This is a genomic window from Pedobacter rhodius (genome assembly GCF_027213645.1).
GTDB lineage: Bacteria > Bacteroidota > Bacteroidia > Sphingobacteriales > Sphingobacteriaceae > Pedobacter > Pedobacter rhodius.
Genome location: NZ_JAPWGL010000002.1, coordinates 692,059 through 749,729, shown reverse-complemented (window position 1 = coordinate 749,729; position 57,671 = coordinate 692,059). Strand labels below are relative to the sequence as shown.

Annotated in this window: 46 protein-coding genes and 4 tRNA genes (2 of these 50 only partly in view); 31 read left to right on the top strand and 19 right to left on the bottom strand. The window is 38.4% G+C overall.

Annotated features, from left to right (window positions below; genetic code table 11):
* The 4 genes from O0931_RS08565 to O0931_RS08550 all read right to left on the bottom strand — a co-directional run.
* Positions 1-2,992, bottom strand: partial view of an ABC transporter permease/M1 family aminopeptidase gene (locus tag O0931_RS08565; RefSeq protein ID WP_269415148.1) — the 5' portion only. Its footprint begins 206 nt before the window's first position; only the first 2,992 of its 3,198 coding nucleotides appear in the window; its start codon is at positions 2,990-2,992; its stop codon lies beyond the left edge, outside the window.
* Positions 2,993-2,994: 2 nt separating this feature from the next.
* Positions 2,995-3,870 (bottom strand): ABC transporter ATP-binding protein, encoded by an 876-nt coding sequence (locus O0931_RS08560; protein WP_269415147.1) that lies wholly within the window; start codon positions 3,868-3,870, stop codon positions 2,995-2,997.
* Positions 3,871-3,948: 78 nt separating this feature from the next.
* The gene (locus O0931_RS08555) at positions 3,949-4,155 is read right to left on the bottom strand and encodes a helix-turn-helix domain-containing protein (RefSeq protein ID WP_269415146.1); all 207 of its coding nucleotides are present in this window, start codon (positions 4,153-4,155) and stop codon (positions 3,949-3,951) included.
* A 2-nt stretch (positions 4,156-4,157) separates the two neighbouring features.
* Positions 4,158-4,673: a DUF2975 domain-containing protein gene (locus tag O0931_RS08550; RefSeq protein ID WP_269415145.1), complete on the bottom strand. Its 516-nt coding sequence runs from the start codon at positions 4,671-4,673 to the stop codon at positions 4,158-4,160.
* Between the two features lie 359 nt (positions 4,674-5,032).
* On the opposite strand from O0931_RS08550, the gene O0931_RS08545 reads away from it, so the two are divergent.
* A complete protein-coding gene (locus tag O0931_RS08545) occupies positions 5,033-6,121 on the top strand; it encodes a serine hydrolase domain-containing protein (RefSeq protein WP_269415144.1) in 1,089 nt (362 codons plus the stop codon).
* A 47-nt stretch (positions 6,122-6,168) separates the two neighbouring features.
* On the opposite strand, the gene O0931_RS08540 is transcribed toward O0931_RS08545, so the two are convergent.
* Positions 6,169-7,143, bottom strand: coding sequence for a serine hydrolase domain-containing protein (locus tag O0931_RS08540; protein WP_269415143.1), 975 nt, complete (start codon positions 7,141-7,143; stop codon positions 6,169-6,171).
* Between the two features lie 541 nt (positions 7,144-7,684).
* Between O0931_RS08540 and O0931_RS08535 the strand changes: the two genes are divergently transcribed.
* Positions 7,685-8,188 (top strand): hypothetical protein, encoded by a 504-nt coding sequence (locus O0931_RS08535; protein WP_269415142.1) that lies wholly within the window; start codon positions 7,685-7,687, stop codon positions 8,186-8,188.
* Positions 8,189-8,364: 176 nt separating this feature from the next.
* Positions 8,365-10,059, top strand: a complete 1,695-nt coding sequence (locus O0931_RS08530; protein WP_269415141.1) for a CocE/NonD family hydrolase — start codon at positions 8,365-8,367, stop codon at positions 10,057-10,059.
* A gap of 314 nt (positions 10,060-10,373) precedes the next feature.
* Here the strand turns inward: O0931_RS08530 and O0931_RS08525 are convergent, their stop codons facing one another.
* Both O0931_RS08525 and O0931_RS08520 read right to left on the bottom strand, forming a co-directional pair.
* A complete protein-coding gene (locus tag O0931_RS08525) occupies positions 10,374-11,006 on the bottom strand; it encodes a response regulator (RefSeq protein ID WP_269415140.1) in 633 nt (210 codons plus the stop codon).
* Complete coding sequence (locus O0931_RS08520) at positions 10,993-12,945, bottom strand: tetratricopeptide repeat-containing sensor histidine kinase (RefSeq protein ID WP_269415139.1); 1,953 nt, start codon at positions 12,943-12,945, stop codon at positions 10,993-10,995. Before O0931_RS08520 ends, O0931_RS08525 begins: the two co-directional genes overlap by 14 nt.
* Before the next feature lie 406 nt (positions 12,946-13,351).
* On the opposite strand from O0931_RS08520, the gene O0931_RS08515 reads away from it, so the two are divergent.
* The 3 genes from O0931_RS08515 (at position 13,352) to O0931_RS08505 (ending at position 15,267) form a co-directional block, all read left to right on the top strand.
* Positions 13,352-13,813 carry a hypothetical protein gene (locus O0931_RS08515; protein ID WP_269415138.1) on the top strand — a complete coding sequence of 154 codons (462 nt, stop codon included), beginning with the start codon at positions 13,352-13,354 and terminating at the stop codon, positions 13,811-13,813.
* A 90-nt stretch (positions 13,814-13,903) separates the two neighbouring features.
* Complete coding sequence (locus O0931_RS08510) at positions 13,904-14,497, top strand: hypothetical protein (RefSeq protein WP_269415137.1); 594 nt, start codon at positions 13,904-13,906, stop codon at positions 14,495-14,497.
* Positions 14,498-14,508: 11 nt separating this feature from the next.
* The gene (locus O0931_RS08505; RefSeq protein ID WP_269415136.1) at positions 14,509-15,267 is read left to right on the top strand and encodes a leucine-rich repeat domain-containing protein; all 759 of its coding nucleotides are present in this window, start codon (positions 14,509-14,511) and stop codon (positions 15,265-15,267) included.
* A gap of 273 nt (positions 15,268-15,540) precedes the next feature.
* Here O0931_RS08505 and O0931_RS08500 read toward each other — a convergent pair whose 3' ends face one another.
* The 5 genes from O0931_RS08500 to O0931_RS08480 form a co-directional block, all read right to left on the bottom strand.
* The gene (locus O0931_RS08500) at positions 15,541-16,695 is read right to left on the bottom strand and encodes a chromate transporter (RefSeq protein WP_269415135.1); all 1,155 of its coding nucleotides are present in this window, start codon (positions 16,693-16,695) and stop codon (positions 15,541-15,543) included.
* A 23-nt stretch (positions 16,696-16,718) separates the two neighbouring features.
* Complete coding sequence (locus tag O0931_RS08495; RefSeq protein ID WP_269415134.1) at positions 16,719-17,231, bottom strand: hypothetical protein; 513 nt, start codon at positions 17,229-17,231, stop codon at positions 16,719-16,721.
* 47 nt (positions 17,232-17,278) lie between these two features.
* Entirely contained in the window at positions 17,279-18,136 is an 858-nt protein-coding gene (locus tag O0931_RS08490) for a chromate resistance protein ChrB domain-containing protein (RefSeq protein WP_269415133.1), read from the bottom strand.
* Between the two features lie 150 nt (positions 18,137-18,286).
* Positions 18,287-18,370: transfer RNA gene (locus O0931_RS08485), tRNA-Leu, on the bottom strand.
* Positions 18,371-18,437: 67 nt separating this feature from the next.
* A tRNA-Gly gene (locus O0931_RS08480) sits at positions 18,438-18,510 on the bottom strand.
* 337 nt (positions 18,511-18,847) lie between these two features.
* Here O0931_RS08480 and O0931_RS08475 point away from each other — a divergent pair.
* Genes O0931_RS08475 through O0931_RS08460 form a run of 4 tightly spaced genes read left to right on the top strand, consistent with a single transcriptional unit; the run spans position 18,848 to position 21,757 of the window.
* Complete coding sequence (locus O0931_RS08475) at positions 18,848-19,465, top strand: SRPBCC family protein (RefSeq protein WP_269415132.1); 618 nt, start codon at positions 18,848-18,850, stop codon at positions 19,463-19,465.
* Positions 19,466-19,508: 43 nt separating this feature from the next.
* Positions 19,509-20,315 (top strand): oxidoreductase, encoded by an 807-nt coding sequence (locus O0931_RS08470; RefSeq protein WP_269415131.1) that lies wholly within the window; start codon positions 19,509-19,511, stop codon positions 20,313-20,315.
* A gap of 27 nt (positions 20,316-20,342) precedes the next feature.
* Complete coding sequence (locus tag O0931_RS08465) at positions 20,343-20,828, top strand: uS9 family ribosomal protein (RefSeq protein WP_269415130.1); 486 nt, start codon at positions 20,343-20,345, stop codon at positions 20,826-20,828.
* 20 nt (positions 20,829-20,848) lie between these two features.
* A complete protein-coding gene (locus O0931_RS08460) occupies positions 20,849-21,757 on the top strand; it encodes a helix-turn-helix domain-containing protein (protein WP_269415129.1) in 909 nt (302 codons plus the stop codon).
* A 166-nt stretch (positions 21,758-21,923) separates the two neighbouring features.
* Here O0931_RS08460 and O0931_RS08455 read toward each other — a convergent pair.
* From O0931_RS08455 to O0931_RS08445, 3 genes are all read right to left on the bottom strand, one after another.
* Positions 21,924-22,007 (bottom strand) — tRNA-Leu (locus tag O0931_RS08455).
* 72 nt (positions 22,008-22,079) lie between these two features.
* A tRNA-Gly gene (locus tag O0931_RS08450) sits at positions 22,080-22,152 on the bottom strand.
* A gap of 93 nt (positions 22,153-22,245) precedes the next feature.
* Positions 22,246-22,734, bottom strand: a complete 489-nt coding sequence (locus O0931_RS08445) for a regulatory protein RecX (RefSeq protein WP_269415128.1) — start codon at positions 22,732-22,734, stop codon at positions 22,246-22,248.
* 61 nt (positions 22,735-22,795) lie between these two features.
* Between O0931_RS08445 and O0931_RS08440 the strand changes: the two genes are divergently transcribed.
* The 4 genes from O0931_RS08440 (at position 22,796) to O0931_RS08425 (ending at position 26,853) form a co-directional block, all read left to right on the top strand.
* Positions 22,796-25,255: a bifunctional UDP-N-acetylmuramoyl-tripeptide:D-alanyl-D-alanine ligase/alanine racemase gene (locus O0931_RS08440; protein WP_269415127.1), complete on the top strand. Its 2,460-nt coding sequence runs from the start codon at positions 22,796-22,798 to the stop codon at positions 25,253-25,255.
* A gap of 138 nt (positions 25,256-25,393) precedes the next feature.
* Positions 25,394-25,984, top strand: coding sequence for a DUF502 domain-containing protein (locus O0931_RS08435; protein ID WP_269415126.1), 591 nt, complete (start codon positions 25,394-25,396; stop codon positions 25,982-25,984).
* A 273-nt stretch (positions 25,985-26,257) separates the two neighbouring features.
* On the top strand, positions 26,258-26,470 hold the full coding sequence (locus tag O0931_RS08430) for a hypothetical protein (protein ID WP_269415125.1): 213 nt from the start codon (positions 26,258-26,260) through the stop codon (positions 26,468-26,470).
* Entirely contained in the window at positions 26,461-26,853 is a 393-nt protein-coding gene (locus O0931_RS08425; RefSeq protein ID WP_269415124.1) for a type II toxin-antitoxin system VapC family toxin, read from the top strand. The genes O0931_RS08430 and O0931_RS08425 overlap by 10 nt, the downstream gene beginning before the upstream one ends.
* A gap of 264 nt (positions 26,854-27,117) precedes the next feature.
* On the opposite strand, the gene O0931_RS08420 is transcribed toward O0931_RS08425, so the two are convergent.
* The 3 genes from O0931_RS08420 to O0931_RS08410 all read right to left on the bottom strand — a co-directional run bounded on the left by O0931_RS08420 (position 27,118) and on the right by O0931_RS08410 (position 30,155).
* Positions 27,118-27,612 (bottom strand): hypothetical protein, encoded by a 495-nt coding sequence (locus O0931_RS08420; protein ID WP_269415123.1) that lies wholly within the window; start codon positions 27,610-27,612, stop codon positions 27,118-27,120.
* 309 nt (positions 27,613-27,921) lie between these two features.
* Entirely contained in the window at positions 27,922-28,629 is a 708-nt protein-coding gene (locus tag O0931_RS08415) for an LOG family protein (protein WP_269415122.1), read from the bottom strand.
* A gap of 17 nt (positions 28,630-28,646) precedes the next feature.
* On the bottom strand, positions 28,647-30,155 hold the full coding sequence (locus O0931_RS08410) for a sodium:solute symporter (RefSeq protein WP_269415121.1): 1,509 nt from the start codon (positions 30,153-30,155) through the stop codon (positions 28,647-28,649).
* A gap of 140 nt (positions 30,156-30,295) precedes the next feature.
* On the opposite strand from O0931_RS08410, the gene recR reads away from it, so the two are divergent.
* The 3 genes from recR (at position 30,296) to O0931_RS08395 (ending at position 32,804) form a co-directional block, all read left to right on the top strand.
* Positions 30,296-30,913, top strand: a complete 618-nt coding sequence (recR, locus tag O0931_RS08405) for a recombination mediator RecR (RefSeq protein ID WP_269415120.1) — start codon at positions 30,296-30,298, stop codon at positions 30,911-30,913.
* Positions 30,914-30,968: 55 nt separating this feature from the next.
* Complete coding sequence (locus tag O0931_RS08400) at positions 30,969-31,787, top strand: SDR family oxidoreductase (RefSeq protein WP_269415119.1); 819 nt, start codon at positions 30,969-30,971, stop codon at positions 31,785-31,787.
* Positions 31,788-31,967: 180 nt separating this feature from the next.
* A complete protein-coding gene (locus tag O0931_RS08395) occupies positions 31,968-32,804 on the top strand; it encodes an alpha/beta hydrolase (protein ID WP_269415118.1) in 837 nt (278 codons plus the stop codon).
* A gap of 391 nt (positions 32,805-33,195) precedes the next feature.
* Here O0931_RS08395 and O0931_RS08390 read toward each other — a convergent pair whose 3' ends face one another.
* Entirely contained in the window at positions 33,196-34,143 is a 948-nt protein-coding gene (locus O0931_RS08390) for an ion channel (RefSeq protein WP_269415117.1), read from the bottom strand.
* Between the two features lie 289 nt (positions 34,144-34,432).
* On the opposite strand from O0931_RS08390, the gene trpD reads away from it, so the two are divergent.
* The 14 genes from trpD to O0931_RS08320 all read left to right on the top strand — a co-directional run.
* Entirely contained in the window at positions 34,433-35,419 is a 987-nt protein-coding gene (trpD, locus tag O0931_RS08385) for an anthranilate phosphoribosyltransferase (protein ID WP_269415116.1), read from the top strand.
* Positions 35,419-36,054: a phosphoribosylanthranilate isomerase gene (locus tag O0931_RS08380; protein ID WP_269415115.1), complete on the top strand. Its 636-nt coding sequence runs from the start codon at positions 35,419-35,421 to the stop codon at positions 36,052-36,054. Before trpD ends, O0931_RS08380 begins: the two co-directional genes overlap by 1 nt.
* A 97-nt stretch (positions 36,055-36,151) precedes the next feature.
* Positions 36,152-37,333: a tryptophan synthase subunit beta gene (trpB, locus tag O0931_RS08375; RefSeq protein ID WP_269415114.1), complete on the top strand. Its 1,182-nt coding sequence runs from the start codon at positions 36,152-36,154 to the stop codon at positions 37,331-37,333.
* A 76-nt stretch (positions 37,334-37,409) separates the two neighbouring features.
* A complete protein-coding gene (gene trpA / locus O0931_RS08370; RefSeq protein WP_269415113.1) occupies positions 37,410-38,177 on the top strand; it encodes a tryptophan synthase subunit alpha in 768 nt (255 codons plus the stop codon).
* A 974-nt stretch (positions 38,178-39,151) separates the two neighbouring features.
* Positions 39,152-39,757: a TetR/AcrR family transcriptional regulator gene (locus O0931_RS08365; RefSeq protein ID WP_269415112.1), complete on the top strand. Its 606-nt coding sequence runs from the start codon at positions 39,152-39,154 to the stop codon at positions 39,755-39,757.
* Between the two features lie 96 nt (positions 39,758-39,853).
* The gene (locus tag O0931_RS08360; protein WP_269415111.1) at positions 39,854-41,032 is read left to right on the top strand and encodes an efflux RND transporter periplasmic adaptor subunit; all 1,179 of its coding nucleotides are present in this window, start codon (positions 39,854-39,856) and stop codon (positions 41,030-41,032) included.
* A 24-nt stretch (positions 41,033-41,056) separates the two neighbouring features.
* Positions 41,057-44,257, top strand: a complete 3,201-nt coding sequence (locus O0931_RS08355) for an efflux RND transporter permease subunit (RefSeq protein ID WP_269415110.1) — start codon at positions 41,057-41,059, stop codon at positions 44,255-44,257.
* Positions 44,244-45,653: a TolC family protein gene (locus O0931_RS08350; protein WP_269415109.1), complete on the top strand. Its 1,410-nt coding sequence runs from the start codon at positions 44,244-44,246 to the stop codon at positions 45,651-45,653. The genes O0931_RS08355 and O0931_RS08350 overlap by 14 nt, the downstream gene beginning before the upstream one ends.
* A gap of 2,591 nt (positions 45,654-48,244) precedes the next feature.
* Positions 48,245-49,063: a hypothetical protein gene (locus tag O0931_RS08345; RefSeq protein ID WP_269415108.1), complete on the top strand. Its 819-nt coding sequence runs from the start codon at positions 48,245-48,247 to the stop codon at positions 49,061-49,063.
* Positions 49,064-49,669: 606 nt separating this feature from the next.
* Positions 49,670-51,232, top strand: a complete 1,563-nt coding sequence (locus O0931_RS08340) for a type I restriction-modification system subunit M (protein ID WP_269415107.1) — start codon at positions 49,670-49,672, stop codon at positions 51,230-51,232.
* Positions 51,216-52,457 (top strand): restriction endonuclease subunit S, encoded by a 1,242-nt coding sequence (locus tag O0931_RS08335; RefSeq protein WP_269415106.1) that lies wholly within the window; start codon positions 51,216-51,218, stop codon positions 52,455-52,457. Before O0931_RS08340 ends, O0931_RS08335 begins: the two co-directional genes overlap by 17 nt.
* Before the next feature lie 17 nt (positions 52,458-52,474).
* Complete coding sequence (locus O0931_RS08330) at positions 52,475-54,277, top strand: ATP-dependent nuclease (RefSeq protein WP_269415105.1); 1,803 nt, start codon at positions 52,475-52,477, stop codon at positions 54,275-54,277.
* A gap of 3 nt (positions 54,278-54,280) precedes the next feature.
* Entirely contained in the window at positions 54,281-55,777 is a 1,497-nt protein-coding gene (locus O0931_RS08325) for an RNA-binding domain-containing protein (protein WP_269415104.1), read from the top strand.
* Between the two features lies 1 nt (position 55,778).
* Positions 55,779-57,671, top strand: partial view of a type I restriction endonuclease subunit R gene (locus O0931_RS08320; RefSeq protein ID WP_269415103.1) — the 5' portion only. 1,299 nt of this gene lie beyond the right edge of the window; 1,893 of the gene's 3,192 nt are visible here — the first part of the coding sequence; its start codon is at positions 55,779-55,781; its stop codon lies beyond the right edge, outside the window.

Genomic DNA, 57,671 nt, shown 5'->3' with positions numbered 1-57,671 from the left:
TAATAACAGCACCTTTTGAATAGGAAATATAGGTATTATCATTTTTTACCTGATATAAGGGCTCTTCGTTCGAATAACCTCTTTCGTCTAGGTAAATGCCCAGGTGCATTTTTATTTTATCCATTAATTTCTCTTTACCATACATTTTCTTCAGCATCATCATCTCTGTGTACATGGCAAAAGATTCTGTAAGCATGGCTGCGCCATCTCTTTCATCTGGAGCGATTTGGTTGTTGCCCCACCAAAAATGCGAAAGTTCGTGCCCGGCCAATTCATTTACAACATCTTGCTGTTTGTCTCCATTTATATTGGCATGGAACAACATATCTTCTGTCATATAAATAGTTGCAGGATATGCAGTTGCGGCAAAACCTTTAGTAAAGCTGGAAACTTCAGCGAAACGAACGGTATTGAACGGGCAGGGCCCAAAATTTAACGCACAATAATCCATAGTCAATTTTGCATTTTTCAACAAGTGCGCTACATTTTCATAATGCGATGGATGGTAATAGATCTCAAATTTTTTGCCTTTGTAGATTTCTTTTTTTACAGCGTATTGTGCAGATGATAAGGCGAATCGAAATGGTATAGGAGATGTTGTTTTATAATTAAAATAGTTGCGCCCATTGCTGTTCCACCGCTTTGTTAATTCGCCCACACCAATAGCGATTTGATTGACTGAAGTTGAAACAGTCATATCGAGGTCTATAAAATCGTTGTTAAAAGTTTTCGGGGCGTTGAAAGCTTTAACAGGCGTAATAGCGCCCAGCTGGTATTGCCTGCGATTATGCTCATCCTGTATCTCATTTGCCTGCAAATAACCAAACTGCGGATAATAACGGCTAATACGCATAAATGAACCATTTTGGACGATTGCGTTAAAAGACTGGTGACCGTTCACTGTTTTCCATTGGTAACTGATATCAAAATCAAACTCCGCCTTCTGTTTAGGTAAAATTGCTTTTTTCAATTCAATTAGCTGATGTGGTTTTTCAACCGAAATCCGCTCTGTACCGAAAGTGAATACGGCATGATTAATAATAAAATCATCATCGAAATTAACCAGAATGGTACGGATATTTTTACCTGTGTTATTTACTGTTGTGTATGTGCCCCTTACCTGGTAAGCATTTTTTTCGGGAAAAAGATTTACGGTTGTTTTAACAGCCGTAATAGTCGGCATGGGCATGCGCTGATATTTTCTATATGATCTTTCGTAGGCAGCCTGCGCCTGCAGGTCCGCATTTACATCTTTGGCACGATATCCTGCTATTACATCCTTCCCGGTATAAAAAAGGATTGTTCCCAATAATATTAACCCGATAATAAGGGGCCATTTAGCTAGCCGGCGTTTAGGCGTATTAAAGATGATGATGAGTAATACGACCAGTTCCAAACCAAATGATAACCTTTCTGCATAGGCCAAGGCATAAGTACCAAAGCCATTCATATCACTGTAATCGCCGCTAAAAGGTTGTAAAAATTTAGCTAGGGGAAAGGAAACTATTTTTTTACCTAAAGGGGTTGCCATCACAAAAGCAAACAATGCCGTTACGGCCAGTCCGATATACTTTTGGCGGATCATCTTCTGCAACAGCAAAATCAGGTAGGATAATAGCAGCAGTGGTAAAGTATTAAATAAAAATATGTAGGAATAAGTTGTCCAATCAATAAATGGATAATGATATAAAAGCTGAAATGCAATTCCTTCAACAATCATCAGGAAAGTAAATAGTAAAATAAGGATGTTAAGGGAAAGGCATTTTGCAAAAAAACCGGTTTTTGTGTTAGCGGCACTATCCTCAATCAGATTGAAGTTCGAGTTTTTACTTCTCCAGAATATTTCATGTGCGTAATACAACGTTGCCACCATACATAGCGCGTGAAAGTTTTGAATAATTGTGCTTACCATTAAGCCGGAACTTGCATATTTTTGCGGTATACGGATTCCTTTTTCAATCTCCGCATACATTTCCATCCCAACAAAAAATAAAATGGCCATGGCGGTTAAAACGAAAGGGATACTTTTTAATAAATATATCAGGTCCATTTTTATGAAAGAAAATAAAGCCTGTACCTGGGCGTGAAAGTGGTGCCGGGTTTTAACAGGTTGATAGTCTGTGGAGATTGCGCTTTCGTCAGTTAACGGTATTGTAAATTTTGTCTTTGAATTTTTATTGGTGCTGGTAAAAGAAAACCGTCTAGATGCCAGAAAGATTAGTCCGGCAGAAATCAATACGATCATTAAACGGTTTATCAAAAAAACACCCGTTAACGATACCATTTGTGTGTTTCTTTGCGATACCGACCAATGGGCCGTTTGGTAAAAAAAGGCCGAGAAGCCAAATGGATCAAATATAGCGGAGATAAACTGGGCTTGCTCCGACTGGGGCATGCTTTGCGCCATAAACGGAGAGCCTGAGTAAATCAGCGCTACCATATAAAATATATACAATAACAAACCACTCACGTATACCAGTAATTTATTGTGTGTAAACCAAGCAACAAAGCTTAAAATTGACATGGTGAAAATGGTGTTGATCAGCGCAAAAAGCACAATCGGGCACAGGTACCAGGCCAATGAAAAATCTGTACTTTTTGCTGCATGATCGCTCATTGCATGTCCTGTGAAAAAGCTGATAATCAAAAGCAGCGTACATAAAAAACTCATAACCAATAAGGATAAATATCGGCCTGCCACAAACTGACCTCTTTTTATCGGCGTGCTGAAAATTATAAGTTCAAAACGGGCGTCGGTTTCTCTGAACAATAATTGCGAGGCAAACAGGGTACTAAAAAACAGCGTTGTTAAGCTTATCAGCGTGGTAATAAAGCTGATTTGGTAAGGGGAGTTATCAAATATATTTTCACTTACGGAGAAGCGTGCGTTTTGTCCGGCGAATATCCCCGCGGCTACTATCAAGACCAGGATGGCACAAAACGACCATCTTTTAAAATAACTTTGTATATCGAAAAGAAATATTGCTTTCATAATCAGGTATTTACTGGGTTAAGCGTAGCGAAATAAACGTCTTCCAGCATTGGAGGTACAGACTGGAAATTAAACGGAGGGTTGTCTGTAAGCACCCGTATGTTAAGCTTACCGGCGGTAAATTGAGATGAAATTACATTTGTCTCATTCTGATAATACGCCAATTCAGTTTTATTGATTTGTTTCTGCCAAATCCTGTTATTCAGTTTGTGAATAAGGTCGGCCGGGTTGCCTTGTACCAATATTGAACCCTTATGCATAACCGCCATATTCGCGCAGAGGTTATGTACATCCTCTACCAGGTGCGTAGACAGGATGATAATAATTTCTGTACCTATTTCGCTCAATAAATTATTAAACCGGTTTCTTTCTTCCGGATCGAGGCCGGCAGTGGGTTCATCAACAATTACAATTTTAGGGTTGCCAAGCAGCGCCTGAGCCACACCAAACCGCTGCCGCATCCCCCCCGAAAAAGTATACACCTCCTTTTTGCGTTGCTGAAAAAGGTTTACCTTTTCCAGTAAGGCTAACACCTGTTCCTTTCTTTCGTTAGCATTGGTAACACCTTTTAAAATGGCCATATGATTCAGCAAATCGTATGCTGAGGTTTTGGGATACACGCCAAAATCCTGCGGTAAAAAGCCTAAATGCTTCTTGATCTCGTTGGGGTTTGCAGAAACATCCGCGCCATTAAAAGTAATTGTCCCGCTGTCGGCGTGTTGTAACCCCACAATGGTTTTCATTAGTGATGATTTGCCCGCGCCATTCGGCCCTAATAATCCAAAAACCCCGTTCTTAATATCAAGCGAGATGTTATTGATGACCTTTAAACCCGTATTGTAGGTTTTGCTGATGTTTTTAATGGATAAATGATTCATTTTGTTTCGTAAATTTTAGGCAATACAATGCACTGCCTTGTTTTAAAGCGTTTTCAAATTATTAAATATGATATGGATTTAGTCTGCTACATATTCTAATACATCGCCTGGCTGGCAATTTAATATACGGCAGATTGCTTCCAGCGTATCAAACCGGATACCCTTGGCTTTACCTGTTTTTAAAATGGATAAATTAGCTGGTGTAATATCCAGTTGTTCTGCCAAATCTTTACTTTGCATTTTTCGTTTGGCCAGCATTACGTCTACATTAATTACTATTGGCATGGTCAAATAAATAAGTCCTGGTCCTTTTGCAAATTTACCCCCTGTTGAAATATTGCACCGATAAATAGTGCAAATACGCCCATTATGAAATGTGCAGTTACCATTACAAGATAGGGGTAATCTTCAACAGAAAATAAGCTTAAAATGTAAAAAAGAAGCGGGCATATAATCAGATTCGTGACGTAAAATAATCTGAGCCTGGCAATCCCGGCTATGGTAAATAATTTTTTTTGCCTGAACGTTTTAAACACATCGCTCAATAACCAGAAAAAGGTACCGTAAAAGGTAATTAATAGGATCATCTCGGCAATGTAGTTTTTCGTATAGGAAGAGCCTAATAGAAAACGTTTGTTTGTGAATGGATAATAAATAATGAAGCGACCGGTTTTCAGTATTTCCAGAGTTGAAAGTTTAAGTGATACGGATAATAGCACATGCAGGGCGGTTAAAATATAACCACCAGAGAAAACCCGGGCTATGTAGAATAAGAATGTAGAGATAATTCGGATTAATTTCATATGGTAAACATTAAATTTAAAACCAAAATTAATAATTAATTATTGTAAAACAATAATTAATTGCTAAATTATTATATTTTTAGAAAATATTTTTTACTAAAAAGTGTTGCGTAAAAGAGAAATGAGGTAAAAAAAAATTGTATGTATAGAGATGTGCATGAATGACTATTATGGCTTCGCGAAGGTTTAACAGGAGAATCAGTCCGGGGTCGTGGGCCGTTAAATCAATCAATAACTGGAAGCAGTCATTTTTCAATTACATGTGCTCGCTATATTTTTTTCCCTGAAATTTGCAATTATGACAAGTTCGATATGTTTCCAAAGAGAATTAGTCTGTAGTAATTATAGTATTAAAAACCATGATAAAAATAACGATAGTTGCCTTAATCGCTTTTCTTTCTATAAATAGCTTTGCTCAGCCAGAGATAAGATATGCCGATTCTTTACGGAAAGCAAATCATATTCCGGAACTGGCTTACGCCGTTGTAACTGACCGGTCGGTAATAACCGCCGCTGCAATTGGCTATCATTCAATCCTTTTAAATGATACAGCAACGTTAAATGATAGGTTTCATATCGGATCCAACACTAAAGCGATGACTGCTTTTATCATTGCAAAATATGTAGAAAAGGGAAAATTAAAATGGGATACAAGATTTTTTGATATATACCCCGAATGGCAAAAAAGTTCAAAAAAGGCATATGACGGTATAACGCTTCAGGATTTATTATCGCACAAGGCATTTATACAACCTTTCCAGGGAGAAGGGGATACCACTGTGCCTGATTTTAAAGGTAGCAGACAACAAAAGAGAGCAGCATTCGGAAAGTTTGTTTTGACCCTTGAACCAGCAAAAATTGACTCAAATAACAAGTTTGTATATTCAAACGCAGGCTACACGCTTGCGGCTTTGATGTTGGAAAGGGTTACAAATCTGACCTGGGAACAACTCGTAAACCAGGTTTTTAATAAGGATCTGAAATTAAACGTAAAACTTTCCTGGCCTGATAATCAGTCAGAAAAAGATACGTGGGGACATTCATATGAAAACGGCAAATTAACGCCCGTTCCATCAAATACCGGTTTTCATTTAGATTACACAGAGCCTGCCGGTGATATCAATATCGAATTACCGGACTATGTTAAATTTATCCAAATGAATTTGAGGGGACTTGAAGGGCAAAATAATTACCTGAAAGCATCTACCTATAAATTTATACACGAAGGGATACCCAATTATTCTTTAGGATGGTTCAATATTTATGAAGACAATAAAAGCTTATCAACACATTCGGGCACGGCCGGAACGTATTATTCGTTAGTGCATATAGATAGAAAAGCGTTTATCGGTTATGTTATTTTTACAAATTCCTTTACTGAAGAAACCATAAACGGCGCAAGGTTGTTAATGCGCATGTTAAAAACTCAATACGGCAATAAAAAATAATTTTTTTAGTTGTTAAATTGCTTTAATGCCGATTTATCAGAATTGTTTTATTCGATAAAGAGGTTTGCCAATTTTTCTAAATGCCTTTCACCAAATTGAGCATCGCCTTGATTCGTAGTTACCGCTATAACCAGGTTCTGATCCGGATAAAGCAATAGAAAGGCACGCCCGCCCAGGGCTACCCCGCCATGATGAACTATCTTCCTGCCTTTACTATCTGTACCTATTCTGAAACCCATCCCATACCCGCTGTTCTTGCCGTTTTTTAGTTGTTGACTGGTCATCATCAATTCGGCCGTAGCCGGTTTGATAAATTTGCCGGAAAGTAAAGCCGATCCCATCAATGCCAGGTCGGTTGGAGTAGACAAAAAGCCGCCACCCGCCCATTTATAACTTAAGTCTTCAAATGGTGAGCGTACAACCTTCTGGTCTTCCTTACTCCATTGGTAGTAAGCGGTTCTGCCGCTGATAATGCTATCCTGATAGTCTGGCATAGTTTTGGTCATATGCAGGGGGTAAAAAAGTTCCTTTTGCATAAGGTCAGGAAAATTATGGCCGGCAGCTTTCTCCATCGCAGCACTCAACAACACAAAGCCATAGGAGGAATAGTAATATTTAGTACCTGGTTCAAACAGCAGACTGTCGTTCTTAAATATGTCGAGGCTTGAAGGGACGTCGGTATAATGTTCTTGGTGTATATAATCACTGGGATCGTTATCCTTATAATGACGGATGCCGCCCAGGTGCCCTGCCAGTTGCTTTAAAGTAACAGGATATTTTTTCTTAGCAAACACTGGTAAGTAGTGTCCAACGGTCTCTTCGATGTCGATCTTTCCCTCATCCTTCATTTTAGCAAGGGCAACTGATGTAATGGATTTCGATACGCTGCCTACACGAAAACGCGAATCAGTAGTCACTTTTACCTGGTTATCCAAATCAGCGTAGCCGAATGCTTCTTTCCAGATGAGATTACCTTTTAAAGCGATGGCGACAGACAGGCCAGGTATATGTTGGGCTTTCATCAGGCTATCCGCAAATTTACCGGCCAGTAAAATAGCTTGAGCACGCTTCGGCTGAGCCTGTAGAGCAAAGCTAAATGTTATTTGTAAAATGATGTAGAGACAGGTGAAAGATCTACGGTTGAATACTTTCTTTTTAAATAAAAAGAAAAGCTTAGGTCTATTCGTGCCTACCTTTGCATCGTTATTGCTGTTCCCGGAATAACTGCTTATATTTATTTTTTGCATTTATAAAGTTTTTATCAGAAGCTGTTTAGGCTAACTTCTTTTTAAGCAATGTTTTTAATTATGCATCCCGTACAGAAATGCATGAAACAGAAAGAGAAACAGAAGAACTGATTCTGTTATAACCACAAATGTCAGTTATAAATACGCTTTAAATCGCATTTTTCTTAAAAATGACTGGTTTCAGTTAGCATTTAAGCAATATATTAGTGATAATCGTTCAGTGAAAATGACTGTTTACAGTCATTGTGTGGCGGCGGGGCCAATCTTAATTTTGGAACGATCCATCACATACCGATACGCTTAAATTTATTTACTGATGAAAAAGATACTTTCATTTTTACTCCTTTTAAACGCAGCACAAATAGCATACAGCCAACAACTATCAGAAAAAGTGCAGATACAAAATGTATTGAATACTTTTATGAATTGTGTAATAAAAAAAGATAGTGTTGCTTTTTATCCACTCTTTCACAAAGATCCAATTGTATGGGTTGGGGTCGTAAAGGAAAAAAGCCATTTACAGGATTTGAAAAAGAATCCCAAAGCCGGAGATTTATTTTTAAGCGATTACCGTAGCTTTATACGCAGTATGTATGATGCATCGAAATACGAAGAAAAGTTTTATAATGTAAAAATTAACGAAGATGGTTTTATTGCCTCGGTAACTTTTGATTACAGTTTTTGGATAGACGGGAAGAAACAGAACTGGGGATCGGAAAGTTGGGGCTTAATAAAAACTAAGGGGCTGTGGAAAATAACCAGCGTTATTTTTTCCGTTGAAGAAGAAAATATAAGTCCAGAACCAAAAAAAGAAAACTAACAGAGCTGATTTTTTTGGAAAAGCTTACCGGATAACCAGTAAACCTTTTTGTCAATATGATTTAAGTTGATGCATTAGCCGGATAATCTTTTGAATAAATCAGAAAATGTAATTTTAATCGAATCTGACTTTAATTTATGATAAAGTTAACCTGTAAGCTAAAGATGAACTCTAATATGAAAAAATTCAATGTACTTATAGTATTAATATTTGTTAGTGGGGTAATTTTTGCTCAACAAACAAATTCTCAGAACCTTAATTACACCATACAAGACAGCGTGTTAATTCCAACAAGAAGTGGATTTCCAATTTCAGCTACAATAGTTCGAAAAAAAGGAGAAACACAAAAACTTCCTGCTATATTATTCTTTACGACATATTCCCAGGGCACTGGAGATGCCATTTTCGCAAAGAATTCCGTTGACAGAGATTATGTGGGTATTGTTGCTTACAGCCGTGGTATTCGTAGCGATTTAAAAAACTATACGCCTTATGAAAACGAAAGTAATGATGTTTATGATGTTGTAGACTGGATAAGTAAACAGAAATGGTGCAATGGTAGTGTTGGCATGTATGGCGGTAGTTATACTGGCTTTGTACAATGGTCGGCCGTAAAAAATATACATCCGGCATTAAAAACGATTGTTCCGCAGGTAGCTCTAATGCCAGGCTACGATACCCCAATGGAAAACAATGTATATTCCACCCCGCTTTCTTTAAATTGGAGCAATAGTATTTTGGGAAATGAACCATTGCCCAATGATCTGTATGACAATTGGTATAAGCTTGGCACATCTTTTCGCTCGCTGGATAGTCTTGCCAAACGACCTAACCGCATTTTTCAAAAATGGCTTCAACATCCTTTTTATGATTCTTATTGGAAATCATTAGTTCCTACGCCTAAAGAATATCAAAAAATTAATATTCCTATTCTTACCACAACGGGATATTATGACGGAGATCAAATCGGAGATTTACAGTATGTAAAAGCGTATTACAAATACAATACAAATAATGAATTATATGCAGTAATTGGTCCCTACGACCATAGAGGCGGGCGCAGCAAACCATCACCTATCCTTCAAGGCTACAAAATAGACAGTGTTGCAAATATTGACATTAATGGCCTGGTTTATCAGTGGTTTGATTATGTTTTAAAAAATGGAAAGAAGCCTGATTTGCTGAAGGATAGAATTAACTATGAGGTAATGGGATTAAATAAATGGAAACATGTTTCTTCCTTTGATAAAATGAACAACGACACACTCACCTTTTATCTGGGTAATAACAAAATTAAAACTTTGTATTCATTAACAGATAAAAAACCTGATTCTAAAGACTTTCTGGCTCAAATTGTCGATTATAAAAACAGGAATGCACAAAACAGTTATTACACACCCAATATTGTAAATGACTCATTAGATTCGGGCAACGGGCTGGTGTTTATCACACGCCCGTTTGAGCAATCATTCAGCATTAACGGTTCTTTTTCAGGTAGTTTAAAATTGGCTGTTAACAAAAAGGATGTGGATGTTTCGGTTGCGCTTTACGAATTAATGCCCAATGGAAAATACTTTTATCTTACACGCTATTTAGGCCGTGCCAGTTACGCAAACGACAACAGTAAGAGGAAATTACTAAGACCCAATTTGAAAGAAATAATCCCATTTAATAATACTCGAATGGTAAGCAAACAAATTAATAAAGGGAGTAGATTGATTATTATTTTAAATGTTAATAAAAACCCGTACGATGAAATTAACTATGGTACAGGAAAAAACGTCGGTAGCGAAACCATAAAAGATGCTGAAATACCAATGAAAATAAGGTGGTATTCCGATAGTTCTATAAGTATTCCTGTCCTGAAATAGGAAATTGATTTATCAAAAACCAACGGCTGCAGGTAACGGTGTATAAAATAATAGTGGTTTATTGCTAACAAGAAACTATCGAATATAAAAAGGTCTGTGTTTTAAAAAAATAAGTATTTTAAAATCCGCTGCTATTCTTACGTTATGGATTGGCATTGTTTACAAATGAAAAGGATTTTTCGTTAATACTTTTTCTTTCCTGACCTCCAAAAATGGTAATCAAAAGTCGCCGAGACAAATTAATATACCCAGACATTTGCATATCTCAACATTTTGGCGATTAATGGGATGCAGCTATTCCGGAAATAATTAATTTATAATAAGTTATGCTGTGAAGCCGTACTTATTAATTCTGCAACATTTTTAGCGTTGAGTTTTTGGAGTAAATTTTTTCTGTGATTCTCAACCGTAAACTTGCTTAAAAACAGCTGCCTGGCAATATTTGGTGTCGTTATTCCAGAAGCTATTAATTTTAATATCTCTATTTCCCTTCTGGTTAATTTAGTGTAAGAAGTGGTGTATAATTCGGGTTTTGCAATAATTTCTGTAACGGCTTTGCTAAAGCTTTTACGGCCGTTTAAAGCTTCACTAATACAATGCATTAACTCCTCAACAGATGCATTTTTAAGAAGATAGCCACTTGCGCCGTTTTCAATCATTTTCATGATAGCACTGCGTTCTTCATGGTTGCTTAAAGCTAGCACTACTGTCGAAGCCGATATTTCTTTTATCTTCTTACACAAATCAATCCCGTTGATATCGGGTAGAATGATGTCTAAAAGAACAATGTCAAGCTCATTCAACTTTAAAAATTCAACAAAATCATTTCCATTAGTAAACGTTCCGGCAATTTCGAATTCGTTTTTTCTGCTCAGGAGCTTTAAAAGCCCCTCAATAACTATCGGGTGGTCATCAACGATGGCAAGTTTAGTTTTAGGATTTAACATGCAATTCAATATTAATAGACGTTCCGGGCTGACTATCTTTTGATAGTATTTCCAATGTACCATTTAAGTAAGCAACACGGCTTTTGATATTATTTAAACCGATGCCGGGTTGTTCGGCTAAACCATCGGGATTAAATCCTTTGCCATCATCTTCTATAGTAATAAAGAAAACCTGGTCATCTTGTGAGCATTGCAACAACGCATTTTTTGCATTTGAATGCTTAACAACGTTACTAAGCAGTTCTTGCACAATTCGGTATATCGCAATTTGTTCCTGAATGATAAGATTAGGACTGATACCCAAGCATTGAAAATTGATCTGTAGCGTTTCGGATATCAATGATGCACACAAATCTCTTAATGAAGATTCCAGGCCGAATTTCAATAGCATTTCCGGCATCATGTTATGCGCAATACGCCGAAGTTCTTTAATTGAACTATCTAAACGTTTAATAATTTGATTTAAATCAGCGTCACTTATTTTTTTCTCACTGGCAAAATCGGAAAGGTTGATTTTGATTGAAGCTAACATGCCGCCTAATCCATCGTGCAGGTCACGGGCTAGCCTGACACGCTCATTTTCCTGGCCAAGCAACATCGCCCGGCTAACTCTAACCTGTTCTTTTTGAGCTTCCAGCTTTTTCCTGTTCTGATAAAAAAAGAAAGTTAAAGCAAAAACAATAAACATAAATAAGCTGATAGAGCCTAACAGCCAATTGATTAACCGGCTATTTTTTGCATCCAGGTTTGCTTTTTCATTTGCCGCATTCAAGGCAGCTATTTTTTTCCGGCTTTCAGCATTTCGAAACCTAATTTCCAAAGCATTCACTTTTGTTTCGAGGTTGCTTTTTGCCAGGCTATCATTTAGTTTGCTGTATTTCTCTAACCATTCGTAGGCTCCGTCGCTATCTTTCAACTCCTCAAATGTTTTTGCTAAGGCATAAAATATTTGTATCCTATTGACAGAAATATTCATAAACGGCTTTCTTTTCGTCAGATCAATAGCAACATCTTTAGCTTGCGAAAAATCCTTTTTGTTATACAGGGCATAAAATTTTTGCAATAAAAGCCTTTGTTCAGGGTAAACTTCTTTTAATTTTTGAGCTAATGCTATCCCTTTATTCGCAACACTAAGCGACTTATCAAATTGTTCTGCAATGGTTAGCCGCATGGCTTCACCTGCATAATAATCCAGCCATAATTCAGAATCAGGATAGGGTGTCAATATTTTTCGCATCCGTTCTAACATTAAAGCCGCATTTTGTGATTCGCCTGATAAAGAGTAATTCTCAGACAGCGTATGATAAGCAGATGCCAGGTATTCGACAGAACCTTTTGTTTTTTCTAAAATATCAACCGCTTTAATTAAATAATATTTAGCTTTTTTGAATTCCGTCAGGTTTTTAAATCCGATGGCTACATCGAGGTAATTTTTACCGATATAGGTACTGTCATTTGCTTTAATTGCCAGGGGAATTGACTTGTTCAATAAGATATTTATGTAACTTTCAGCATCATCTTTTTCATGATGCAACAATTTGGAGTAATCATGCCAGCACTTTGAACGGGCTATAAAGGCTTCAGTTGTATGATAAGGTGCTAATTTCTGCTCTGCAAGCATATACATTCGGGTTGCTAATACCGGATTATTGCTTGCTAATAATCGTGCTGAATAGTAAATGGCAAGTGTTTCAATAAATTTGTCTCCTTTTCCGTAATTTTTGCCTTGGTTAAGGAAAGATTTTGCCTTAATTGAATCTGTGTAGGCCCAGTCGTCGGCTAACAGGAAACAAATTTTTGCTTTGGCTGCGTTCGAAACATCACTTTTCAAAGTTAGCGCCAAGCTGTCCCGATACTTAGTATCAGCTTTTCTTTGAGCATGTATCTCATTCTTAAATACAACAAAAAAGAAAACTGAACAAAGTATTAATTTCATCATATCTACAAATTTTAGTGATAAAATCTCTTTTTTAAAAATTTATGTTAAAAATGACTGGTTTCAGTCATTGGCCAGCGCCTAAATTATAGAAGAGACAGATTACAATATATTGTAAGCTACAATCTACCTTAGTTAATGGATTAAAGCATTTTGATCGATGAGCCATCGTGGTTTTGAGGTAAAAGAATGTTGTAGATTACACGCAGTCGTCTGCTCATCAACTCAGCCCTGTTCCCGGCCGGGCATTAAAGGTTCCTGGCGAAAAGGAAAAAGAAATCGGAAAAATGACTGTTACCAGTCATTGTCTGGCGATTTGGCTAGCCCTAATTTTGAATCATCATATTTTTGAACAGGGGTGCCGAAAACTGTAATCAAAAAGAGTAGGCTTACATAATAAAATTTATCTATGAAAAAGTTTAATTTAATTCTATGTTTATTTGCTGCTTTAGCCATAAGCCTCAACGGTTGTAAAAAGAAAAGTGATGGAGACAACTTAGATGATTACAATAAATTGAAAAGTGCAAAATTTACCATCACAACTTCAAACCTTTTATCGAGTGATAATTTTAATGTACTTTTTACGGGTGCACAAGCACAAGGACAAGCTAAAACAATATTTAAGATTAATGGCGTAGAACAGGCCAATAAAATAAATTTACAACTAAGTTATGCGCAACTTAAAGAGGGTGTAACCGTTGAAACTACAACTCCTTTATCCACCGTGGTTATGAACGTGAGCGGTTATTCTAGTACAGCATCTCATACATTTTCATTTATTGTAAAACCGGTAATTAATGGTGAAGTGAAACCCGATATAAGTGCAACACTAACTTATGCAAATGCTTACACTCAATCATATACTTATTAGCAGGTAAAGGTATTTTATTATTTATTACCAATTAGTAATTGTAATATTTCACAAAAGCTTAAATTCACAAGAAAACGTATTCATTATTTTATGAAATCGAAACTAACGGTTTGTATTATTTTACACTTATTACTATGTGCTGTAGTAAAAGCCCAGGAAAAAAGTACTCCGGTATTTCCCACTGCAGTTTTTGATAAGATGCAAGCCGGAAATATGCTTAATAGTGGTACCAGCGTAATAAAAGGTGTAGTGGCAAAAAAACAGAAAAACCTAAACAATACTTTTTTAGGTATCATCGTAACGCTTTTCCCATGTACCGCCTATTTTAATGAGTGGTACGACCTGCAGAAGAAAAACGGAAAAACGTTAGCCATGATGTCGCCGGAGGCATATTCGTACCGTGTACTTGCAAAAGCTTCGGATGAAGATGGCAGCTTTGAATTCCGAAACTTAAAGCCCGGGAAATATTACTTGCAAACCATCGTGCAGCAGGGAAAGATGGAAAAAAGGTCCAGAGAGATTGGTACATCAACCACTGTTGGCTATAATGTTCACGGGCAGCAGGTGAGTTCATTTACTGAACCCATTTATGAAGATTTTAAATTATTTTATAATACAAGCGATCTGGTGAAAAAGATCGTTGAAATTACAGCTGAGGGCCAGACTATCCAAGTAAAATTATAAATGTAAAGCGTATGTTCATTAGGCTATTTTCATGTTCGGCAGCAATGCTGTTTTCCTTGTCCTTTTCATTTGCACAGACAATAAAGTTTCCGGATCCAAATTTTAAACGCGCACTAATACAGAAAAAAGTAGATGCGAACAATGATGGGGAAATAGATGTATCAGAAGCTAAAAAGATAACTAAACTTTACCTTGAAGATACCCCTTTTTCTTCGATGGAAGGTATAAAGCAGTTTTCCAACCTAGAAGAATTCGGAACTTATAAAAATCAGGTCAGCAGTGTTGATCTTCAGGGAATGTTGAGCTTAAAACGCCTGTATCTTATTGGCGGTGGTATGGAAACGGTTAATTTAAAGGGATGTATTAACCTGGAACATTTATCTTTGATTGGCAATAACCTGAAAACAATTGACCTGTCGCCATTCAAAAAACTCACCAAACTTCACTTAGCGTATAATCAATTTAGCAGTTTGATTATCGGTAACCAACCCGGTTTGCAAGAGGTAGATGTTTCGAATAACAACATAGCAGATTTCAGAATCAGTATGTGCCCGAGACTGAGCTCGTTAATAATAAGTAAAAACAAGATAGGCCAGAATCTTGATCTTAGTAAGTTCCCTGAGCTGAAATATTTTGCGGCTGATTACAATAAGTTGTCTTCAGTAAATATTCTTGGCTTGTCCAAACTTGAATCATTTTCATGTCTTTACTGTAACATCAAGACATTGAATTTAAGCGGAGCCGAAAAATTGGTTAACCTGAACTGGTAATCATTAAAAAAGACCGGGAAATTACCAGTTGATAAGCGGGTGGGCATGCCCGTTCCGGCTTTTTTGGTATAACACTTATGTGGCCGGGTAACATAAAAAAAGTGGTGTTGGAACTGGTGCATCCTGATCACGATTTCGTATGCGCAAAGGTTCTAATTTCCAAACACTTTGATAAAGATTTAGAACTTTTATTGCGCTTACAGGCCCAAAAGACATTTTTAGAATAAGATGACGGGAAATATACCCAAATGTTTTAATGGTTGGGAATAACATTTATGCATTCAAGATATTCTTGATAAAAATGCCTAAAATTGCTGCAATAGCGATCAGGTGTGGTTCCTGTATTTTTTTTATATAGATTAAGGCTAAGCCACTACCAAGCGCAATAAGCCCGGTGGGAATGTCAATGATTGAACGCATTGCGATAATTATGACCGATCCAACCAAAGCACCGATTACAGCGGCAGTAATGCCTTCTACAAAGGCTTTAATACTGGAGTTTCTGGCAATCTTCTTAAAAAATGGTGCTAATAAAACTGTGAATAGAAAGCACGGAAGAAATGTGGCCAATGCGGCTACCGAAGCACCGGCAAAACCGTCAACAAGATAACCGATAAAGCCTACCGTAATCACGACCGGTCCAGGAGTAATCATTGCAACTGCTACGGCGTCCAGAAACTGGTTCTCGCTCAGCCAGCGATGTTCCTCAACTACACCCGAATGTAAAAAAGGTACAATAGCAAGACCACTGCCAAATACAAACGCGCCCGCTTTTAGAAAAAACAACCCTAATTCTAACAACCGATCCTTCGAATATTGCCAAAAACCTATTCCGGCAATCAGAAAAACGACGGGTATTGTTGTCGGTCTTTTCATCCATCTTGGCGGTGCTTTAACCACCATATAGATTAGCCCACATATAATAAAAAGCGATATTTGTTCCTTTTGCATGATAACTGTGATTATTACGGCCGTAAGGTAGAAAAGCCATAACAGCCAGTTAGTACCGATTGCCTGCAGATTTATTTTGCCTACGGATTTTAACGTCAGTTTATAGGCACTGATCGTTATGATGCCGATAACAGCAGCACCGACGCCATAAAATACATCCCGCATCCAGAAAAGGCCGCTGTAAAGTTGATAAATTATGCCTAAGAGCACAACCATAATAAATGAAGGGAGCACAAAAGCCAGACCTGTCAATATTGCTCCAATTAAGCCGTTATGGACAAACCCGATATAAATCCCCAGTTGTGCGGCTAATGGCCCGGGGGCTAACTGGGCTAATGCCAGTCCCTCTTTATATTCCTCCTCGGTCAGCCATTTTTTTTGTTCAACCAGGTCGCGGTGCATGTAACCAACCAGCGCAACAGGCCCACCGAAGCCCAAAGTACCCAGCTTCAGAAAATATAGGGTAATATCTTTCAAGGTGTAGCGTTTCGGTTCCATGATCAGAATGAAATGCCAAATTGGAAACCAATGCCGAGCGTTGCCGGTCTATCATTACCAAATCGAATAGGCAATGGCAAAGCCGCGAACATATTCGTGCTTTTTCCCTTAATAACGGTTTTATTCAGAACAGGTGTCAGTCCATATCGCCCCGAAGTTTCAAAAGCGGCTCTTCCTGCAAAAGTAAACCCATTGCCTAGGGCAACCAACACACCCGGGTGGAAAAGAAAATTGCTCATTTTGCTCGTGCCGTTTTCCACTCTGATGGTAGGAACAAATTCAGCCGAGAAACCAATCTTCGAACTTTTCCAGATATTAATACCCGTTGGCATGCCCACAGCATAATAGTGATTAAAATTACTCTCGGTACCAGCACTACTGAATGTCGCAATGGGATGCAAGATGCCTACATAGCCGGCAAGTTTTGGATAGGTCTGCAGATTGTTGCTGTTCTGCGCATATGTGGCCGTGGAAATAATTGCCAATAAAAAAGAAAGTGTTCTATTTAAGTTCATAAGGCAATTTTAAGCCTTAATAAACCTGTAAAATAGAACGCATTTGACTAATTTGTATCTTTTTTACCCCGCAGTATGTTTTTGCGATAGTTTGACGGATTATAACCCATTTGTTTTTTGAAGGTGCGATTAAAGTGACTCTGATCTGAAAATCCGGTCAAATAAGCTACTTCGGTGAGCGTGTAATTTTCATTTTCCATCAGCTGGATTGCTTTGTCAATACGAAGTTTGCGCATATATTCACCAAATGACAGGTTATCAAAATATTTAGAAAATTCACGTGACAGATAGGTTGGATTAATTTCCAGTTCTTCTGATGCTTGTTGCAAACTAAGCGTCATGTTCGTGTCCAGCTGGTCCTGAATCATTTCTTTTAACGCATTTGCCCAAATTGGTGCTCTCTTTCCTTTGTCTGTTTTTAAATATTGTTGGTACACCTGTAACAGCAACTGTTCTACAGGTCCTGCCTGTGTGTGCCTTAGGTTGTATAAACGCTGTGCCCAAACATACAATCCGTCGTATATAGTAAGGCCAAACTTTAATAGCTCCTGGTCATCTTTGATTTGGGAAGTAAGCCCGGAAAATATGGCCTCAAGACCAGCGGCCTGTGGAGCAAAATCGTGTCTATCCGTGTCGGCACCACGTACAATAGCAGCAATCCGTTCAAGGGCCTCATCTTTCAGTTTATGCTTTTTGATAAAGTAATCAAAGGTGCAACGGTCTTCATAATGGGAATATTCAACATCTGGTAGGTCAAATGGTACAGCTCCGAGTTCTGCAGCCTTTTCCAATACTTCTTCGTATGGCACATAGATGATCTCTGCTTGTGGATCAATAAATCGCAGTATTAACCACGGACAGGCTATTCTGTCAATTTTTGGTCGTTCACGGGTGATCCACTTCATGCTTCAGGTTAAGATTAAAAAGTAAATTTAAGGATTTGGAAATATTAGCATATAACACTAAAATATTAACCGCTTTTACGTGAATTTAAATACACATTAGAAATGTATTAAAAATAAGAAACCCTCTTTACCTGCTGTAAAAAGGGTTTGTACTCGGGGCGGGAATCGAACCCGCACGCCTTTGAAAGCACAGGATTTTAAGTCCTGCGTGTCTACCAGTTCCACCACCCGAGCATTAGTCTATCCGAATTATGATAGATTGATGTTAAAATAAATGCCTTCCGGTAGGAAAGGCATTCAGAGCGAAAGACGAGATTCGAACTCGCGACCCCGACCTTGGCAAGGTCGTGCTCTACCAACTGAGCTACTTTCGCATAATAATACAATCGCTGTATTCCCTTTGGGGTTGCAAATATAGAAATTTAAGTTTCTGTTTCAAAAAATATTTAAAATAATTTAAACCTGTTATACGTAATTCCATTTTAACAACTTAAAATATTGTAGATATCCAAATCTAAAAGGCTAACAATCTCAGTACTGTTGGCCTTTAATGCATGATTTATATAAATCCTCCGATTTATTCTTATTGGCAAAGGTTAGGTGTTTTTTGGTTTTTCATCAAATAAGGAATTAGTATACAACAATCAGTAATTCGTGTTATCAGCCTGGTGCAAAGCCAACCGACCTTTGGATAAACAAAAAATAATAAAAATGAAAAAGTATTTCACATTAATAATTGGCCTCCTGATATCCGTCAATGGATTTGCGCAGGATGGAAATTGGAAGACAGCTACTTTAAAAGACGGTAAGGTAAACGTTAAAAGTAAAATCGTAACACAAAAAGTTAATAACAAAGAGAAGAATGTCTTTTACTATGTCGTTGAAACAGTTGTAGATGTTAACCTGGGTAAGGCAGAAACATTTATGAGAAATTCGGCTAACTATAAGAAATTTCTGGAAAACATGGGGGCAACCAGCGAGCTGAAAAAAATATCTGCTAATGCATGGCTCACTTACATCTATTTTGATAACTCATGGCCAGTGTCGGATAATGATTGTGTTCAGAAATTCGAGTTCGTAAAAACAAACAATGGATTTTATATTTCAGGGAAAGCAGCACCAACCGAATTTGAAGTAAAAAAAGTTGAGCGCATAAACTTATATGATGTGGTCTACAAATTTGAACAAATTGCAGATAAAAAAATAAAGGTAAGTATAGATGCTGTTTTTTCCCCAACAGGCGCTATCCCCAAAGTTCTGATGAACAGTTGGCTTCCAAACGGACCCGAACGAATTATAAGTCGTTTGGTAGAATCAATTTCTAAATAAACAGCTGTAGAATTTTCATCATCAATAATAACTTATAAGCAAAATGACGAAAGTAATTTTAATAACAGGTGCTTCATCAGGCATGGGCAAAGAAACCGCGCAACAATTAATCAAAGAAGGTCACACCGTTTATACGGTGGCAAGGCGCATTGATAATATGAACGACTTAAAGCAACTGGGGGGCTTTCCTATCCAGATGGATATAACAAACGAAGCCGATATCCAAAAAGTGGTTGATGCAATTATTCAAAAAGAAAGAAAAATTGATATTTTGTGGAATAATGCAGGCTATGGCCTATATGGAGCGGTTGAAGACATTGAAATAAATGCGGCCAAAAATCAATTTGAAGTCAATCTCTTTGGTTTAGCAAGTTTAACGCAAAAAGTAATTCCATTTATGCGAAAAGCTAAATCAGGTGTAATTATTAATACCTCCTCTATGGGTGGCAAAATGTATACACCGCTGGGCGCCTGGTATCATGCATCAAAACATGCCCTGGAAGGTTGGAGCGATTGCCTGCGTTTAGAATTAAAAGCATTTAACATTAATGTTGTAATCCTGGAACCGGGGTTAATTCAAACCGAGTTTGCAGATGTATTAACAGGGCCAATGATAAAATATTCAGGACATGGTACTTATGCTGACCTGGTAAATTCAATTACAAAGTCGACAGGGCGTACAAAAATGTCGCCTTCATCTGTTATTGCCGATACAATTTCTAAAATTGTAAATGCCGATAAGCCAAAAACACGATACAGGATTGGAAATTGGGCTAAACCGATGGTTTGGATGCGTATGTATTTAGGCGACAAACTATATGACAAAATAATAATGAGCCAGGTAAAATAAAGCATAAATATTTAATAATTTAAATCAATGGAATTTGCAGCATACACAAATGCCTGGGCAAAGAGCGAAGTGCTTCAAGGGAAAATGATGATTACAGCGGGCATTTTTTTGGCTTTGATTTTTACCGGAATTTATCGTAGTGAAAATGTGTTCTTAAAAGGTAGCTTAGTCCCCCTGGGTTTAATGCTGGCAATTCTATTAGGCTACGGCAGTTTTATCCTATATAGCAGACCTGCACATGCTAAAGAAATAATTGGTTTATACCAGAAATCGCCTGATGAAGCAATTAAAAAAGAGATAACAAAGCATTTAAATGATAATAAAGCCGGAAAACTACTTATGCGTATTTATCCGTTTTTAATGATTTTATCAGTAATTGCATTGCCACTTGCCTCTACTCATTATCATAAAGGAATGGCCTTGGGGTTTACCCTCTTATTTATTTCTACATTTGTTATTGATAACGGATTTGTGACCCGCTCTGACGCGTTTTTATCATTCTTACAACAATAACTTATAAAAAAACTATCAGAATGAAAGAAGTATATCATATTGAAACCATAAGCGAATTGAATAATATACTCAATCAGGAAAAGCCAAAACATCCTTTGGTTTCTGTAGTTGATTTTTCAAAAGTTGAAAGTTTCGGCGAAAATAATGTAAAAACAACTTTAGGCTTCTACTCAATAATGCTTAAAAACAATCACTGTGGAAAGTTAAAATATGGAAGGGAATATTTCGATTTTCAGGAGGGTACTTTAATCTGCATTGCACCAAAGCAGGTTGCTGCTATCGAAAATGAAAGCGACCAACAAAATGATGTATCGGGCTGGGGTTTGTTCTTTCATCCTGATTTAATCAGAGGAACTTCATTGGGTAGTAAAATGAAAGACTACAATTTTTTTTTTTATGAAGTTAACGAAGCATTGCATTTATCTGATAAGGAAAAACAGACTTTGAACGACTGCGTCACAAAAATTGAAAATGAACTTTCGCAAAACATAGACCAGCACAGTCAGAACTTAATTGTATCAAATATTGAATTACTTTTAAACTATTGTATTCGATTTTACGACAGGCAGTTTATTACCCGGAAAAACAGTAATAAAGATACGCTGGCGAAATTTGAAAATATGTTAACAAACTATTTTAAATCCGACAAACTAAAAAATAATGGTTTGCCGAGTGTAAAGTATTGTGCAGACCAGTTATTCTTATCTCCCAATTATTTAAGCGACTTATTAAAAAAAGAAACAGGTAAAAATGCCCAAGACCACATACATTACTATTTGATTGAAGAAGCCAAAAATAATCTGTTAAACACGAATGCTACAATAAGCGAAGTTGCTTACAACCTTGGTTTCGAGTATCCGCAATATTTCAGTAAACTGTTTAAAAGCAAAACAGGGACAACCCCTGCTGAATACAGGAGCCTGAGCTGATGTAGCTTAGAACAAGATTCCTTATCTCTTAAGTCGTTCAAACAGGATGGCACCTAAATATAAAAATGCATGTCGAACAATTCGATAAATTATAATTTAATGGTTTTTAAACAAAAAAGGTTGCTCTGTTTTGGAGCAACCTTTTTTGTATTCGATTTTTTTGAAGTACTCGGGGCGGGAATCGAACCCGCACGCCTTTGAAAGCACAGGATTTTAAGTCCTGCGTGTCTACCAGTTCCACCACCCGAGCATTAGCCTTTTCCGAAATCCTTCGGTAGGTTAACCTTTTAAAATAAATGCTTTCTGGTAGGAAAGCATTTAGAGCGAAAGACGAGATTCGAACTCGCGACCCCGACCTTGGCAAGGTCGTGCTCTACCAACTGAGCTACTTTCGCATAAACAATACAGATAAACCATTTTGTTTTGGTGATGCAAATATAGAGAGTTTTATATTTCTGTCAAGAAATTTCTTGTTAAAATTTTAATATTTAGTTTAAATTGCTGGCTTTCAGTGCAAGTAAAATTAAATCACTTTCAAATCCTCTTCCCTGAAGATAGGTCATCAGCTTAATTTTTCTTTTTAAAGGATTTGATTCCGTTAAAGTACCCGCTTTTTTAACCGCTAAATTTTCCAAAGTTTGCATATAATCCTCATCATCTATGCTGTACAAAGCCTTTTGCAAAATTTTATCGGGAACACCTTTTAACTTTAAGCCTTGTTTAATCTTTACGCGGCCCCATTTTTTGATGTTGAATTTTCCGGAGGCGTACGATTTTGCGAAACGTTCTTCGTTGAGAAAGTTGTTCATGATCAAGTCAGATAAAATCTCTTCCAGTTCATCGCCACGCATGCCCCATTCCACCAGTTTATACCGAACTTCCTTTTGCGAACGTTCCTGGTAAACACAAAAACTTTCCGCTTTGGCGAGTGCCTGTTTTTTATCTAATATTGCTGCCTCTTGTTTACCGCTTTTCATAATTAATTACTGAAATTCGTAAAAATAAAAACGATTACCGTATTTTTCTGAATATAATACCATGCAGAACCCGATTTATACCATTTCCAGAATTGCAGAAATATTAAATGCTGATGCCAGATTGGTTGATAAACAAGCCTTTATCCAATACCTGGTAATTGATAGTCGCTCGGTTCTGGTGCCGGAAAATTCTTTGTTTTTTGCTTTGTCATCGCACCGCGACGGACACGGGTTTATTAAAGATGCTTACCATAAACAGATTCGGAATTTTGTCATTACAGAAGAAAAATACATTAACGAATATCCTGACTGCAATTTTATTCGGGTTGATGATGCTTTAAAAGCACTCCAAAATTTAACCGTTTATCATCGTAATCAATTCGATTTAAAAACCATTGGAATAACCGGAAGTAATGGAAAAACGATTGTTAAAGAATGGTTGTATCAACTTTTGGCTGCAGATTATAACATTGTTCGCAGTCCGAAAAGTTATAATTCGCAGATTGGCGTTCCGCTTTCTGTCTGGCAAATCGATACTGATAATACCTTAGGGATTTTCGAGGCTGGTATTTCCGCTGTAAATGAAATGGAAACCCTGGCAGAAATTATTCAACCGCAGATTGGCATTTTAACCAACATCGGCGAAGCACATGCAGAGGGTTTCAGTTCTAAAGGAGAAAAGCTGAAAGAGAAATTAAAATTATTTGCAGCTGCTGAATTGTTTATCTATTCGCCCGATTACGTTAGCGAAATTAATTTTCAAGATTTACCAGGTAAAAAACAATTCAGCTGGAGCAGTACTCAAAGTGCAGATTTGAGAATTATTGCCGTTGAATCCCTTGAAGGCAATTGTCGTTTACGGGCAATTTATCAAGATCGGGAAATAGCATGTATGCTGCCCTTTAACGACAGGGCATCTATTGAAAATGGTACGATTTGCTGGGCGACCCTGCTTGCTTTAGGTTATTCAGCTGAACAGGCAGATTTGCGTTTGGAGAAACTGAGTCATGTAAGTATGCGCTTAGAACTTAAAAACGGCATTAACCAATGTTCCATTATCGACGATTCTTACAGTGCAGATATTTCTTCACTGGCAATTGCCTTAGATTTCCTGAATCAGCAAAATCAACATCCAAAGAAAACCGTCATTCTATCTGAATTATTTGAAACCGGCCGGGATGATTTGGACTTATACTCCGAAATTGCCGATTTACTGGCACAGAAGAAAGTAAACCGATTGATAGGTATTGGAACGCATATCGCTAAATATGCGCAACGCTTTAAATTTGAAACTCAGTTTTTTGAAGATACCAATGCTTTTATCGATGCTTTTCCGGCTTTGCATTTTAACCACGAAACCATATTGGTTAAAGGCGCCCGGCGATTTGAATTCGGCAGAATTAGCAAGCTTTTAACACAAAAAATTCATGATACCGTTTTGGAAATCGATTTGAATGCCATGGTTGGGAACCTGCAATTCTATCGTTCGAAAATTAAACCCGGTGTAAAAATTATGGCCATGGTTAAGGCTTTTTCTTACGGAAGCGGAAGTTTCGAAATTGCCAATTTACTGCAGTTTCACAAGGTTGATTACCTGGCCGTAGCCTATGCAGACGAGGGCATCGCTTTACGCAAAGCAGGCATAACCTTGCCTATTATGGTTATGAGCCCTGAAGAATCTGCTTTTGAAGCAATTATTAAACACAATTTAGAACCGGAGATTTATAGCCTGGAGATTTTCAATAGCTTTTTAAAAGCCCTTTCTGATCAAAATTACGATTACCCGATACATCTGAAGATAGACAGTGGTATGCACCGTTTGGGCTTTGATGAGCAAGATATTGATAAGCTGTCAGAATTATTGAAAGATGCCCAGCAAATTAAAGTTCAAAGTATATTTTCTCATTTGGTGGCGAGTGGAGCGTCCGAACACGATGGCTTTACGCAACAGCAAATCGATAAGTTCAACCTGATTGCTAACAAATTAACCGCCATTTTGAGTTGCAAACCATTACTTCACATCGCAAATACATCGGGTATAAGTCGCTGGCCTGATGCACAAATGGATATGGTACGTTTAGGAATTGGTTTGTACGGTTTCGATTCGGCACTTTCAAATAATCGCGGATTGCAAACCACGATGGTACTAAAGACTACGGTTACACAGATAAAAACACTCGATGCCGGCGAAACTGTCGGCTATAGCAGAAGCGGTGTAATGCCTAATGGCGGCAAAATTGCCACGGTAAAAATTGGCTATGCCGATGGTTATAGTCGTGCTTTCGGTAATGGTATAGGTAAAATGCTGATTAACGGTTATTTGGTGCCAACGATTGGTTCCATTTGCATGGATATGACTATGCTCGATATTACCGGAATTGATGTAAAACCAGGTGACGAAGCCATCGTTTTTAATCAGGAACACAGCATTATCGAACTGGCTAAACAAATTAATACCATTCCATACGAAATTCTGACCAATATATCCCAACGCGTAAAAAGGGTTTATTTTTATGAATAAAACAATTGCTAAATTTTCATATTGCTGAATTGCACTGATGTTCTTGGAATTTATCGGCATTTGAATAGTAAACAATTGAAGCCATCAAACAATTTAGCAATTCTAATCTATTAGCCTTATTTTTCATAAGTTTGCAGCATGAACAAAGTCGGGAAAGCTATTTTAAACTATTTAATTAAAGGTTTATTGATTGTGGTGCCCATTGCCGTTAGCATTTTTATTGTAGTTTGGGCTGTTACAACGGTAGATAGCTGGTTAAACGTTAATAACATACTGGGTGTTAATCCATTGACAGGTGAAAGCAGAAACATACCCGGTTTAGGTTTACTTACCGTGTTAACCATCATTTTGCTGGCTGGAATTTTTGTAACTAATTTGGTTACCGAACCAATGTATAATTGGTTTCAAAGAATAATGCAGCGTTTACCTTTGCTGAATTTTATTTATTCTTCCATTAAGGATTTAACAGAAGCTTTCGTTGGCGACGAAAAGAAATTTAATCATCCGGTTATCGTTGAAGTAGAAGGTGGCTTGAAAAAGATTGGTTTCCTTACCCAAAATGATTTGCATAAACTGGATTTACCTGAAGAAGTAGCCGTGTATTTTCCGCTTTCTTATTCCTTTGCCGGTCAGCTTTGCATTGTGAAAAGAGATAAAGTTAAAGATTTAAATATGAGCGCTGCAGATGCCATGAAATTGGTGGTTAGTGGTGGCGTAAGCGGGCTTTAGCGTCCCGGTCGGCAGATACATACAGATTCCTGCCAGATTACCTCGTGCTGACATGTAAGCGAAGTTGAAAGCTACCAAATAAAGCGAGCTCCCCTAAGGTAATTTATTCCAGCATTTCTTCATTATGACCTTGAAATCCTTGTCTGCGGCGATCAGTAGTTCTGGGCGATGGTCGTCCTTAAATGAAAAGCCCAGGTTTGTATTTTCATGAATCGAAATGATTGTTAAGGTTTTGTCGCTGATTCGCAGATTATTTTTTATTATATTTGTTATATGAGAACAGTTACATTAGATATCTTGGACGATAATGCTTTAAATTTACTTAAGGATTTAGAGTTGCTTAAAGTTATTCGATTACGAAGAGATGATCAACCTGAAATCTCTTTATCAGAAAATTTAGTAAAAAAGTATAAAGGCAGCATGGTTTCTCAAAGTAAAGATGAAATAGATAACCAGTTGGAAAATTTACGAAACGAATGGGTGTAAACTTTCTTTGGGACACTAATACTGTTATTTATTATCTTCAACGCCAACTACCTCTTCCTGCCGAAAAGTTCATTGATGAAATATTATCTGGTTCAAGGCCGGCAATTTCTGCAATTACTGAAATAGAACTACGTTGTTGGAAAGCGGCTACACAAGATGATATTACGGTTTTGAATAATTTCATAAATGACTCGTTTGTTTATGAATTATATAGTGATGTGAAAGATAAAACAGTAGAACTTCGTAAAGACTTTAATATCAAATTACCTGATGCAATTATTGCTGCTACAGCCTTGGTAAACAATTTCACATTACTAAGCAGAAATTCTAAAGATTTTGTCAAAATTAAAAATCTCAAATTTATAAACCCTTTTGATTTGTAATACAAAGTAATCTTCGGCAAAAAATGCATAGGTTCTTGTCCTAACTAATCGAAATCATTGTTTAGGCTTGCCATAGATTCGAAGATTTTTAAAGTCCGTACGTCATGAATTCATTTTAGCATCTCCTCTTAATCAAGATTCTGAAATGAACGGCTTAGCCCTCTTGGATGCCAATAAAAACACAATACTAAATGAAAATTCGAGTTACGACCAGTTAAACAGATAATTCTTCATTGCATTCAGAATGACAACGCCCGAATAGTTTTAGAAAATACCCCGTCCTGTAAATAAAATAAATACCAGAATTATAAAAGCAAAAAGTATTCGCACATAGTATTCTCTGATAAATAAGCCTGTCAAAATCAATAAATCATCATCAGTATTGCTATGAATTAGCCCGTTTCCGGTGGAAGAATTATAAATAACTTGTTTGTCTTTATGGTTATTTAATGTCCATCGGCTCAGCCAGCTATTTTGAAAGCTCCAGTCAAATTCTTCTCCTGACGTAAAAAATATTTTTGCCTTAAAACCTAACCAGTCGTAACGGATAATGGCCAGAACTTCATTCTTATTATCGAGGATTTTTGTTTCAGGGTTGGTATAGCCCTCACTTTTTAAGAGATAAATTCCTTGCTGCGTGGTTGCGATTGCAGAGTTTTTAAGCGAACTAAAATTGACAGAAAATTTCAGCAATGCGTTGCCAAATACCTGATAATTGCTATCAAATAAACCTTTTCTCCAATTTAATATTTGCTCCATATTCGGTATTAGTAATTTTTATGCTGATTAAATGCTTAATAAACAAAAAAGAGCGATTTTGTTTTGTAAAGATTAGAGTTCCGTATCCATAACATGTTACAGCCAAAATATGGGGTACAAAAAAAGTGCTCATGAAAACAAGCACTTTTTGGAATTATTGAATTTTGAATTATCGAAATACCCAATCCTGTAATTTTGATTTAACTTCTTTTAACCGCCAAAATCATATAATCCTTTAATCCTGGTAATCCTTTAATCCTGGTTAATCCTGGTTAATCCTTTAATCCTGGCAATCCTGGTTAATCCTGGTTAAAAGTTAGGTTTCAGTACATATTTATTATAGAACCTGAAAATGTGTTCTGCGGCTTCTTCTGCAGTATCTACCAAACGGAATAAATTCAAATCCTCTTCGTGAATGTTATGTTCTTTTTGTAGCATTGTTCCTTTAATCCAGTCGATTAATCCACTCCAATAATCTTTACCCAGCAATACGATCGGAAAACGCGCAATCTTACCGGTTTGAATTAATGTTAAAGCCTCGAAAAGTTCGTCCATCGTTCCAAAACCGCCTGGAAGAACCACAAAACCCTGACTGTATTTCATAAACATTACCTTACGAACGAAGAAATAATCGAACTCTAAAAGCTTGTTATGGTCGATGTATTTATTGTGAAATTGCTCAAAAGGTAATTCGATATTTAAACCAACAGATTTACCGCCGTTGGTATGGGCACCTTTGTTTCCGGCTTCCATAATACCTGGGCCACCACCTGTAATTACACCATAACCGCGATCAGTTAGTAATTTACCGCATTGTTCGGCCAGTTGATAATACCGGTTTGTTTGCGCGGTGCGCGCAGAACCGTAAATGGTAACGCAGGGGCCAATTTTTGCCAGTTTCTCAAAACCATCAACAAACTCGGCCATTATTTTAAAAATCTGCCAGGAATCGGTTACTTTAATTTCCTGCCAGTCTTTATTTTCAAAAGCACTTCTGATTTTTTCTTCACTCGTCATATACTGTATACTAAATATTAAAATTTGGTTTGCGCATCAGTTTTTTTGCTGATGAAAAGCAAGCCGATAAATGTGATTAAACCGTTAATCAAAATCAGTTCAACACTGAAAACGTAACCGCCCAATATTTCTTTTGAGTAGCTTGAAAGCAAGTAACATAAAAAAGGCGATAATATGCAAATCATCGGCACTAATTTATCATGTAAACCACGTTTTTTTACAAATAATCCAAAACTATAGAGACCTAAAAGCGGCCCGTAGGTATAAGAAGCAATGGTAAAAATTAAACTTACCACCGATGAGCTGTTCAGCGCATTGATTACAATGATGACCAGGAACATCAAAATTGAGAACGCTACGTGAACAGTGTGACGTTTTTTAACAGCGTCTTTATTGTTAACATTTTCAGCTTTTGCCATCCCTAAAAAGTCAACACAAAAGGAAGTAGTTAAAGCGGTAAGTGCCGAATCTGTAGTGGCAAAAGTTGCAGCTGTTAAGCCCAGCATAAAGATGATTGCCGGTACCGCACCCAAATTATTCAAGGCAATTTCCGGGAACAATAAATCCGTTCTTGGTTTGCCGGTAATATGGTCTAAAGGGATATCAATACCGTTTTTAGCAGCGAAAATGTAAAGTAAAGCGCCAACACTCAAAAAGAAAACATTTAAAACTACAAACACACCGGTAAAAGTGAACATGTTCTTTTGTGCCTCTTTTATGGTGCCCATACTCAGGTTCTTCTGCATTAAATCCTGGTCTAAACCGGTCATGGCGATGGTTACGAAAATCCCGCCGATAAACTGTTTGCTGAAATACCATTTGTTGGTTAAGAAATCATCCCAGAAAAATATTTTGGAGTAACTGCTGCTTTTGATGGTTTCAAATGCTTGAGGGATGTTCAAATTCAGGCTGCTGCAGATAAAATAAATGGTTAAGAAAACCGATAAAACCAGGAAAAATGTTTGCAGCGTATCGGTAATGATGATGGTTTTTAATCCGCCTTTAAAGGTATACGACCAAATCAAAGCCAAGGATATGAGCACGGTAAGCCAAAATGGAATGCCATAATTATCGAAGATGAAACGTTGCAAAACAATCACAACTAAATACAGCCTGGTTGCAGAACCCAATGTTCTACTTAGCAAAAATATTGATGCGGCAGTTTTGTAGCTGTAATGCCCTAATCGCTGTTCAATATAACTGTATATCGATGTTAACTTCATCCGGTAATACAGGGGCAGTAAAACGGTACAAATAATGATGAAACCAACCGCGTTCCCTAAAACAAACTGGAAATATTGAAACTGGTTTCCTGCAGGTGCGCCAACTTCGCCCGGAACGGAAATGAATGTTACACCCGAAAGTGCCGTTCCAATCATCCCGAAGGCCACTAAATACCATTTCGAGTTTCTATTGGCTACAAAAAAGGAATTGTTATCCGATGAATCTTTAGACGTTACAAAAGAAATTATGATCAGCACTAAGAAGTATCCGATTAAAAAGCAAAGGAGGACGGTTGGCGACATAGTTTTGTTTTAAGCTGCTAAATGTAAGAAATTAATATTAGTTGTTTTGTTGGTTAGATTGTTAGTTTTTTTGTACCGACGCAAAATAACTAAAAAACCAAACGACTAAAAAACCAAACAACTATTTCATATTTTTGTATATGAATTTTTCATCCAAACTGCTTGAAGATGCGGTAAACGAATTCTCGAAATTACCAGGTGTTGGGCAAAAGACAGCATTGAGATTGGTTTTACACCTTTTAAATAAAGAACAGGAGGAAGTTAACCAGTTTGGAAATACTTTAATCAAACTCAAACAAGAGATAAAAAACTGCAGCATTTGCTACAATATTTCCGATCACACCATTTGCGAAATCTGTACTTCGCACAAGCGTGATAAGGAAACCATTTGTGTGGTGGAAGATACGCGGGATGTAATGGCGATTGAAAATACCGGGCAATATTTTGGCGTTTACCATGTTTTAGGCGGATTAATTTCGCCAATGGATGGCATCGGACCGGCAGATTTATACATCGATGGTTTGGTTCAACGCGTTTCAACAGGCGATATTAAGGAAGTGATTTTAGCATTGAGCCCGAATATGGAGGGCGATACCACCCTGTTTTACCTTTTTAAAAGACTCAAGGAATTTAATGTTCCCATTACCACAATTGCCAGGGGCATTGCTTTTGGTGGCGAGTTGGAATACACCGATGAAATCACCCTTGGTCGCTCAATAATCACCCGTGTGCCTTATGAAAACGCCATGATGAGATAGTCTCAATACTTGCTACTTGATACTTGCTACTCGATACTTGCTACTCAATACTAATATGAACTTAAAAAACAAAGTTATCATCATCACAGGCGCATCAAGCGGAATCGGAAAGGCATGTGCCGAAGAATTCGCTAAACGTGGCGCAAATGTCGTGCTCGCCGCCCGTCAGTATGTTACCCTTTGCGAAATCACTGCCGATTTAGAAAAGAAATACGGCATCAGAGCCGTTGCCGTACAAGCCGATGTAAGCAAAGAAGCAGACTGCGAACTGATCATCAAACAAACTTTAATTTCCTTTAATAAAATTGATATTCTGGTTAACAATGCAGGTTTATCCATGCGTGCCTTATTCAATGATTTGGATTTATCCGTATTGAAAAACCTGATGGATGTGAATTTCTGGGGAACGGTTTACTGTACAAAATATGCCCTGCCGGAAATTCTTAAAACCAAGGGAACTATTGTAGGAGTTTCTTCAATTGCAGGTTATCGTGGCTTACCCGGCAGAACCGGTTATTCGGCATCGAAGTTTGCAATGAATGGTTTTATGGAATCGTTACGTACCGAACTTCTAAAAACAGGTGTAAATGTTTTAGTTGCTTGTCCGGGATTTACAGCATCGAACATTCGGGTTACAGCACTGTCAAAAGATGGCGCCGCCCATGGCGAAACCAGTATGGATGAGGGTAAAATGATGACCTCTGAAGAAGTGGCTGTTATTATTGCCGATGGCATTGAAAAGCGCAAACGTACGCTGGTCATGACAGGTCAGGGAAAATTAGCCGTTTGGATGAATAAGTTGTTCCCGGCTTTTGTAGATAAAAAGGTTTTTGATTTGTTCGCGAAAGAAAAGAACCCATTGATAGAAAAGTAAAATGTTAAATGGATGATGGAAAATGTGAAATGTAAAATGGGAGAGAGAAGATGTAATTTCATCGAAAGTCTACGGGCATTTTGAGCCATCATCCATTTTCCATAATACATCTTCCATCCTCAATAAATCCACCAACCCAACAATTTCGTTTATCTGGTGTTCAGATTGAAAAACTTTTATATGCTTAAAAATTTTGTTTTAGTAATGCTCTTTTTTCAAACCATCATAGCCTCAGCACAGGTAAAAACAGTAAAAAACATCAATTATGCGGGAAATACTGATGAGAAAAATACCCTCAATATTTTCTATAAAAACGATTCTGTAAAAAATAAGCCCGTTTTGATTTTTATTCATGGTGGTTCATGGAGTAGCGGAAAGAAAGAAACCTATTGGTGGTTAGGCAGAAACTTCGCCCGTAAAGGCATTGTAACCGTTATCCTGAATTATCCGCTGGCACCCCAGACTCAATATGAAAAAATGGCTGATGATTGTGCAATCGCTGTAAAGTGGGTACAGGCTAATATTTTAAACTATACCGCAAGTCCCGAAAAGATTTTTGTAATGGGGCATTCTGCCGGTGCACATCTTGGCGAATTAATAAATGCTGATCCGAAATACTTTAAACATGCCGGAATTAAAAATCCAATAAAAGGCTTAATCCTGAATGACCCCTTCGGACTCGATTTATATGAGTATTTAACTACGGCTGAGAAAGACGATTTTTATTATGATTTCATCCGGACTTTTACCGATAAGCCGGCCGTTTGGAAATTGGCATCTCCCTTAGATTATGTAAATAACATTAAAAACCCGCATTTGCTTTTTTACGGGGGCAAAACTTACGGCGCCATTAAAATACAAACACCAAGGTTATACGAAAAATTAAAAGCCAATCATATTCCTGTAGAAATCAAGGAAATAAAGGGTAAAAGCCATGTGCCAATGATTAGCCAGATGATATTTGGCGGCAATGATTTATATGATGATATTGTGGCTTTTATTAAAAAGTATAGTTAAACCTGATGATTTAGAACTTTAATAGTTCTGGTAAGAAGTACGATTTTTTTGTCTTGGTTGAGTGGCTGGACTTTAATAATGCATTCCGAATCCCGATAGCTATCAGGATGTTAAGCCGGATTGGAAGTAGTACGAAGATATAATGGTAAGGCTAAGTTGGGTGGAAAAGCATTGTGACTGTTCCATCGCTCATAATTTTTTTGTCTTCTAAAATTATCGCATTGCATTCACGCTATGCTATCCCCTTTGGATGGGGCAGATTATTTGTCGATCAATCTTAATACTCACTACTTGATACTCGCTACTCGCTACTCACTACTCACTACTTGCTACTTGATACTTGCTACTCACTACTTGCTACTCGATACCCACCACTTGATAAGCTTCCTATTTAATCAACAAATACCTTTTCAGTACTATCAAATAAACTGTAATCCATCACCGTTTTGCCGGCCTCGTTATGGTGGTGCATGACTGTAAATTTTGCATCCCATTCGATGTCTTCATCCTGGTAACTCGTTCTGGTATGAATGGTTTGCGCAAACGTATCGTCAAAGGCCCTTAAAATAACGAATATCTCAACTTCAGCAACTTTCAATTCATCTAAAGTTTTTTCAAAAATCGGGCTATCTTCATCAATCGGGTGAACCAGTGTCCAGTTTAAAGACAGCACACTGATTTTACTCCGCTCCAGTTTAAGGGGGTAAAAACTTCTTTTCAGTTTGCCATTAACGGTTTCGTTAAAAGTTATAACCATTTGCACTTCAACATCAATAAGAGAATTTCTCCTCATGTTTACCAAACGGCACATTAAGCCTTTATGATTTTGATAAGGTGCCACAACCATTTTTTTACTAAAAGAAACTTTAGAAGTTGGCCGGCTAAATCGGCCGTAAAGTAACCCGGTGGCCAAAGCAAATGCCAATAAACCCAGCATACTTTCAAAAGCAGCAAGAATACTCGTTATGAAACCCTGCGGGGAAATGTGTCCGTAACCAACGGTCGATATGGTTTGTGCAGAAAAGAAAAAGGCATCAAAAAATTGGTCGCGGAGCGTTGTGCCTTTGGCGCCATTTAAATTTTCGATTCCAATAACATTATAAGCAATTGCGAAAAGTGTATTTACAATAAGATAGGCAATTAATATGATGAAGAAAAACCTCGGCCAGCTCATCGTTACCAATCGCGTATAGGTATCATCGAATTTGAACCATGGCAAACCTGTTCGCTCGATATTTGGTGTTCCATCGGTATTTAAAACACGTTGATTTTTGATAACCGGAGCCGAACCGAAACCTAAATCATCATTAAACTGTACTTTTCGCTTAAAAAAAGCCATATATTTTAGAAAGATTTTGGAATTGTAAAAATTATATCAATATTTGTTCTGTACAAACATGATAATTAAAAACTTAAATAACAATTGGTGGTGGCATAACGAAATTCGTTAGGCAAATTCTGTTGTTATATATTTTAAAATATTTTATAAACGATGAAGAGGATTGCCCAAAAAGCAATCCTTTTTTTATGACTTTTTTTAAATAACGCTATAACCTCGGTTCGTGTCTTCACGAAACGAAATATTAATTGATTCGTGGCGACACGAACCAGGGCTTGAAAACATTAATATGAAAAAGATATTAAACCATTTATTTGAAAATAAGAGTTTCAGCAGGGAAGAAGCAAAGAACATCCTGATTTCCATTACGCAAGGCGAATTCAACGCTTCGCAGATTGCGGCTTTTATCACCGCTTATGCTATGCGCAATATTACAGTAGATGAGTTGCAGGGTTTCCGCGATGCCATGCTCGATTTAGGTGTCAAAGCCGATTTTTCAGATTTCGAATTAATAGATCTTTGTGGTACAGGTGGCGATGGCAAAGATACTTTTAATATTTCTACCCTTTCATCTTTCGTTGTGGCAGGTGCTGGCCATAAGGTGGCGAAACATGGTAACTACGGTGTTTCTTCGGGCTGTGGCTCATCGAATGTAATGGAATACCTGGGTTATAATTTTACAAATGACCAGGCTGTTTTGAAACGCAATCTTGATGCTGCAGGCATTTGCTTTTTACATGCACCATTGTTTAACCCGGCTATGAAAATTGTAGCACCTATTCGTAAAGATTTGGGTATCAAAACGTTTTTCAATATGTTGGGACCGATGGTTAATCCGTCTCAACCCAAATATCAAATGGTTGGTGTGTTCAGCCTGGAGCTGGCTCGTTTATACAATTACTTATATCAGGATACGACTAAAAATTACACCATTGTTCATGCGCTTGAAGGTTACGATGAAATTTCGCTTACCTGCGATGTTAAAACCTTCAATAACAAGGGCGAAAGCATTTTAACCTTAAACGATATGGGCTTTGAAAAGGTTTCTGTGCATGATATCAAAGGTGGCGATACCGTAGAATCTTCTGCGAAAATATTTATGGATGTGCTGAATGGCGAGGCTACTGATGTTCAAAATAATGTGGTGCTTTGCAATTCGGCATTGGCAATTAAAACCATAAAACCGACAGCAAGTTTTGCAGATTGTTTTTATGAGGCTGAGGAATCCTTAACAAGTAAGAAAGCATTAGCAAGCTTCAAAAAATTGGTCGCCTGATGGAAGGATTAAAATTAAAAGTTTGCGGAATGAAGTTCGCGGCAAATATTGCTGCGGTTGCCGGGCTGCAACCTGACTATTTAGGCTTTATTTTTTATGAAAAATCGCCGAGGTTTATCAGTGATGTTTCTGCTGAATTAATTAAATACATTCCTTCAGAAATTAAAACCGTTGGTGTTTTCGTAAATGAAGATGTAGAAGTTGTTAAGAAAAAGGTAAATCTTTATCAGTTAAAAGCTGTTCAGTTACATGGAAATGAATCAAGTGAATATTGCGAAGAATTGAAATCTGGTTTTAATAGCTTAGAAGTAATTAAAGCTTTTGGCGTTGATGAAGATTTTGACTTTGCAATATTGAATAATTATGCAGCTGTGGTTGATTACTTTTTGTTTGATACCAAAACTAAAGCGCATGGTGGTTCAGGAAAGACTTTTGATTGGAAGATTTTAGAACGTTATACCCTTGATAAACCTTATTTTTTAAGTGGCGGAATTGATTTGGAACATGCGGGAGTAATAAAAGCAATTGAAGATTCACGGTTATATGCGTTGGATATCAATAGCAGGTTTGAAGTTGAGCCTGGTGTTAAGGATAAGGAGAAGATTAAAGGATTTATTAAAGAAATGGAAAAATAGAATGTCATACTGAGGAACGAAGTATCTGCAAGCGACGAAGAACTGCTGCCGATATTCAATAGATTCTTCGTTCCTCAGAATGACAAAATTTACAGATATGAAATACAAAGTAAACGAAAAAGGATATTACGGAGATTTTGGTGGGGCGTACATCCCTGAAATGCTTTACCCAAACGTAGAAGAATTGCGCCAAAACTATTTAAAGATTATTGATGATGCCGGTTTTCAGAAAGAATTTCATCAATTATTAAAAGATTATGTTGGTCGCCCGTCGCCGTTGTATTTAGCTAAAAGATATTCTGAGCGTTATGGCGCAAATATTTTCCTGAAAAGGGAAGATTTAAACCATACCGGTGCACATAAAATTAACAATACCATCGGCCAGATTCTGCTAGCCGAAAAACTCGGGAAAAAAAGAATCATTGCGGAGACAGGTGCCGGTCAGCATGGTGTGGCAACCGCCACCGTTTGTGCTTTGCGTAACCTGGAATGTGTGATTTACATGGGAGAGGTTGATATCGAACGTCAAGCACCAAACGTGGCCCGCATGAAAATGTTAGGCGCAAAAGTTGTTCCGGCAAGTTCTGGTAGTAAAACACTTAAAGATGCCACCAACGAGGCCATGCGCGACTGGATTAACAATCCCGTAGATACGCATTACATTATTGGCTCGGTAGTTGGCCCGCATCCTTACCCGGACATGGTGGCGATTTTCCAATCCATCATTTCCGAAGAAACCAAAAAACAGCTGCTGGAACAAACCGGTAGCGACCAGCCGGATTATGTTTTGGCTTGCGTTGGCGGCGGCAGTAATGCCATGGGTATGTTTTACCATTTCATGGATGATGAAAATGTAAAATTGATTGCGGTTGAGGCTGCCGGTAAAGGCGTTTCCAGCGGTTTTTCTGCCGCAACTACCTTTCTTGGCAAAGAAGGCGTGCTACATGGCAGCAGAAGTATCTTAATGCAAACTGAAGATGGACAAGTGGTAGAGCCACATTCGGTTTCAGCAGGTTTGGATTACCCTGGGATTGGTCCTCAACACGCACATTTATTTAAAACCGGTCGCGGGCAATATGTTTCCATTACCGATGAAGAGAGTTTAGATGCAGGATTGTTATTGACGCAATTAGAAGGCATTATTCCTGCAATTGAAAGTGCACACGCCTTAGCATACCTGGAGAAAATGGAATTTAAAGGCGGTGAAAATGTGGTAATTTGCTTATCGGGCAGGGGCGATAAGGATTTAGATACATATATTAAATATTTTAATTTATAAACCCTAAATCCCCTGAAGGGGAATTGGAGGTTAATTTTTTTACACAATTAATGAAGCCCCTTTAGGGGTTTGGGGTATGAACAGAATCAAACAACTCTTCCAGGAGAAGAAAAATATATTATCAATTTATTATACAGCCGGTTATCCGAATACCGGCGATACCATACAAATTGCCGAAGCATTGGAAAAATCGGGCGCAGACATGCTGGAAATCGGGTTTCCCTATTCAGATCCTGTTGCTGACGGACCTGTGATTCAGGCAAGCAGCAAACAGGCTTTAGACCAGGGCATGACACTTAACCTGCTCTTCGAACAATTGAAAGATTTGCGGAAAAAAGTAACCATACCTGTTTTACTGATGGGCTATGTAAACCCTGTTCTGCAATTTGGTGTAGAGAATTTTTGTAAAGCCTGTGCCGAAGTGGGTGTTGATGGTTGTATCGTTCCGGATTTACCAATGGTTGAATATGAAGAATTTTATAAGGGCTGTTTCGAAGAACACAATTTAAGTAACGTGTTTTTAATTACGCCTCAAACGGCTGAAGAACGCATTCATAAAATTGATGGCTTAACAAACGGATTTATTTACCTGCTTTCTTCTTCAGCAACAACCGGAAAAAACCTGGAGGTTGGCGATACCACGGAAACTTATTTCAGCAGGATTAAAAACATGAACCTGAAGAACCCAACAATGATTGGTTTTGGTATTAGTGATAAACAGACGTTTGACAAAGCTTGTGCGTATGCCAATGGAGCAATTATCGGAACCGCTTTCGTTAAGGCAATTGAGCATGGGAATATTGAGGAAAGTGTAAGTGCTTTTATGAAGAAGTTTAAGTCTTAGAATTTTAACCCCAAAGCAAGCAATTCTTTCGCAAAGAACGCTAAGTGTAATTCGTTTTTCGTCCATTGCGATAAGTCGTCATTTCGACCGTAGCGGAGAACCACGAAGTGCTCAGCGAAGCTAAATCTTTTAAACTACACTAGTCGTAGCCTCCCGCTACGACTTTTGTTTTTGACCATCTCATTATCGTAATTTGAGGGGAAAACTCCCTCCTTACTATAAGGGGGTAGGACAATGTCATTAACTTAAGAGAAATCCCTGTCAGTCTGAGCTTGTCGAAGACCATTTTACAGTCGATAATAAAAAACGTTTGTCCTTCGACCAGCTCAGGATGACAACGTTTTTCATTTTCTCCTTAAGTTAATGATATTAAGGGTTGGGGGTGGTTCCATTATACTTACACTAGTCGCTGCGTCTCTCTATAACTGTTTCTTTAAAATTAGCGTTTCGGTCGGTGAGACACCAACCGATAGATGAATGTCATTAACTTAAGAGAAATCCCTGTCAGTCTGAGCTTGTCGAAGACCATTTTACAGTCGATAATAAAAAACGTTTGTCCTTCGACCAGCTCAGGATGACAACGTTTTTCATTTTCTCCTTAAGTTAATGACATTAAGGGTTGGGGGTGGTTCCATTATACTTACACTAGTCGCCGCATCTCTCTATAACTGTTTTCTTTAAAATTAGCGTTTCGGTCGGTGAGACACCAACCGATAGATGAAAAGCGCAGGAAGCCGTTTCAAAAGAACCACAAGCTTTGCTTTCCAAAAAAAAAATGCCTGCTTGTCATGATTTTTTTCGGATTACCGGAATAGACGGAATAATTATTAATTCCTAAAAACTTCGTTTAAACCTATTTAAGTGCATATTTCAGCCGTTCAAATTTCATTTGACAATTCAATGATTCTTAGTTTCTGAAATGGTTCTACATTTGCTTAACGGTGTTAGATTATTTACACTTAATAAATTCCGTCATGGGAAGCAAAGAGAGAATTCTACGTTTAAAAGATGAAACCAGGACCAGTATTCTGGATGCAGCCTTGAACATTGTTCAAACAGAAGGTTGGCAGGCTTTGAGTATGCGTAAAATTGCCGACCAGATTGAATATACTGCACCGATTATTTATGAATATTTTCCTAATAAAGACGGTATTTTACTGGAACTAACCAGAAGAGGTTACCAGATTCTGGCGAAGGATATTCGTGCGGCCCGCGATAAATATGAAACTCCGGAAGATAAAATGGAAGCCATGTGGGTTGCTTATTGGAACTTCGCATTTGCCAATAAAGAATTTTATCAATTAATGTACGGTGTGGATATGGTTTGTTGTACCGTAAAGAATTCATTAACTGAAGCTGAAACGGTTTCAAATATGTTAGGCGATGTCATTGAATCTTTATTCAAAAAGAAACCCGTTTCTGAAGACGATATTTGTATGAAATACTACACCTATTGGTCCATCATTCATGGTTTGATTTCAATTAACCTGGTACGTCCGAATGGAAGAACAACAGATGAACTTAACCAGCAAATTTTAAAAGATGCCATTAAAGGCATTACACTGTCTATTAACAGCTAAATTTTTTTAAACGATAATTTAACACTGTTAGATTATTTATACCCTTTAAATCCACAATAAATTATATTATATATGAATGCCATCCACTACTTGTTCATGTCACTTAACACTGTTAAACAGTTTAATAAGGTTAAGTCAGTGTTAATTGTACTGACACTTTCTGCATTTCTGCTAAGCTGTAAGTCATCGCCGGAGCAATCGTCGGCTGCACCTCCGCCACCCGCCTTGCCGGTAAGCGCCATTAATGCCAGCACAGAAACAACCTACATTGAATATCCGGCTTCCATTCAGGGTGCTGTTGATATTGATGTCCGCCCGCAGGTGAGTGGTTATTTACAAAGTGTTCTGGTTAACGAAGGTGCTTATGTAACTGCCGGACAAACACTTTTCAAAATCAATGATAATCCATACCGCGAAGCTTTAAACAATGCCAAAGCAAGCTTACATGCTGCGGAAGCTGCCATCTTAAATGCCCAATTGGAAGTTGATAAGTTAACGCCACTGGTTCAAAATAAAGTGGTTTCTGATTTTCAGTTAAAAACAGCTAAAACCGCTTACAAAATTGCCCAGGCCAATGCCGAACAGGCAAGGGCAAGTGTAGCATCCGCTCAGATTAATCTGGGGTACACCAATGTTAAAGCAACGGTAAGCGGTTATATTGGCCGTATTCCGAAGAAACAGGGAAGTCTGGTTTCGCCGACCGATCAGGTTGCCTTAACCCAATTATCAGATATCCACGAAGTACATGTTTATTTCTCCCTGGCTGAAAACGATTTCAACAACTTTAATGCAAACTACCCTGGTAAAACCCCTGCCGATCGGATTAGACATTTGCCGGCAGTAGAACTTTTATTATCCGATAATTCGGCTTACCCAGTTAAAGGTAAGATTGATATGATTGATGGTCAGTTCGATAAAAACACCGGTGCCATCACGCTCAGGGCAAGTTTTCCTAATGCCAACGGCATCCTGCGCTCGGGTAATACAGGTAAGATTCGTTTAGGCTTACAACATGATGATGCCATTCTGGTTCCTCAGGCGTCGACGGTAGAAATGCAGGATAAAGTATTTGTATTTACCGTAGGCGATAGCAGCAAGGTGAAAAAACAAGCCATAACCATTGTGGGTAAAGCCGGCGAAAATTACCTGGTGAAAGACGGCGTAAAAGCTGGCGACCAGATTGTGTTAAGCGGGGTTGATAAATTACAGGAGGGTATGGTTATCCAGCCTCAGATAGCAACAGATAAAGTAGCGGTTGCTAAAACAGAAAAATAATAAATTATTAAAGTTTAAGGAATCATGTTTCAGAAATTTATAGACAGGCCGGTACTTTCAACCGTTATCTCCATCTTATTGGTGATATTGGGTATACTGGGCCTAACAAAGTTGCCCTTAGAGCGCTTTCCAAATATCGCACCCCCGTCGGTATTGGTTACTGCCGTGTACCCAGGGGCGAATGCCGAAACCATTTTGCGTTCGGTAACCCCGTCATTGGAGGAAGCGATTAACGGTGTGGAGAACATGACCTACATGACCTCCAGCGCCAGTAACGACGGTACCTTGGCCATCACGGTTTTCTTTCAGCAAGGTACCAACCCCGATCAGGCCGCTGTTAATGTACAAAACCGGGTTTCGCAGGCCACCAGTCAGTTGCCTGCAGAGGTGGTACAATATGGTATCACCACCACCAAACAGCAAAATAGTTTCATTGGGGCCATCGGTATCTATTCTGAGGATCCAAAAAAATATGATGCCGTTTTCGTGAACAACTACGCACAGATTAACATCATTCCCGAATTGAAACGTATCCCCGGTGTAGGTTCAGCCAGTGTATTTGGTGGTATTAAAGATTATTCCATGCGCATCTGGTTAAACCCAAGTCAGCTGGCTACTTATAAAATTACGCCTAATGAAGTGATTGCGGCTGTGCAGGACAAAAACCTGGAAGCGGCGCCAGGCCGTTTAGGCGAGCGCAGTAGTGAAGCCTTTGAATACATCATTAAATATAAAGGTAAACTCACCAAACCGGAAGAATATCAAAACATCGCCATCCGTTCCAATTCAGATGGCTCCATCTTACGTTTGAAAGACGTGGCCCGTGTGGAACTGGGTGCGTACAGCTATGGTAGTGTGAATCGTTTAAATGGAAAAGATGGCATTACCATCGGTGTGATCCAGTTATCCGGCTCAAATGCCAACGAAATCCAGATTGCCATTGACAAGCTGTTGGTGAAACTTTCAAAAGATTTCCCGGCAGGCATCAAATTCAACCAGTTTTACCGCACTAAAACCGACCTCGACGAATCCATCAGCCAGGTACAGCATACTTTGATAGAGGCCTTTATACTGGTATTTATCGTGGTATTCATCTTCCTTCAGGATTTCAGATCGACTTTAATCCCGGCGATAGCCGTTCCGGTTGCCATTATCGGTACTTTCTTTTTTATGCAGCTTTTCGGTTTCTCCATTAACCTCTTAACCCTGTTCGCGCTGGTGTTAGCCATTGGTATTGTGGTGGATGATGCGATCGTAGTGGTGGAAGCGGTGCATGCCAAAATGGAAGAGAACCCTTCGCTAAGTCCGAGGGCGGCAACCACCCAGGCAATGAACGAAATTACCGGGGCCATTATATCGATTACCCTGGTGATGGCAGCCGTATTTTTACCTGTTGGTTTTATGACCGGCTCAACCGGAATATTTTACAAACAGTTCGCCTTAACCATGGCGATAGCCATCATTATATCAGCGGTTAACGCTTTAACTTTAAGTCCTGCACTGGCAGCCTTATTCTTAAAAAACAAACATGCCGAAGGTGGCCATAACGCACCTAAAAAAGGCTTTGTCGAAAAGTTTTATGCCGGCTTTAACGGCGGCTTTAATTACATGACCAACCGTTATGTTGGCGGCTTAAAAGTGCTTGTGCGCCATAAATGGATCAGCATGGCCGGGCTTGCCTTAGTTGTTTTGCTTACCGTTTTTATGGTGAGCCGAACCAAAACAGGCTTTATCCCGACAGAAGATCAGGGCTTCGTGGCGATTGCGGTGGCCAGTCCGTCGGGAACCTCCCTAGCCAATACCAATAAAATGTTAAAACAGGCTGAAGCCGAGTTGCGTGCAATGCCATCTGCAAGGTTCGTGATGTCGCTGGCGGGTTATAACTTCTTAACCGCATCCAACAGTCCATCAGCCGGTCAGATTTTCTTATTGTTAAAACCAAATGAGGAAAGAGGGGCGGTTAAAAACATCGATGAAATACAAAACATCGTAAGGGCAAAAATGGCAGCCATATCTGCCGGTACCTTCTTTGTATTCAGTTTTCCAACCGTTCCGGGCTTTAGCAATGTGGAAGCCATGAACGTGATGTTACAGGATAAAACGAATGGCCGCCTGGACAAATTTAGTGGTGTGGCGAATAACTTTATCGCAAAGTTAATGACGAAACCGGCTATTGCTTATGCTTTTACTTCTTATAAAGCAGATTATCCGCAGTTACAACTGGATGTGAACGACGAAAAAGCCGATCAGCTGGGCGTAAGTAAGAAAGACATCTTACAAACCATGCAGACGTATTTCGGTACGGCACAGGCATCCGATTTTAACCGCTTTGGTAAATATTACCGCGTGGTGGTTCAGGCCGATGTTGCTGACCGGACCGACCCTGCAAGTATCGATAGGGTATTTGTTAAAAATAAAGCTGGGGAAAGTGTGCCCATCAGTACGCTGGTTAAATTGACCCGGGTGTATGGTTCGGAAACGGCTTCGCGTTACAACCTGTTTAACTCCATCGAGGTGAATGCAATTCCTAAACCAGGCTTCAGTTCCGGCGACGCGATTAAAGCGATTGAAGAAACGGCGAAAGAACAATTGCCAACCGGCTATGCTTACGAATTCTCCGGACAAACACGCGAGGAAATTTCTTCCGGCGGACAATCAACCGTGATATTCCTGCTTTGCCTGGTTTTTGTGTACTTCCTATTATCTGCACAGTACGAGAGTTACATCCTGCCATTGGCGGTCATCCTTTCCATCCCTACAGGTGTATTCGGTGTGTTTGCCGTATTGGGTTTAACCGGTATCGAAAACAACATTTATGTACAGGTGGCGCTGATTATGCTGATCGGTTTGCTGGCTAAAAATGCCATCCTGATTGTAGAATTTGCTGTGCAGCGACGAAAGGCCGGATTGAGTCTGGTGGATTCGGCGATAGAAGCCGCGCGATTAAGGATAAGACCGATTATCATGACCTCACTGGCCTTTGTGTTTGGTTTATTCCCGATGAGTATTGCAACAGGTCCTTCGGCACAAGGTAACCACTCCATCAGTATCGGTGCCGCAGGTGGTATGGTATCCGGTGTACTATTAGGTTTATTCATTATCCCGGTACTCTTTGTCATCTTCCAGGCTTTACAGGAAAAAATATCAAAAAAATCATCAAAACAGGTAGTTCGCCATCATGAAGAACCTGTAAATAATAATCATATAGTTTATGAAACGGTTTAATATCATTACCATCCTGCTCCTTGTATTCATCTGGAGCGGATGTTCGGTTTCGAAAGATTTGGCCCTTCCCGAAAGTCTGGCGCCAAAAATGTTCAGGAATTCAACACCAAAAGACTCTTCAAACATTGGCGATTTGCCGCTGAAAAGTTTTATCAACGACCTTACCGTACAGAATTTAATTGATACGGCATTGGTTCGGAATTACGATATGCAAATTGCATTGAAAAATATCGATGCGGCTGAAGTCTTGTTTAAACAGTCGAAATTGGGTTACCTACCTGAGTTAAAATTACAGGTGGCGGCGAGTTCAAGCCGCCCCTCTGATAACAGTTTAAACGGATTAAGCCTGAACCAGTTTACCGGTTCCACCCATATCGAAGATTATACGGCTAACCTTGGCGTATTCTGGGAGGCCGACATCTGGGGCAAAATCCGCAACCAGAAAGCAGGTGCTTTGGCCAGTTATTTACAAACAGAAGAAGCGCGTAAAGCGGTTCAAACCCGTTTGGTGTCCAACGTTGCACAAGGCTATTACAATCTGTTAATGCTGGATGCACAGCTGGACATCGCCAGGAAAAACCTGAAGCTAAACGACAGCACGCTGAGGATCATCAATTTACAGTTCGATGCCGGTCAGGTGACTTCGCTGGCCATACAACAGGCCCAGGCCCAGCAATTAAATGCGGCGCAACTGGTGCCCCGTTTGGAGCAGAATGTAATCTTGCAGGAAAATGCTTTAAGTGTTTTGATCGGTACTTTGCCGCAATCGATTAACCGGAGCAACCGCCTCGATAAAATGGTAATTCCGCAGGATTTGAATGCAGGTTTTCCTTCGGCTTTGCTAAGTCGCAGACCGGATATTAAATCGGCTGAACTCGCTTTAAATGTAGCCAATGCAAGAGTGGGCGTGGCGAAAGCCAGCCTATATCCTTCACTGGTGATTACGGCAAGCGGTGGTGTCAATTCCTTCAAAGCCAGCAACTGGTTTAATGTACCGGCATCCTTATTTGGTTTGGTTTCCGGCGGCATTACCCAGCCGATTTTCCAAAGGGGACAGCTGAAAAGCAATTTAGCGCTGGCGAAAATCGACCGGGAGAAAACGGTTATCCAGTTTCGCCAGTCGGTTATTAATGCCGTAGGCGAAGTTTCTGATGAATTAACAAAGTTTGAGAAACTGAAAACCCAGTACAGCATTGCAGCGAAAAGAGCGCAGACTTTACAACAGGCATCCAGAAATGCGAATTTGTTGTTCAAAAGCGGTATGGCGAATTACTTAGAAGTCATTACCGCGCAAGGAAATTTATTGCAAAGCGAACTGGAACTGACCACCATCAAAATCGAGCAGTTAAATGCGGTGGTTGGTTTGTATAGATCGTTAGGTGGGGGCTGGAATTAAAAATTATTTATTCTTTTTGAAAACATGATTCTGCCCTTGGCTGGGGCTTGCCTCGGCTCACCGCCGCCGAGGGGCTCTTACCTTTTTCTTGATAAAAAGGTAACCAAAAATCAAGGCTTGCATCTTTTGTTGTAAAAAGCTACGGAAATCTTGATAGCGGCAGCCTCCAGGCTTTTACCCTTGCGTATCCCATCGCACCCGCTTGATTCTGCCTTGGCTCGTGCGGTAATTGAAGGAATTGCAAAGATTTCCGTGCTTTTTCCTGCGAAAATCTGCTATGCCGGTAGCAGGGTGCAGACAGCATGGCGCATAGACTGGTATTCCTAGACGCTTGATTTGAAATTATGAGCGGAGCTCCCCTCCTTATTTCAAGGAGGGGTTGGTGGTGGTTGGAACTATGATTCTTGCCCTTGCTCAGTCTTGCCTCGGCTCACCGCCGCCGAGGGGCTCTTTCTTTATCCTTGATGATAAAGAAACAAACAATCAAGGCTTGCATCTTTTCTTGTAAAAACCTACGAAAATCTTATTAGCGGCAGCCCCCAGGCTTTTACCCTTGCATATCCCATCGCACCCGCTTGATTCTGCCTTGGCTTGTGGTTTAATGAATGGACTGCAAAGATTTCCGTGCTTTTTCCTGCGAAAATCTGCTATGCCGGATAGCATGGCGCAGAGACAGGCATCCGTCGCGGTATGTGCTTTGAAATTCTGAGGGTACGTTGCGTCGTCCTCTCGATGAATAATTATCGTCCTTTCGAGCGAAGCCGAGAAATCTTTTTAAGTAATACTCCTGTTTAAATATCGCTCCATTCCGTTGCACCCCATCCGATAGCTATCGGATCGAGATGACGATCCGCAGAGGAGTGTTATTAGTAAAACGAATTTTAACCATATAAGAAATATAAGAACATTAGGCGCTAAGCTTATGAACCTTATATTTCTTATATGGTTATTTTTTGAAACTATGAGGGGAACTCCCCTCCTTATTTCAAGTAGGGGTTGGGGGTGGTTGGAACTATGATTCTTGCCCTAGCTCAGTCTTGCCTCGGCTCACCGCCGCCGAGGGGCTCTTTCTTTTTTCAGTTGTGTATATGTTTTTAAAGGTCGTCAAGCTTGCTTCGCAGGTTGGCTTGGCCCAAAAGAAACAAAAACCCAAGGCTTGCATCCTTTCTTGTAAAAAGCTACGAAAATCTTATTAGCGGCAGCCTCCAGGCTTTTACCCTTGCGTATCCCATCGCACCCGCTTGATTCTGCCTTGGCTTGTGGTTTAATGAATGGACTGCAAAGATTTCCGTGCTTTTTCCTGCGAAAATCTGCTATGCCGGATAGCATGGCGCAGATAGCATGGCGCAGAGACAGGCATCCGTCGCGGTATGTGCTTTGAAATTCTGAGGGTACGTTGCGTCGTCCTCTCGACCGTAGCGGAGAGATCTATTTAGTTTTACTTTAATAATTGCTTTAAATATCGCTCCATTCCGTTGCACCCCATCTGATAGCTATCGGTTCGAGATGACGATCCGCAGAGGAGTGTTATTAGTAAAACGAATTTTAACCATATAAGAAATATAAGAACATTAGGCGCTAAGCTTATGAACCTTATATTTTTTATATGGTTATTTTTTGAAACTATGAACGGAGCTCCCCTCCTTATTTTCAAGGAGGGGTTGGGGGGTGGTTGGAACTATGATTCTTGCCCTTGCTTGGTCTTGCCTCGGCTCACCGCCGCCGAGGGGCTCTTTCTTTATCCTTGATGATAAAGAAACAAACCATCAAGGCTTGCATCTTTTCTTGTAAAAACCTATGGAAATCTTGTTAGCGGCAGCCTCCAGGCTTTTACCCTTGCGTATCCCATCGCACCCACTTGATTCTGCCTTGGCTTGTGGTTTAATGAACGGACTGCAAAGATTTCCGTGCTTTTTCCTGCGAAAATCTGCTATGCCGGATAGCATGGTGCAGATAGCATGGCGCAGAGACAGGCATCCGTCGCGGTATGTGCTTTTAAATTCTGAGGGTACGTTGCGTCGTCATCTCGATCGCAGTGGAGAGATCTTTTTAATTTCACTTTAATAATTATTTCAAAGATCGCTCCACTGCCTTACGCCGGCAGACATTCCGTTGCACTCCAGTATTGCTCTACTCATGCTTTGCTTTTCTCCAAATAATCGCTATTTTTAAAAAATTGGCCGTCATTCCTGCGCAGGCGGGATTCTTAAAACCTAAGCTGCTGCCAATAGTCCGGCTTTTCATAAGTTCAGCTCCGGTACCATTTCCCATAACCCAATACCGACGCTGCCCTACACCAAATTAACCCAAAGGTAACTTATTCCTCATCCTTCGTTAACCCGCTGCCCGAAAGCGAGGCAAACCTTTGGTAAGGCTGATGTAAAGCATTGCACAACCTCAACCGAAGCAAGTGTAAAGCTGCAGGCAAGCAGGTATACGGCAGGGTGCAGGCAAACCTGGCCGGAAGGTGGCGTAAACGTGGACTAAATGTGGCCTGAAGGTGGACTTGAGAAGATTTTTATTTTGGATTTTTTAATCAGATTGATTAAATTGAAACATCATCCTTTTGACTACCCTAATATACAAAAATTATGGCTATCCAAAACGGCGTACTCAAAATTAACGGACAACTGGGCGATCTCGTCTTTTACAAACGCGGCAATACGGCTGTTGTTCGACAAAAACCGGTTCAGATACAGCAAACCGAAGCAAGTAAGAAAAGCAGTCGCGATTTTGGCACGGCCAGCCGAAATGCCGCTTACATCCGGAAAGCTTTTGCCCCGCTGGTGAAGCTTTATGCCTATGACGATCTACTTAACCGCCTGAACAAGCGTTTTATTGAAATCTTTAAAAGCATCCCGGCGGAACAGGCAGGCCATAAAAGGCTGATAGATGGTAACCTGGCTTTGCTTAAGGGTTTCGAGTTTAATACCAGCAAGCCCCTCGAAACTTTATGGCGTAGCGAAACGGTTTTGCACATCGAAACCAATGGATTAGTAAAACTTATTCTGCCTAAGGGCGAAATAAAAGCCCTCCTGAAACCGCATCCTAAAGCGACCGAAGCCCGTTTGCAGGTCATGGGCTTTCATTTCGACCTGGATGATACCGGCGGCTACGAAATTATTGAAGTAAATGACCTGGTGATACCATTAAGCAACTGCCATTTTCCGAAAATAGCTTTAGCCTTAAATCTGGATCACAAAGGCGATAAAGCTTTAATCTTCGCGATGGGCATTTCCTTCTTTTCCGGTACGGCCCGCTTTGGCGACCGGCGTTATTATGCCTGTAAAATTATTCATGCCCTGCATCTAAAGGATGGTGTAATTGTCGATTTTGTGGCGCAACCTGAAGTAGAAAGCGAGGTCGTGGAGCAAGAGGATAGGTTAAGCTGGGCGGTAGATGAAGGTTGAGTTTGAGCTTTGAATTATACGTTTAAGCCGTTCTTTTATGTTTACGGTTAACCGTATAAAATTGTGTATCGCATTAAATAGGTTTGGTACAATTAAATTTAAAACCAAATCTTATGGCCAGTTACCGATTAAATTTGAACCAACAAAACAATGGTGATTACGAGGTTCACAAGGATGATTGCGTATATTATCCTTCACAAAATTACGATTACTTAGGGCTGTTTAGTTCTTGCACGCCGGCGGTTGCTGAGGCAAAGCGGAAACATGCTTTCAAGAAAATTAACGGGTGTAAGTATTGTTCGAATCCTTGCCACACGAGTTAATTAGATTGTAAAGGTGTTAAAGCAGCGGCGAAAAGTTGCTGCTTTAGGGTCATTCCTGGTTTAAATAAGTCAAAATATATTTGATAGAGATTTATCTCGTTTTTTGTTATGGTTCCTTATGATTACATTAGACAACTAAATAAATTATCGTGCACTCAAATTCTATCGTCTAAGATGTAGTTCTATTGTTTAGGACTATAACATTCCCTTTATTTTCTAACAATTTAGACTAACAATTAGGGTATTTGCTAATTTAGCAGAATAACTATTACTACTTTATAATATGGCCAAAATAGCAAAGCAGACTAAGAGTATAGAAGAGATTTTATGGGATTCTGCAAATAAACTTCGTGGAACAGTAGAATCATCAGAATATAAACACGTTGTTTTAGGCTTAATCTTTTTGAAGTTTGCCAGCGATAAGTTTGAAGAGCGAAGAGCGGAATTGAAAAAAGAAGGAAAAGAGAAATATCTGGAAATGAAGGAGTTCTACAACATGAAGAATATCTTCTTTCTGCCTGAAGAATCTCGTTGGAGTACCGTAATCAAAAACTCGAAACAGAATGATATTGCCTTAATTATCGATACCGCTTTACATACCGTTGAAAAGAATAACCCTGCACTAAAAGGCGCATTGCCAGATAATTACTTTTCTCGTTTAAACATGGATGTGAGCAAGCTTTCTGCCCTGCTCGATACGATTAATAATATTGATACCATAAAAGACAAACAACAAGACATCGTTGGGCGTGTGTATGAATATTTCTTAAGTAAGTTTGCCTTAGCTGAAGGAAAAGGGAAAGGCGAGTTCTATACCCCAAAATCTATTGTAAACCTCATTGCCGAAATGATTGAGCCTTACAAAGGGGTAATCTATGACCCTGCTTGTGGTTCTGGTGGTATGTTTGTACAGTCTATTAAATTTATAGAGAACCACCATGGCGATAAAAAGGAAATTTCCATTTACGGCCAAGAATATACGGCAACGACTTACAAACTGGCTAAAATGAACCTAGCCATTAGGGGTATAGCCGCTAACCTTGGCGATGTACCTGCTGATACCTTTGGGCGTGACCAGCACCCGGATCTAAAAGCCGACTACATTATGGCTAACCCGCCTTTTAACCAAAAAGATTGGAGGGCAAGCAACGAATTGGTAGACGACCCACGCTGGCGTGGTTATGAAGTGCCGCCAACCAGCAATGCCAATTATGCTTGGATTTTAAACATGGTGAGCAAACTTTCTGAAAATGGCGTAGCTGGATTTATCTTGGCAAATGGCGCTTTAAGTGGAGGAGGCGAAGAACACAAAATACGCAGGAAACTGATTGAAAATGATTTGGTAGAAGCCATTGTAATTCTGCCAAGAAATATGTTTTATACGACTGATATTAGTGTTACCCTTTGGATTTTAAATAAAAATAAAACAGAAAGAAGCTTAGTAGTAAATGATGGCATTAAAAATTACCGTAGCCGCAAGAATGAAATCTTGTTTATGGATTTACGTGAAAGAGGTATACCCTTTGAAAAGAAATATACACAGTTCTCTGAAGAAAATATATTAGAAATCACAAAAGCCTATCATAATTGGCAAAGTGATTTAAGTAATTACCAAAACATTGCAGAATTCTGTTACTCGGCCAATAAAGAGGAAGTTGTGGCAAAAGATTATTCTTTGGTTCCTAGCAAATATATTGAATTTGTAAATAGGGATGAAAATATAGATTTTGATGAAAAAATGAAGAGTTTGCAAGCGGAGTTTAAAACTTTATTTCAAAGCGAACAACAATCTAAAGAAGATTTATTGAATGTTTTTAAAGAACTAGGTTATGCAATCGAACTATAAGCGATTAGGAGATTATATAAAGGAAGTTAACATTCGAAATAGAGATCTGAATAATTACCCTTTATTGGGTGTGAGCATTAAGAAAGTTTTGATGCCATCTATCGCGAATATTATTGGTACAGACATGTCAACCTATAAATTGATTAAGAAAAATCAATTTGCTTATGGGCCAGTGACTTCCAGAAATGGTGATAAAATCTCTATAGCATTAGCAGAAAAATATGAAAATGCTTTATTATCTCAAGCCTATACTGTTTTTGAAGTCGTGGATAAAAATGAATTACATCCTGAATATTTAATGATGTGGTTTAAAAGAGCAGAGTTTGATCGTTATGCCCGTTTCATGTCTCATGGTAGTGCTAGAGAAATATTTTCTTGGGCTGAAATGTGCGATACTTTGCTACCAATCCCTTCTCCAGAAAAACAATTAGAAATTGTAAGCGAATACAAAATCATACAAAACCGAATTCAATTAAATAACCAACTCATTAACAAGTTAGAAGAAACTGCGCAAGCCATTTATAAACAATGGTTTGTAGATTTTGAATTTCCTGATGAAAATGGGCTGCCTTATAAAAGTAATGGAGGGGAAATGGTATATGATAAAAATGAAAGTTCTTTATTGCCTAAAGAATGGAAAATAAAGAGCATTTCAAATATAATAGATGTTAGAGATGGTACTCATGATTCTCCAGTGCCTGTGAAAATTGGTTTTCCATTAGTTACGTCTACCCACTTAAAAAGTTACAGCATTTCTATAAATGAAACTTATAATATAAGTCTAGAGGATTTTATAAATATCAACAAGAGAAGCAGAGTTGAAAAACATGATATACTGTTTAGTATGATTGGCACAGTAGGACTGACGAGTTATGTTTTGTATGATGAAGTAAATTTTGCTATAAAAAATGTTGCGTTATTTAGAACTTCAAAGCTAAAAGGTATTGGTGAATATGTCCTGTTTTTTCTTAAAAGTGAATATATGAAATTATATCTTTCATCAAATCCCAAAGGAAGCACGCAAAATTATGTAACACTTAATTTTTTAAGAGAAATGCCTATTGTTCTACCTCATACTCATATTTTAAATAACTTCGAAAAAGTTGCAGCAAAAATTATTAAAAAAATCCATTTAAGATTTAAGGAAAATGATGTGTTGTCTAGAATTGAAAATTTAATATTAGCAAAAATGACTAAAATTGAAATGGAAGAAGTTGCTTATTAATAATTACTAATAAGTAAATGTCCAGCATTAAAATTACAAGCTTATCTGTAAAGAATTATCGTTCATTTGGTGAAAGACAAGACTTTGTTTTTCCTAATGTTGATTACACAAGGCCTGTTGCAATTATCGGGTATAATAATTCTGGTAAGAGTAATTTGTTAAACGCCATTAAATATGGATTGTATGAATCAATTAGAGAAGATAGTTTTGATTTAAAAGATTTTCATAATTGCAGTTGGGAAAATACACCTTGTTTTGCATTAAAGTTTCGAGCAGATATAAATGAGGATCGTATAGTAGCCAATCAGGAATATCAAAATTTAGCAATAGTTAATGTTGCTGAATCGAGGGTTGTTTCTGTAAGTGATGTATGTAGTTGTTATGGAGTGAACAGTGCGTATGGGAAGAAATGGGCTATCAAGCAAAAAGCTCCAATATATTATATTAATTTCCATAACATTAAGGAAGAGATCTCTACCCAAAGGACAAGTTGGGGTAACTTAAAATCTTTCCTTGCGAAGCATATTCAAAAACTTGTTGAAACTGACAATGCTATGAAAGCAAAAAAAGCAGTTTTTGAAGATGAAGTAAAAATAGCAACCGATAAGGTTTTGGAAGGATCTTCGTTAACAACATTCATCGAGAAAATTCAAAAGAATTATAAAGCTAATCTTCGAAATAATAATTGTGTTGTAGATTTTGGTTTACCTAGTTACGAAGATATTTTTTTAAAAATGCTCTTTAAAGTTGGTTTAAATGGAAATACAGATAATTTAATACCAATTGAGCATTTTGGAGATGGTTTTATTTCAATGTTTGTAATGGCCGTCATTCAATCAATTACTGAAACGAACAACGATGATCGATACCTATTTTTGTTTGAAGAGCCTGAAAGTTTTTTACATGAAAATCATCAAGAATACTTTTACAAAATGGTGTTATGTGGTTTAGCTGAAAAGGGCCATCAAGTAATTTATACGACTCACTCAGATAGGATGATTGATGCATTCGATACTAAAGGCATCATCCGTTTGGAAATGGATGAAAACAATCAAACAGTAAAAGCTTATAATAATGTTGGTGAATTCGTAGATCCTTTTGCACGTGCGCTACAGCAAGACTTTGAAGAGCCTATAAATGTAAATCGTTTCAATGAGTATGTTAAAACAGTTGAGCCCAACTTAAATAGGATGCTTTTTAGCAAAAAAGTTATTTTAGTAGAAGGGCCAAATGATATTTTAGTATACAAGGAAGTAATTCGAAGAAAGGTATTGGAAGCTATAGCTCAAAGAGCTGATATTATCAACAAGAATAAATTTGCTGATACCTATTTGAACTTTGAAAATATATCTTTCGTCTGTCATCACGGAAAAGCAACTGCGCTGTATATTGTTGAGCTTTGTAAACATTTCAATGTAGACTACTATGTTATTAATGATTGGGATTTTGAAGCACTTGATGTTCCTCTCGCTAGCTTGCAAGGATTTAATGATTTAGCAGCTTTAAAAGCTGATCAATTATATATAATTTCGAGTCCAAACAGAAAAGGTATGTTAACCACGAATAGGATGTTAATAGATTTGGCGGCCCCTGATAAAATTCATTTTAATGTTAAAAGGCTTGAGGAAGTAATTGGTTATGTTTCAAATGATAAAAGTGGTTTGAAAATATGGCAATTGATTCAAAACCCTGCTTTTGTTATCATTGATGAGCTTTATCCGGAGACATTAAATAATTTTTTAGAGATCAATAAATTAGCTGTAATCGAAAATAACAATGTTGTAGTTGCTCCACCAGCAGATCAAGATTTACCATTTTGACCTATGGCCGAAACCAACCGCATAGAATACAAACAAGAACTTACCGATTCGTTAGAAAAGGAAGTGATTGCTTTTTTAAATTATGCAGCCGGTGGTTTAATTTATATTGGAATCGATAAAGTAGGCAAAACTGCAGGCGTTACAGATAGCGATGGCGATCAGCTCAAAATAAAAGACCGCTTAAAACATAATATCTCTCCTTCTTGCTTAGGCTTGTTTGATGTAATTAGTGAGCATAAAGATGGCTTGGATATTATTAAAATTATAGTAGCGAGTGGTAGTGAAAAGCCTTATTTTTTGAAGAAATATGGCATGACAGAGAAAGGTGCTTTTATCAGAATTGGTACGGCATCAGAGCCTATGCCTCAAAAAATGATTGATGCGCTGTTTGCCAAGCGTACCAGAAACTCCATCAGCAAAATTAGATCTAACCAACAAAATTTAAGTTTTGAGCAGTTAAAAATCTACTACGAGGGCGTAGGTAAAAGCTTGAACAATAATTTTGCTGCCAACTTAGAGCTACTCAATGCAGAGGAGCAATATAATTATTTGGCTTATTTAATTTCCGATAAAAACAGTACCTCCATCAAGTTAGCCAGGTACAATGGTTTAACCAGGGCTAATTTGGTAGAAAATAATGAGTATGGTTATGAATCGTTAATTAAAGCTACCAAGCAGGTTTTAGATAAGGTTAATTTAGAAAATAAAACTTTTACCCAAATCACTTCTAAAGAAAGAAAAGAAACCAGGTATTGGGATGCGATTGCGTTACGTGAGGCGATCATTAATGCATTTGTACATAATGATTATACGACCGAGGTACCACCAAAATTTGAGTTATTTGATGATCGTATCGAAATCACTTCAACTGGTGGTTTACCGGATGGGTTGAGTCAGGATGAATTTTTCGAGGGCTTTTCGGTGCCAAGGAATAAAGAGATTATGCGGATTTATAAAGATTTGGATCTGGTAGAACAATTGGGATCGGGTATTCCCCGCATTTTAGAAAGCTATTCAAAAGATTGTTTCAAATTTTCTGATAATTTCTTACGAATGTCCCTCCCTGTTAACGACCAAGCTAACGACCAAGCTAACGACCAAGTTAACGACCAAGTTAACGACCAAGCTAAAGCAAAAGACTTGATGGAACATCTGAAAGCTAGTTTGGATAGCCTGGGTACGGTAAAACGCGACCTGATGGTTGAACTCAAAATGCCAACTGAAAAGCAGGTAGAAAAATATGCCAAGTTAGCAGCGCACCTTACGGCAGAACAACTTGAAATCTTAAAGTTTTCCGGAAAGCCAAAATCAAATAAAGAAATCCAGGAAGACTGTTTAGGTTTAAAAAGGCATAACGATAACTTTAAACGATACATAGAACCTTTAATAAACTTGAAGTTATTAAATAGGACGTTACCGAATGTTCCGAATAGCCCCCAACAAAAATATTATACAACAGAAATTGGCAATATCATATTGTTGATTAACGATTATAAATAGCATGAAATTTACCGAATCGCAATTAGAGCATGCATTTATTAACTTACTTGAAGATGAACAAATGGTTCATCAAGCAGGCAATGTAGTCCGTCAAGCCACCACAGATTTGGTTGAAGAACCTGTTGTAGTTTATGGTAATATCGTTAGCGATAAAGTGCTAATTGATGATGACTTGAAAGCCTATCTGCGTAGGCAGTATCAAGCCGATGCAATTACAGAAAATGAAATTGAATCTATTCTTCGGGATTTAGACCGTTTACCCTCTTCCGATTTGTACGAGAGCAATAAAACTTTTATGAGAATGGTGTCAGATGGTTTTTTGCTTAAGCGGGAAGATCGCCTCAAAAAAGACATCTTTATTCAACTAATTGATTATTCAGTATCAGATCAAAATACATATAAAATTGTAAATCAATTGGCCATTAGGGGCTATGAGATGCGCATTCCAGATTTGATATTGTATATCAACGGTTTGCCATTAGTCGTGTTTGAATTTAAATCTGCAATTAAAGAAGATACGACCATACACAATGCCTATGAGCAATTGACGGTACGCTATAAAAGAGATATTCCCGAATTATTCAAATACAATGCATTTTGTGTGATTAGTGATGGGGTGAATACCAAGGCTGGTTCATTCTTTGTACCCTATGAATTCTTTTACGCATGGCGAAAAATTGAGGGAATGAAAACGGAGGTTGATGGCATTGATGCTATGTTTACCTTAGTGCAAGGTATGTTTAACCGAACCAGGTTGAGGGATATAATCCGCAATTTTATTTACCTGCCAGACAGTTCGAAGAAAAATGAAAAGATTGTTTGTCGTTATCCTCAATACTATGCTACAGTTAAACTTTTTGAAAATATAAAGTTACACCAGCGCCCTCGTGGTGATGGAAAGGGTGGCACCTATTTCGGTACAACAGGTTGTGGTAAAAGTTATACTATGCTTTTTTTAAGTAGGCTGCTGATGAAAAGCACATACTTTGGTAGTCCAACTATAATTTTAATTACGGATAGAACCGATTTAGATGATCAGCTATCTGGTCAATTCACCAACGCCAAAGGTTTTATTGGTGATGAGACTGTTGTTAGCGTAGAAAGCAGGAGTAATTTAAGAGAACTATTGCAAGGCAGAAATAGCGGTGGTGTTTTTTTAACCACCATACACAAGTTTACGGAAGATACAAAACTACTTACCGATCGGACTAATGTGATTTGTATTTCAGATGAAGCCCACAGAAGTCAAACCAATTTAGATCAGAAAGTAAGTATCACTGAAAAAGGCGTTACTAAAACTTACGGCTTTGCGAAGTACTTACATGACTCCTTGCCAAATGCCACTTATGTTGGCTTTACAGGTACGCCAATTGATGCAACAATTGATGTATTTGGCGATATTGTTGATGCCTATACCATGACTGAATCGGTTAACGATGAAATCACGGTTAGGATAGTTTATGAAGGGCGAGCTGCAAAGGTTTTGCTTAATAACCATAAGCTCGAAGAAATAGAAGCTTATTATGCCCAATGTGCCGAGGATGGAAGTAATGAAAATCAGATAGAAGAAAGCAAAAAGGCAATGGCACAAATGAATGCCATTATCGGAGATCCGAAACGTTTACAAGCCATTGCCGAAGATTTTGTCCGCCACTATGAAAACAGAATTGTTGAGGGCGCAACAGTAAAAGGCAAAGCCATGTTTGTTTGTAGTAGTAGACAAATCGCTTTTGAGTTATACAAAAATATCTTAGCCATACGCCCTGATTGGGCTGAAGTAAAAATTGCCCCAGATGATGTTGTGCTATCGGAAAAAGAGCAAAAAGAAATTAAACCGATGGAACGCCTAAAAATGGTGATGACCAGAGGTAAGGATGATGATGAAGCATTATAT

Excerpts from the sequence above, each read along its gene's own strand:
- O0931_RS08560 (WP_269415147.1), bottom strand. The coding sequence starts at position 3,870 with ATGAATCATTTATCCATTAAAAACATCAGCAAAACCTACAATACGGGT.
- O0931_RS08555 (WP_269415146.1), bottom strand. The coding sequence starts at position 4,155 with ATGCCAATAGTAATTAATGTAGACGTAATGCTGGCCAAACGAAAAATG.
- O0931_RS08550 (WP_269415145.1), bottom strand. The coding sequence starts at position 4,673 with ATGAAATTAATCCGAATTATCTCTACATTCTTATTCTACATAGCCCGG.
- O0931_RS08545 (WP_269415144.1), top strand. The coding sequence starts at position 5,033 with ATGATAAAAATAACGATAGTTGCCTTAATCGCTTTTCTTTCTATAAAT.
- O0931_RS08540 (WP_269415143.1), bottom strand. The coding sequence starts at position 7,143 with ATGAAAGCCCAACATATACCTGGCCTGTCTGTCGCCATCGCTTTAAAA.
- O0931_RS08535 (WP_269415142.1), top strand. The coding sequence starts at position 7,685 with ATGAAAAAGATACTTTCATTTTTACTCCTTTTAAACGCAGCACAAATA.
- O0931_RS08530 (WP_269415141.1), top strand. The coding sequence starts at position 8,365 with ATGAAAAAATTCAATGTACTTATAGTATTAATATTTGTTAGTGGGGTA.
- O0931_RS08525 (WP_269415140.1), bottom strand. The coding sequence starts at position 11,006 with ATGTTAAATCCTAAAACTAAACTTGCCATCGTTGATGACCACCCGATA.
- O0931_RS08520 (WP_269415139.1), bottom strand. The coding sequence starts at position 12,945 with ATGATGAAATTAATACTTTGTTCAGTTTTCTTTTTTGTTGTATTTAAG.
- O0931_RS08515 (WP_269415138.1), top strand. The coding sequence starts at position 13,352 with ATGAAAAAGTTTAATTTAATTCTATGTTTATTTGCTGCTTTAGCCATA.
- O0931_RS08510 (WP_269415137.1), top strand. The coding sequence starts at position 13,904 with ATGAAATCGAAACTAACGGTTTGTATTATTTTACACTTATTACTATGT.
- O0931_RS08505 (WP_269415136.1), top strand. The coding sequence starts at position 14,509 with ATGTTCATTAGGCTATTTTCATGTTCGGCAGCAATGCTGTTTTCCTTG.
- O0931_RS08495 (WP_269415134.1), bottom strand. The coding sequence starts at position 17,231 with ATGAACTTAAATAGAACACTTTCTTTTTTATTGGCAATTATTTCCACG.
- O0931_RS08490 (WP_269415133.1), bottom strand. The coding sequence starts at position 18,136 with ATGAAGTGGATCACCCGTGAACGACCAAAAATTGACAGAATAGCCTGT.
- O0931_RS08475 (WP_269415132.1), top strand. The coding sequence starts at position 18,848 with ATGAAAAAGTATTTCACATTAATAATTGGCCTCCTGATATCCGTCAAT.
- O0931_RS08470 (WP_269415131.1), top strand. The coding sequence starts at position 19,509 with ATGACGAAAGTAATTTTAATAACAGGTGCTTCATCAGGCATGGGCAAA.
- O0931_RS08465 (WP_269415130.1), top strand. The coding sequence starts at position 20,343 with ATGGAATTTGCAGCATACACAAATGCCTGGGCAAAGAGCGAAGTGCTT.
- O0931_RS08460 (WP_269415129.1), top strand. The coding sequence starts at position 20,849 with ATGAAAGAAGTATATCATATTGAAACCATAAGCGAATTGAATAATATA.
- O0931_RS08445 (WP_269415128.1), bottom strand. The coding sequence starts at position 22,734 with ATGAAAAGCGGTAAACAAGAGGCAGCAATATTAGATAAAAAACAGGCA.
- O0931_RS08440 (WP_269415127.1), top strand. The coding sequence starts at position 22,796 with ATGCAGAACCCGATTTATACCATTTCCAGAATTGCAGAAATATTAAAT.
- O0931_RS08435 (WP_269415126.1), top strand. The coding sequence starts at position 25,394 with ATGAACAAAGTCGGGAAAGCTATTTTAAACTATTTAATTAAAGGTTTA.
- O0931_RS08430 (WP_269415125.1), top strand. The coding sequence starts at position 26,258 with ATGAGAACAGTTACATTAGATATCTTGGACGATAATGCTTTAAATTTA.
- O0931_RS08425 (WP_269415124.1), top strand. The coding sequence starts at position 26,461 with ATGGGTGTAAACTTTCTTTGGGACACTAATACTGTTATTTATTATCTT.
- O0931_RS08420 (WP_269415123.1), bottom strand. The coding sequence starts at position 27,612 with ATGGAGCAAATATTAAATTGGAGAAAAGGTTTATTTGATAGCAATTAT.
- O0931_RS08415 (WP_269415122.1), bottom strand. The coding sequence starts at position 28,629 with ATGACGAGTGAAGAAAAAATCAGAAGTGCTTTTGAAAATAAAGACTGG.
- O0931_RS08410 (WP_269415121.1), bottom strand. The coding sequence starts at position 30,155 with ATGTCGCCAACCGTCCTCCTTTGCTTTTTAATCGGATACTTCTTAGTG.
- recR (WP_269415120.1), top strand. The coding sequence starts at position 30,296 with ATGAATTTTTCATCCAAACTGCTTGAAGATGCGGTAAACGAATTCTCG.
- O0931_RS08400 (WP_269415119.1), top strand. The coding sequence starts at position 30,969 with ATGAACTTAAAAAACAAAGTTATCATCATCACAGGCGCATCAAGCGGA.
- O0931_RS08395 (WP_269415118.1), top strand. The coding sequence starts at position 31,968 with ATGCTTAAAAATTTTGTTTTAGTAATGCTCTTTTTTCAAACCATCATA.
- O0931_RS08390 (WP_269415117.1), bottom strand. The coding sequence starts at position 34,143 with ATGGCTTTTTTTAAGCGAAAAGTACAGTTTAATGATGATTTAGGTTTC.
- trpD (WP_269415116.1), top strand. The coding sequence starts at position 34,433 with ATGAAAAAGATATTAAACCATTTATTTGAAAATAAGAGTTTCAGCAGG.
- O0931_RS08380 (WP_269415115.1), top strand. The coding sequence starts at position 35,419 with ATGGAAGGATTAAAATTAAAAGTTTGCGGAATGAAGTTCGCGGCAAAT.
- trpB (WP_269415114.1), top strand. The coding sequence starts at position 36,152 with ATGAAATACAAAGTAAACGAAAAAGGATATTACGGAGATTTTGGTGGG.
- trpA (WP_269415113.1), top strand. The coding sequence starts at position 37,410 with ATGAACAGAATCAAACAACTCTTCCAGGAGAAGAAAAATATATTATCA.
- O0931_RS08365 (WP_269415112.1), top strand. The coding sequence starts at position 39,152 with ATGGGAAGCAAAGAGAGAATTCTACGTTTAAAAGATGAAACCAGGACC.
- O0931_RS08360 (WP_269415111.1), top strand. The coding sequence starts at position 39,854 with ATGTCACTTAACACTGTTAAACAGTTTAATAAGGTTAAGTCAGTGTTA.
- O0931_RS08355 (WP_269415110.1), top strand. The coding sequence starts at position 41,057 with ATGTTTCAGAAATTTATAGACAGGCCGGTACTTTCAACCGTTATCTCC.
- O0931_RS08350 (WP_269415109.1), top strand. The coding sequence starts at position 44,244 with ATGAAACGGTTTAATATCATTACCATCCTGCTCCTTGTATTCATCTGG.
- O0931_RS08345 (WP_269415108.1), top strand. The coding sequence starts at position 48,245 with ATGGCTATCCAAAACGGCGTACTCAAAATTAACGGACAACTGGGCGAT.
- O0931_RS08340 (WP_269415107.1), top strand. The coding sequence starts at position 49,670 with ATGGCCAAAATAGCAAAGCAGACTAAGAGTATAGAAGAGATTTTATGG.
- O0931_RS08335 (WP_269415106.1), top strand. The coding sequence starts at position 51,216 with ATGCAATCGAACTATAAGCGATTAGGAGATTATATAAAGGAAGTTAAC.
- O0931_RS08330 (WP_269415105.1), top strand. The coding sequence starts at position 52,475 with ATGTCCAGCATTAAAATTACAAGCTTATCTGTAAAGAATTATCGTTCA.
- O0931_RS08325 (WP_269415104.1), top strand. The coding sequence starts at position 54,281 with ATGGCCGAAACCAACCGCATAGAATACAAACAAGAACTTACCGATTCG.